Origin of the sequence: Pseudoalteromonas sp. CuT4-3 (assembly GCF_035666335.1) — a bacterium.
GTDB lineage: Bacteria > Pseudomonadota > Gammaproteobacteria > Enterobacterales > Alteromonadaceae > Pseudoalteromonas > Pseudoalteromonas atlantica.
The window spans coordinates 3,572,857-3,630,527 of sequence record NZ_CP142030.1; the positions used below are offsets into that span (position 1 = coordinate 3,572,857).

44 protein-coding genes and 2 pseudogenes (2 of these 46 only partly in view) are annotated in these 57,671 nt (G+C 41.4%); 13 read left to right on the top strand and 33 right to left on the bottom strand.

Annotation, left to right across the window (positions count from 1 at the left end):
* Nucleotides 1-586: the 3' portion of a DUF4097 family beta strand repeat-containing protein gene (locus tag VOI46_RS16565; protein WP_004586018.1), read on the top strand. The gene continues 308 nt to the left of window position 1, outside the view; 586 of the gene's 894 nt are visible here — the last part of the coding sequence; its start codon lies beyond the left edge, outside the window; it ends in the stop codon at nucleotides 584-586.
* Between the two features lie 95 nt (nucleotides 587-681).
* Nucleotides 682-2,571: a monovalent cation:proton antiporter-2 (CPA2) family protein gene (locus VOI46_RS16570; protein WP_004586019.1), complete on the top strand. Its 1,890-nt coding sequence runs from the start codon at nucleotides 682-684 to the stop codon at nucleotides 2,569-2,571.
* 41 nt (nucleotides 2,572-2,612) lie between these two features.
* On the opposite strand, the gene VOI46_RS16575 is transcribed toward VOI46_RS16570, so the two are convergent.
* The 9 genes from VOI46_RS16575 to VOI46_RS16615 all read right to left on the bottom strand — a co-directional run bounded on the left by VOI46_RS16575 (nucleotide 2,613) and on the right by VOI46_RS16615 (nucleotide 15,508).
* Entirely contained in the window at nucleotides 2,613-2,843 is a 231-nt protein-coding gene (locus tag VOI46_RS16575) for a hypothetical protein (RefSeq protein ID WP_004586020.1), read from the bottom strand.
* Nucleotides 2,843-3,250: a hypothetical protein gene (locus tag VOI46_RS16580; RefSeq protein ID WP_004586021.1), complete on the bottom strand. Its 408-nt coding sequence runs from the start codon at nucleotides 3,248-3,250 to the stop codon at nucleotides 2,843-2,845. Before VOI46_RS16580 ends, VOI46_RS16575 begins: the two co-directional genes overlap by 1 nt.
* 241 nt (nucleotides 3,251-3,491) lie before the next feature.
* Entirely contained in the window at nucleotides 3,492-4,205 is a 714-nt protein-coding gene (locus VOI46_RS16585; protein ID WP_282337676.1) for a hypothetical protein, read from the bottom strand.
* A 162-nt stretch (nucleotides 4,206-4,367) separates the two neighbouring features.
* A complete protein-coding gene (locus VOI46_RS16590) occupies nucleotides 4,368-6,155 on the bottom strand; it encodes an alkaline phosphatase (protein WP_039972107.1) in 1,788 nt (595 codons plus the stop codon).
* An 11-nt stretch (nucleotides 6,156-6,166) separates the two neighbouring features.
* On the bottom strand, nucleotides 6,167-7,750 hold the full coding sequence (locus VOI46_RS16595; protein WP_004586024.1) for an alkaline phosphatase: 1,584 nt from the start codon (nucleotides 7,748-7,750) through the stop codon (nucleotides 6,167-6,169).
* Between the two features lie 211 nt (nucleotides 7,751-7,961).
* A complete protein-coding gene (locus VOI46_RS16600) occupies nucleotides 7,962-10,388 on the bottom strand; it encodes a TonB-dependent receptor (RefSeq protein ID WP_004586025.1) in 2,427 nt (808 codons plus the stop codon).
* A gap of 361 nt (nucleotides 10,389-10,749) precedes the next feature.
* Nucleotides 10,750-12,504, bottom strand: a complete 1,755-nt coding sequence (locus VOI46_RS16605; RefSeq protein ID WP_004586026.1) for a solute:sodium symporter family transporter — start codon at nucleotides 12,502-12,504, stop codon at nucleotides 10,750-10,752.
* 101 nt (nucleotides 12,505-12,605) lie between these two features.
* Complete coding sequence (locus VOI46_RS16610) at nucleotides 12,606-14,666, bottom strand: TIM-barrel domain-containing protein (RefSeq protein ID WP_004586027.1); 2,061 nt, start codon at nucleotides 14,664-14,666, stop codon at nucleotides 12,606-12,608.
* A gap of 107 nt (nucleotides 14,667-14,773) precedes the next feature.
* Nucleotides 14,774-15,508: a sulfite exporter TauE/SafE family protein gene (locus VOI46_RS16615; RefSeq protein WP_024034010.1), complete on the bottom strand. Its 735-nt coding sequence runs from the start codon at nucleotides 15,506-15,508 to the stop codon at nucleotides 14,774-14,776.
* Between the two features lie 203 nt (nucleotides 15,509-15,711).
* Here VOI46_RS16615 and VOI46_RS16620 point away from each other — a divergent pair, with 203 nt between their 5' ends.
* From VOI46_RS16620 to VOI46_RS16640, 5 genes are all read left to right on the top strand, one after another.
* Entirely contained in the window at nucleotides 15,712-16,461 is a 750-nt protein-coding gene (locus tag VOI46_RS16620) for a GntR family transcriptional regulator (RefSeq protein ID WP_004586029.1), read from the top strand.
* 216 nt (nucleotides 16,462-16,677) lie between these two features.
* Nucleotides 16,678-17,640: an aldo/keto reductase gene (locus VOI46_RS16625; protein WP_004586030.1), complete on the top strand. Its 963-nt coding sequence runs from the start codon at nucleotides 16,678-16,680 to the stop codon at nucleotides 17,638-17,640.
* A 9-nt stretch (nucleotides 17,641-17,649) separates the two neighbouring features.
* Nucleotides 17,650-18,645, top strand: coding sequence for a TauD/TfdA family dioxygenase (locus VOI46_RS16630; RefSeq protein WP_004586031.1), 996 nt, complete (start codon nucleotides 17,650-17,652; stop codon nucleotides 18,643-18,645).
* The gene (locus VOI46_RS16635) at nucleotides 18,645-19,649 is read left to right on the top strand and encodes a YeiH family protein (RefSeq protein ID WP_004586032.1); all 1,005 of its coding nucleotides are present in this window, start codon (nucleotides 18,645-18,647) and stop codon (nucleotides 19,647-19,649) included. Before VOI46_RS16630 ends, VOI46_RS16635 begins: the two co-directional genes overlap by 1 nt.
* Nucleotides 19,650-19,719: 70 nt before the next feature.
* Nucleotides 19,720-19,965, top strand: a complete 246-nt coding sequence (locus tag VOI46_RS16640; protein ID WP_004586033.1) for a DUF3297 family protein — start codon at nucleotides 19,720-19,722, stop codon at nucleotides 19,963-19,965.
* A gap of 297 nt (nucleotides 19,966-20,262) precedes the next feature.
* Here VOI46_RS16640 and rhuM read toward each other — a convergent pair whose 3' ends face one another.
* The 5 genes from rhuM to VOI46_RS16665 all read right to left on the bottom strand — a co-directional run bounded on the left by rhuM (nucleotide 20,263) and on the right by VOI46_RS16665 (nucleotide 26,976).
* Entirely contained in the window at nucleotides 20,263-21,303 is a 1,041-nt protein-coding gene (rhuM, locus tag VOI46_RS16645; RefSeq protein ID WP_004586034.1) for a RhuM family protein, read from the bottom strand.
* A gap of 122 nt (nucleotides 21,304-21,425) precedes the next feature.
* Entirely contained in the window at nucleotides 21,426-23,771 is a 2,346-nt protein-coding gene (locus tag VOI46_RS16650) for a DUF2357 domain-containing protein (protein ID WP_004586035.1), read from the bottom strand.
* Nucleotides 23,772-23,808: 37 nt separating this feature from the next.
* On the bottom strand, nucleotides 23,809-25,647 hold the full coding sequence (locus tag VOI46_RS16655; RefSeq protein WP_004586036.1) for a DUF3578 domain-containing protein: 1,839 nt from the start codon (nucleotides 25,645-25,647) through the stop codon (nucleotides 23,809-23,811).
* A gap of 176 nt (nucleotides 25,648-25,823) precedes the next feature.
* Nucleotides 25,824-26,102: a hypothetical protein gene (locus VOI46_RS16660; protein ID WP_004586037.1), complete on the bottom strand. Its 279-nt coding sequence runs from the start codon at nucleotides 26,100-26,102 to the stop codon at nucleotides 25,824-25,826.
* Between the two features lie 541 nt (nucleotides 26,103-26,643).
* The gene (locus tag VOI46_RS16665; protein WP_004586039.1) at nucleotides 26,644-26,976 is read right to left on the bottom strand and encodes an ArsR family transcriptional regulator; all 333 of its coding nucleotides are present in this window, start codon (nucleotides 26,974-26,976) and stop codon (nucleotides 26,644-26,646) included.
* A 367-nt stretch (nucleotides 26,977-27,343) separates the two neighbouring features.
* On the opposite strand from VOI46_RS16665, the gene VOI46_RS16670 reads away from it, so the two are divergent.
* The gene (locus VOI46_RS16670; RefSeq protein ID WP_004586040.1) at nucleotides 27,344-28,246 is read left to right on the top strand and encodes a homocysteine S-methyltransferase family protein; all 903 of its coding nucleotides are present in this window, start codon (nucleotides 27,344-27,346) and stop codon (nucleotides 28,244-28,246) included.
* A gap of 22 nt (nucleotides 28,247-28,268) precedes the next feature.
* Here VOI46_RS16670 and VOI46_RS16675 read toward each other — a convergent pair.
* From VOI46_RS16675 to VOI46_RS16695, 5 genes and pseudogenes are all read right to left on the bottom strand, one after another.
* Nucleotides 28,269-29,104 (bottom strand): annotated as a pseudogene (locus VOI46_RS16675) (alpha/beta hydrolase-fold protein).
* 37 nt (nucleotides 29,105-29,141) lie between these two features.
* Entirely contained in the window at nucleotides 29,142-30,047 is a 906-nt protein-coding gene (locus VOI46_RS16680) for an NYN domain-containing protein (protein WP_004586041.1), read from the bottom strand.
* A gap of 194 nt (nucleotides 30,048-30,241) precedes the next feature.
* Nucleotides 30,242-31,543 carry a DEAD/DEAH box helicase gene (locus tag VOI46_RS16685; protein WP_004586042.1) on the bottom strand — a complete coding sequence of 434 codons (1,302 nt, stop codon included), beginning with the start codon at nucleotides 31,541-31,543 and terminating at the stop codon, nucleotides 30,242-30,244.
* A 206-nt stretch (nucleotides 31,544-31,749) separates the two neighbouring features.
* Nucleotides 31,750-32,937, bottom strand: a complete 1,188-nt coding sequence (locus VOI46_RS16690; protein WP_004586043.1) for an alpha/beta hydrolase-fold protein — start codon at nucleotides 32,935-32,937, stop codon at nucleotides 31,750-31,752.
* Between the two features lie 284 nt (nucleotides 32,938-33,221).
* Nucleotides 33,222-33,464, bottom strand: coding sequence for a helix-turn-helix transcriptional regulator (locus tag VOI46_RS16695; protein WP_004586044.1), 243 nt, complete (start codon nucleotides 33,462-33,464; stop codon nucleotides 33,222-33,224).
* A gap of 109 nt (nucleotides 33,465-33,573) precedes the next feature.
* On the opposite strand from VOI46_RS16695, the gene VOI46_RS16700 reads away from it, so the two are divergent.
* Complete coding sequence (locus VOI46_RS16700; protein WP_004586045.1) at nucleotides 33,574-34,092, top strand: hypothetical protein; 519 nt, start codon at nucleotides 33,574-33,576, stop codon at nucleotides 34,090-34,092.
* Nucleotides 34,089-35,516 carry a DEAD/DEAH box helicase family protein gene (locus VOI46_RS16705; protein ID WP_004586046.1) on the top strand — a complete coding sequence of 476 codons (1,428 nt, stop codon included), beginning with the start codon at nucleotides 34,089-34,091 and terminating at the stop codon, nucleotides 35,514-35,516. The genes VOI46_RS16700 and VOI46_RS16705 overlap by 4 nt, the downstream gene beginning before the upstream one ends.
* A gap of 166 nt (nucleotides 35,517-35,682) precedes the next feature.
* Here the strand turns inward: VOI46_RS16705 and VOI46_RS16710 are convergent, their stop codons facing one another.
* The 7 genes from VOI46_RS16710 to VOI46_RS16740 all read right to left on the bottom strand — a co-directional run bounded on the left by VOI46_RS16710 (nucleotide 35,683) and on the right by VOI46_RS16740 (nucleotide 45,704).
* Entirely contained in the window at nucleotides 35,683-37,191 is a 1,509-nt protein-coding gene (locus VOI46_RS16710) for an ISNCY family transposase (RefSeq protein ID WP_324738101.1), read from the bottom strand.
* 248 nt (nucleotides 37,192-37,439) lie between these two features.
* The gene (locus VOI46_RS16715; RefSeq protein WP_004588580.1) at nucleotides 37,440-38,144 is read right to left on the bottom strand and encodes a hypothetical protein; all 705 of its coding nucleotides are present in this window, start codon (nucleotides 38,142-38,144) and stop codon (nucleotides 37,440-37,442) included.
* Between the two features lie 322 nt (nucleotides 38,145-38,466).
* Nucleotides 38,467-39,066: an isoprenylcysteine carboxylmethyltransferase family protein gene (locus tag VOI46_RS16720; RefSeq protein WP_004588581.1), complete on the bottom strand. Its 600-nt coding sequence runs from the start codon at nucleotides 39,064-39,066 to the stop codon at nucleotides 38,467-38,469.
* 125 nt (nucleotides 39,067-39,191) lie between these two features.
* A complete protein-coding gene (locus VOI46_RS16725) occupies nucleotides 39,192-42,302 on the bottom strand; it encodes a CusA/CzcA family heavy metal efflux RND transporter (protein WP_004588582.1) in 3,111 nt (1,036 codons plus the stop codon).
* A gap of 60 nt (nucleotides 42,303-42,362) precedes the next feature.
* Nucleotides 42,363-43,298 carry an efflux RND transporter periplasmic adaptor subunit gene (locus tag VOI46_RS16730; RefSeq protein ID WP_004588583.1) on the bottom strand — a complete coding sequence of 312 codons (936 nt, stop codon included), beginning with the start codon at nucleotides 43,296-43,298 and terminating at the stop codon, nucleotides 42,363-42,365.
* Between the two features lie 14 nt (nucleotides 43,299-43,312).
* Nucleotides 43,313-44,632, bottom strand: coding sequence for a TolC family protein (locus tag VOI46_RS16735; protein ID WP_004588584.1), 1,320 nt, complete (start codon nucleotides 44,630-44,632; stop codon nucleotides 43,313-43,315).
* A gap of 454 nt (nucleotides 44,633-45,086) precedes the next feature.
* On the bottom strand, nucleotides 45,087-45,704 hold the full coding sequence (locus tag VOI46_RS16740; RefSeq protein WP_004588586.1) for a cation transporter: 618 nt from the start codon (nucleotides 45,702-45,704) through the stop codon (nucleotides 45,087-45,089).
* Nucleotides 45,705-45,783: 79 nt separating this feature from the next.
* Here VOI46_RS16740 and cadR point away from each other — a divergent pair, with 79 nt between their 5' ends.
* The 3 genes from cadR (at nucleotide 45,784) to istB (ending at nucleotide 49,032) form a co-directional block, all read left to right on the top strand.
* Nucleotides 45,784-46,173, top strand: coding sequence for a Cd(II)/Pb(II)-responsive transcriptional regulator (gene cadR, locus VOI46_RS16745; protein ID WP_004588587.1), 390 nt, complete (start codon nucleotides 45,784-45,786; stop codon nucleotides 46,171-46,173).
* A 541-nt stretch (nucleotides 46,174-46,714) separates the two neighbouring features.
* The gene (istA, locus tag VOI46_RS16750) at nucleotides 46,715-48,205 is read left to right on the top strand and encodes an IS21 family transposase (RefSeq protein ID WP_039972337.1); all 1,491 of its coding nucleotides are present in this window, start codon (nucleotides 46,715-46,717) and stop codon (nucleotides 48,203-48,205) included.
* 71 nt (nucleotides 48,206-48,276) lie between these two features.
* Nucleotides 48,277-49,032, top strand: a complete 756-nt coding sequence (istB, locus tag VOI46_RS16755; RefSeq protein WP_004588589.1) for an IS21-like element helper ATPase IstB — start codon at nucleotides 48,277-48,279, stop codon at nucleotides 49,030-49,032.
* An 80-nt stretch (nucleotides 49,033-49,112) separates the two neighbouring features.
* On the opposite strand, the pseudogene VOI46_RS16760 reads toward istB, so the two are convergent.
* The 7 genes and pseudogenes from VOI46_RS16760 to glmS form a co-directional block, all read right to left on the bottom strand.
* Nucleotides 49,113-49,529: pseudogene (locus tag VOI46_RS16760) on the bottom strand (tyrosine-type recombinase/integrase); the annotation flags it as partial.
* Between the two features lie 125 nt (nucleotides 49,530-49,654).
* Nucleotides 49,655-50,802, bottom strand: a protein-coding gene (locus VOI46_RS16765) for an IS3 family transposase (RefSeq protein ID WP_282338776.1) whose coding sequence is annotated in 2 segments (ribosomal slippage) — nucleotides 49,655-50,565 and nucleotides 50,565-50,802 — 1,149 coding nt in all. Because the reading frame shifts where the segments join, the coding sequence is not laid out codon by codon here.
* A 43-nt stretch (nucleotides 50,803-50,845) separates the two neighbouring features.
* On the bottom strand, nucleotides 50,846-51,253 hold the full coding sequence (locus VOI46_RS16770; RefSeq protein ID WP_004588898.1) for a TniQ family protein: 408 nt from the start codon (nucleotides 51,251-51,253) through the stop codon (nucleotides 50,846-50,848).
* Between the two features lie 2 nt (nucleotides 51,254-51,255).
* Entirely contained in the window at nucleotides 51,256-52,914 is a 1,659-nt protein-coding gene (locus VOI46_RS16775) for an AAA family ATPase (protein ID WP_004588897.1), read from the bottom strand.
* Complete coding sequence (locus VOI46_RS16780; protein WP_004588896.1) at nucleotides 52,914-54,998, bottom strand: DDE-type integrase/transposase/recombinase; 2,085 nt, start codon at nucleotides 54,996-54,998, stop codon at nucleotides 52,914-52,916. The genes VOI46_RS16775 and VOI46_RS16780 overlap by 1 nt, the downstream gene beginning before the upstream one ends.
* Nucleotides 54,985-55,815 (bottom strand): heteromeric transposase endonuclease subunit TnsA, encoded by an 831-nt coding sequence (locus tag VOI46_RS16785; protein ID WP_004588895.1) that lies wholly within the window; start codon nucleotides 55,813-55,815, stop codon nucleotides 54,985-54,987. The genes VOI46_RS16780 and VOI46_RS16785 overlap by 14 nt, the downstream gene beginning before the upstream one ends.
* A gap of 138 nt (nucleotides 55,816-55,953) precedes the next feature.
* A protein-coding gene (gene glmS, locus VOI46_RS16790) for a glutamine--fructose-6-phosphate transaminase (isomerizing) (protein WP_004588894.1) crosses the window boundary here: on the bottom strand, nucleotides 55,954-57,671 show its 3' portion. 103 nt of this gene lie beyond the right edge of the window; 1,718 of the gene's 1,821 nt are visible here — the last part of the coding sequence; its start codon lies beyond the right edge, outside the window; its stop codon occupies nucleotides 55,954-55,956.

Sequence of the window (57,671 nt, forward strand, 5' to 3'; positions counted from 1 at the left end):
CAACAATACTGCCAGCGGTATGCGTTTTTACAGCGGCCAATCGCCACACATTGATTTAGTGGTTACCGTGCCTAGTAATTTAATGCTCGATATTGATGATGGCTCTGGCGACATTGCAATAAGCGCCATGCAAAATAACATTAACGTAGAAGACGGCTCTGGCAGCTTATCTATCAACAGCGCTAAAAACCTTACTATTGAAGATGGCTCAGGCGATATTACTCTTGAAAACATCACCGGTAACTTAGCGATTACCGATGGCTCTGGCAGCGTAAATATTAATAATGTTAGCGGCAACGCCGTAGTTGATGATGGCTCGGGCGATATGCGCATTAGCAATGTGCGCGGCACCTTAACTGTTGAAGACGGCTCCGGCAGCATTGCTATTAATAATATTAATGGCGCAGTAGATGTAGACGATAACTCTGGCGATTTAGTCATTGAGCATGTGCAAGCAAGCGTAACCATTGAAGATGGTTCGGGCGACATTCGTGTAAACCACGCTATGGGGCTTACTATTACCGAATCGGGCTCAGGCGATGTAAGCATTGATAACATTAACGGCCCAGTAAAAGTAGCCGATTAATTATGACTAAATGATCCATTTTCAGCCACATGACCCATTGTATTTTTAAAGCCACTAAGCCATGCTAAAAGCCTTGATACTATTAGGATATACGCGTGTTAGAAATAGCTTTAATTTACTTAGCGGCGGCCATAGTGGCTGTACCTATTGCCAAGCGAGTGGGACTTGGCTCGGTACTTGGTTATTTAATTGCGGGCATACTCATTGGCCCTTACGCCCTGGGTATTGTGGGGGATCAAACAGATGTAATGCACTTTGCCGAATTTGGCGTAGTAATGATGCTGTTTTTGGTTGGCCTTGAGCTACAACCAGCCCGTTTATGGAAGCTTCGCCATTCAATATTAGGGCTTGGCGGCTTACAGGTCGTACTTACCGCCGCGGCTATTTTTGCGTTTTGTTATTGGGTTTTTACCATGCATTGGCAAACCGCCCTCGCCATTGGCCTAATGCTGGCGCTGTCATCAACCGCTATTGTACTGCAAAGCCTTGAAGAAAAAGGCTGGCTAAAGCAAGAAGCCGGGCAAAATGCATTCTCGGTTTTATTATTTCAAGACATCGCCATTATTCCTATTTTAGCGCTCCTGCCACTACTGGCTTTTGCGCCGCAAAGTAGCTCAAAAGACATTAGCGACTCCATTATTGCAAGCTGGCCGGTATGGCAGCAAGTAGGCGTATCGGTAGCGGTTATCGCCGCTATTATTGCCGGCGGTAAATATGTGTCGGCCCCGTTATTTAGATACATAGCGCAAACCCACATGCGTGAAATATTTACTATTTTTGCGCTATTTTTAGTGGTGGCGATTGCCCTTGTGATGCAAAGTATTGGTTTATCACCAGCACTCGGTACATTTTTAGCCGGTGTAGTCCTTGCCGAAAGCGAGTTTAGACACGAGCTAGAAGCCGATATAGAGCCCTTTAAAGGCCTACTGTTAGGGCTGTTTTTTATCACTGTTGGCGCATCAATCAACTTTGAATTATTAGCGAATGAATTTACAACCGTTATTGCACTCGTTGCACTGCTTATTGTAGTAAAAGCCTGCATTTTATTTGCCCTTGCCATCACCTTTAATATTAGTAAAAAGCAGCGTTTACTGTTTGCATTAGCGCTGGCACAAGGCGGCGAATTTGCCTTTGTACTTTTAAGCGTAACCACTACATTAAGCATATTAACGCCAGAGCAAACAAGCCTCGTGACGTTAGTGGTGGCTGTTTCAATGTTGGTTGCGCCACTGTTATTAATGGCTTACGAGCAGCTACAAAAACGTACCAGTAACAGTGCGCCCGAGTTTGACAAGCCCGAGCAAATTAGCAGCGCTAAACACGTTATAATTGCAGGCTACGGGCGCTTTGGGCAAATTATGGGGCGTTTATTACACGCCCAAGGCTACGAAATTACTGTACTTGATCACAGCCCAAGCCAAATAGAACTCCTACGCCGCTTTGGCAATACCGTATTTTATGGTGATGCTGCCCGCCAAAAGCTGCTAGAAGCCGCAGGCGCGCACACCGTGCAAATGCTAATTGTGGCAATAGATGATGCAGACAAAACCCTCGAAATTATTAAGCTTGCGCATAAAAACTACCCGCAGCTTAAAATTGTTGCCCGCGCTATCGACCGCCGCCACGCCTATCAATTACTTAATTTAAAAGTAGATGCGTTTAACCGTGAAACGGTCGACTCCGCCATTAACCTAGCGGTAGATGCATTAGAGCTATTAGGTAACAATAAAGAAGATGCCCAGCGCGCCGGAAAACTATTTAGAGACCACGACCGCGCTGCCGTATTGCAACTAGCCAAACTGTGGGGCGACGACGCCAGCTACGGCGTAGCCGTGCGCCAACGTATGGAAGATTTAAAACAAGTACTGCAACAAGACAAGCAGGCACAAAGTGATTTAAATACCTGCGACAGCGGCGACTGTGAAGACGGCCTAACAGAGCTAGCTGATAGACCTAAAAAGCCTGATGATTCTCATATTGAGTAGTGTCAGGCGATAGTGTTTGTATTTTATTTATAAGATTACGTTTACTTAAATGTCTTTTTGAACATTTTTTCAATTTCTTCTTTTGCATGTTTTTCAGCGAGCTCTTTGCCTTCATCAATTGCAACGTCAACCAATGCATCGTAATCATTTAGCTCACCACATTCTTTGCACTCAAGCATATCGCCAGAACTGAACTCTATTTCAGAATCATTCTGAAGCTCGCTGTCACAAAACAAACATTTCAAAGAGATCGTAAATTTTTTATTATTCATTACTTATCTCCGAAGATTTTCAGTGCGAATGTAGCGAGTGTTAATAAGAAACCGAAGACAATAAATAATCCTTTGTGCTCTTCAATATAATCAGAAGTTTTTTTCAGAAAAGAACGAGATTTTTTTAATTCCTCAGACCTTTGTTTTGACCTCGCAGCTCCAATGCCTTTTGGTGTTATATATAAGTGAGTATATTTATCCCCACCCTCACCTCTACGTTTGAGCCATTCATGAGCAAAACACTTATCTGCCGCCTTTTGTAATTCTTCTAAAGTGTGGGAGCTTTTATTTATAGTATTTACTTCCTCAACAAGTTCCTCATTAATAGTGACTACTACACTCTTATATGTAAGCCCCTTAGATTCCATATAATCAAGGATGTTGTTTAAGATTTTGAATTCTGGCATAAACTTCCCTTAGCAATTAAATGTCCCTATTGTGTGAACTTCTATTAGTATCAAATAGTATAAATTATTACCAACTATAAATCTTATGCGGCAGGCGGTGTGCGTTTTATAAAAATGGGAAACTGTTTGCAGTATTACTTGGGCGGGAATGGCTAAAATTAATCTACTTTTAAATACCTACTTGTAGCTCATAACTGTCATTCTTTCAGCTATGAGCTACTACATTTAAAAACGCTAAAACCTAGTGGTGGTGTCCACCTTGAATCGCTTTACCTTGCTGATTATAAAACCCCGTTGCGCCGTGTTCTATAAAGCCTAGGTTGATCATTTTTGCTAAAAACGGGTCGTTTTCGTTATCGCCAATGTCGGCATAATCGGTGGTTTGAAAGCGATCCCATTTGGCAAACTGTGAGGTTATTTCTGCTTTATTGCTGTTTACATCGTTAAGGCTTAGCAAAGTATGGGTATCGCTTTTTTTATTGGTTACGCTAAAGCTTTTAACCAAGTTTGATTTAGTAAATAAAGCGAGTTTAAATTGGTTGTCGCCCTCAGTAAGTGTGTAGTTTTTTACTTCATCGCAGCCGCTGCCTTGGGTGTTTACTAGGGTCATTTTTTCGATTAAATGCGTATCCACGAGCTGATTTTTAGCGCTCCAACTTTGTACACCGCGTACCTCAGATGGCTGATACTCAATACCGCGTTGTTGGGCATTAAAATAACGAATTGGGCGAATTTGCTTGTTAGCTAAGTGCTGCCAAAGCTCAGTAATTACCTCACGCTGATGCGCAACTTGTGAGTTGTTTCGCCAAAGCGTAAGTGATTGCGTGCTTTGCTCGTTTTTATGAGTATTGGTAATTTTATAGTCGGCTTTTAAATGCGCGCTATCAATTTTACATTGCTGCGCTAGGGTGCTGGTACTGGCAAGGGTTGCCATTAAAAATAATGCTAGTTTCATTAAATTATCTCTTATTTAAACGTCACTGTAATAGGCATTACCATACCCATTTACAGTGGCATTTTTATGACATAAAAAAACAACTCGCACAGCGTACGAGTTGTTTTTAAATACCTCATTTTTAATACGTACTTTATGTGCTGAGCGTACGTATTAAATTACTTATGGCGTTACTTTTTCATCAGCGGTAGTTACTAAGTCTGCTGCAAAGTCCATTACATGGAATAAAAAGCTTTGCTCGTTAGTGCCTGTAACTAAGTGAGCGCCTGGGCCCATTGCATATACGCCAACATCTTCACCTGCGTGAGTTTCTGAGCCAAGTGGTACAAGTGCCTCTTGGTGAAAGCCCGCTGAAGTTGTATCAACATCGGTTAAATCTACACGCCCTGTAACAGGTGCAAATGCATAACCTGCATCGGCATCGGTTTCATCGCCTAAATCTCTAAAGCCGCCACCGTTGGTGTAGCCAACTGTGGTGTATGGCATATCGTCGGCAGCTAGGCTTGGCTCGGTTTCGCCTACGGCAACAACTTTACCTAATATTGGGTTACCACGTTTAGGGTAGCCTGCAATAGTAAATACGTGGCTGTGATCGGCAGTTACTACTATTAGCGTTTCTTCTGGGTTAGTGTTTTCCATTGCCACTTGCACAGCTTTTGCAAATTCTACTGTGTCGTTTAGGGCATTGTAGGCATTACCCGCATGGTGCGCGTGGTCAATACGACCTGCTTCTACCGATAAGAAAAAGCCATTGTCGTTGTTATCTAGTACGTTAATTGCTTTTTCGGTCATTTCGCTAAGCGACGGCTCGCCCGCTACATCGTTTGCGCGGTCGGCTTCGTATTGCATGTGCGATTCGTTAAATAAACCAAATACTTTAGTGGCATCGTCGCTAATTGCATCAAAACCGGTTTGGTCCATAACGTAAGTGCCGCTTGGGTAAGTTGTTTGCCACTCAGTTACTAGGTTGCGGCCATCAGTACGGTCGCCTTCTACTGCGCTTACTGCATCGGCTGAGTTTGCTGCTTCATCTTTTGGTAAAAAGTGACGACGTCCGCCGCCCATTACAACATCAATGCCATCTACATCAATACCCGCATAACGCGACTCTAGGTTGGCTTCAAAGTTAACAAGTTGCGATGCAATATCTTCACAGGCTTCAGTGCCCTCTGGCATATCTGAGTTATCTTCCCAGTTACGGTCAGCCGATTTAGCATACGTTGCTGCAGGTGTTGCATGGGTAATACGTGCTGTTGAAATAAGGCCGGTTGCTTTACCCGCTATTTCAGCAAGCTCTAACGAGGTAACCAGTTCGTTGCCTGTTACCGTGGCACAGTCGCCGCGTTCAATGTCTTCATCCACGCCAATTACGCCCACATCGGTTTTAACACCTGATACCATTGCCGTCATTGTGCCTGCAGAATCCGGCGTTTGTGCATCTACGTTGTAAGTTTTAACAAAGCCTGAGTACGGCATTTTTTCAAAGCTTAACTGGTAGTCTTCACCTAAACCGCCTTCAAGCTGGCCTGCTAAAATACGTGCAGCTGTTACGGTAGAAATTCCCATGCCGTCGCCAACAAATAATATAACGTTTTTCGCTTTGCCCGACTCAGTAACCACTTCGCTATTAGCTTGCTGTGTTGCCGCAAGCTTTGTTTGTGCATCGCCATACCATTCGTTAGTCGTTAGGGTGGCAAGTTGCTCGCTAGTAAGTGACGTAGCGGGTGCATTACACACTAAGTTAGAAGAGGTAACTTCGTCGCTATCTAGCACGCCGTTGCCGTTTGTATCTACGCCAGTTTGGGTTTCTACGCCGCCATTAACACATTGCTCAGAGCCGACTGCAATGGTGTTATCTACCGCGAGAATATTATTTTCGTCTTTGTCGTCGTCACTACAACCTGCTAGCGCGACCATTACTGCTAAAGAAAGTACTGTTAATTTGTTCATGTTAGCCGCCATTATTGCTGAGTTAGTTCAAGAGCTTGATTAATTAAATGAAATACTACGTTTTGCTCAATTACGCCTTGAGCTAGCTGTGCACCAGGGCCTTTTGCATGCAGCGAAATATCTTCACCGGCATGAGTTTCTGAGCCAAGAGGGACAGTGGTTTCTTGGTGAAAGCCAACATTGGTAGTATCAACACCACTAAGCTCTACACGTCCAGCAACTGGGCCAGTTGTATACGCTGCATCGGCATCTGTTTCATCAACTAAGTTTCTAAACCCTAAACCATTTGCATAGCCTACTGTGGTGTAAGGCATATCGTCGGCAGCAAGGCTTGGTGTGGTTTCGCCTACGGCAACTACTTGGCCTAAAATTGGGTTACCGCGTTTAGGGTAACCAGCAATAGTAAATACGTGGCTGTGATCGGCGGTTACTAAAATAAGGGTTTCTTCTGGGTTGGTATTATCTACCGCAGCTTGCACGGCTTTAGCAAATTCAATGGTGTCGTTAAGTGCGTTGTAGGCATTACCCGCGTGGTGTGCGTGGTCAATACGGCCCGATTCAACGGTTAAGAAAAAGCCGTTTTCGTTTTTACCTAATACATCAATTGCTTTGCTGGTCATTTCGCTAAGCGATGGCTCGCCGGCAATATCGTTTGCGCGGTCTGCTTCGTATTGCATGTGCGATTCGTTAAATAAGCCAAACACTTTAGTGGCATCATCAGCAATAGCATCAAAGCCTGCTTGGTCCATAACATAAGTACCTTGTGGGTATTGTGTTTGCCACTCAGTAACTAAGTTACGCTCATCAGTACGATCGCCCTCTACAGCGCTAAGTGCATCTGCTGAGTTAGCTGCTTCATCTTTTGGTAAAAAATGACGACGTCCGCCACCCATTACAAAATCAAGGCCGTCTACGTCGGTACCTACAAAACGTGCTTCTAGGTTTTTCTCAAAATTAACCAATTGCGAGGCAATGTCTTCACATGCAGTTTCGGTTTCTGGCATGTCTGAGATATCTTCCCAGTTACGGTCTGCCGATTTTGCATAGGTTGCCGCTGGCGTTGCATGGGTAATACGCGCTGTTGAAATAACACCGGTTGCTAGGCCTTTAATTTCAGCAAGTTCTGTTGCTGTTAAAAGTTCATTACCCGATACAGTTGAACACACACCGCGCTCTATGTCTTCGTCTACACCAATAACGCCTACATCGGTTTTAACCCCAGAGATCATCGCGGTCATTGTGCCTGCAGAATCTGGTGTTTGTGCATCTACGTTGTATGTTTTTACTTGTGCTGAGTACGGGAACTCTTCAAAGCTTAAATAACCTTCTTCACCTAAATCGCCCGCTCTTTGTCCTTTTAAGATACGTGCTGCGGTAAGGGTAGATACACCCATGCCATCGCCTATAAATAAAATAACGTTTTTAGCTTTTGTTGTTTGCTGGCTTTGTGCAAGCGCAGTTTTTGTGGCGAGTGTGGTTTGGGCATTTGTATACCAGTCATTGTCTGTTTGGCTTTGTGGTAATACATCGGCATGACTTGCAGCACTTAACATAAACGTTAAGCCAACTGCCGCAGCAACTTTTTTAATTTTCATCCTTTATTATTCCCATTGTGTAGTGGTTATTTTTTGCTTGAAGCGTAAACCTCAAATAAGTAACCGCTGCACTATAGAAAATAGATGTGACCTCTAAGAGTACTTTTAATTAAAAAACAATGACTAAACCATGACAAAATTAAGACACAAAAAAGCGCAGCGGGTTAAACGCTGCGCTTAGCACAATTTTCACAGGGATATATTTATAAAATTAAAAACGTGCCTTAAACGATACACCAAAGTAGCGCTCTGCATCACGCGGAATTTGGTAACGGAAGTTGTCGCCACTGTAGGTGGTTACGTAGCTTTCATCGGTTAAGTTTTTAGCAATAAGCGATACTCTAAATGCATCATCTTTAAACGATAAACCCACACTTGCGTTTAAAATACCGTAATCTGGCAGTAACGCTGCTGGGTTAAACTCGCCTACATTGTTTGGTAGGTCTGAGTATTGCTCGTCGGTGTAAATGTAAGAGCCGTTTATATGAATATTAAAGTCGTGCTCTGTTTCAATAAAGTAATCAGCACTTAGTGAGTATTTTAAATCTGGCGAAAACGGGACATCTAAGCCAGAGCGGTCAGTACATGAACCTGCTTCTACCTCTGCCGGACAATTAAACTCGTCAATTTCGGCCTTAATGTACGCAATACCACCAGTTAAAGTAAGTGAATCGGTAGCCGCCCACATAAAGTCAACCTCAGCACCTTGTGTACTTACATCACCTGCATTGGTTAAACGGGTAATACAGGTACCGTCTGAACAGTCAAAGTTATTGGCTTGAAAGCCTTCAATTTCGGTTCTAAATACAGCAAAGTTAAATACAAAGTCGCGGCTTGCGTATTTGTAGCCTAACTCGTATGCATCTGACTCTTCTGGCGATATTTCGCGGCTATCGTTATCTGGATTAAAGTTGTAGTACACGTTAAAACCAGGGCCTTTATAGCCTTGCGAGTAAGTACCGTAAACCATTTGGCCATCGCCTAGGTCGTATTGCATACCTAAACGACCCGACACATTGGTTTCTTCTGCACTGCCTGATTCGTCAGTATTTAGTGCTGCTGAGCGTACACCTACACCGGTGCGACCAAATTCGTCATTGCTTACACGGCGGTGTGTGTACGACACTTCATCGTCGGTATAACGAATACCAAACAGTACACGTAAGTCTTCAGATAAATCGTAAGTACCATCGGCAAAGGCTGCCCAGTTGTTAAACTCGGTGCTCATGTACGCGGTTGCCGATACAATATCGTTAGCATTACAGCTTACACCTAAGCTTTGTGTGTAGGCGTCTAAGTCGGCCAATGCGGCATCAAGCTCTGCACCGGTTAAGTTATTTTGTGCGTAATACGCCATTGCAGCGTCTAGTTGGCCACCGTTATTTTGACAACTCGCGTCACGGGTAAAGTTACGTTGCGAGTCCATGTTCCAGTAAAATAAGCCAGCCACATAGTTAAACGGACCCGCTAGGTTTGAAGTAACTCTAAATTCTTGCGAAAACTGATCCCACTGCTGAGCACCTAAATCGTGTAATTGAAATGGCGCACCAAATACAGGTTCGTTACTGTCGCCAGCAATTGAGGTAAAGTCGCCTTCGCGGTATTCGGTGTTATCCCACGAGCGCTGCGCAGTAATAGAGGTGTATGTGTAGTCGCCAATAGTTTTATCAACCTGTACCGAAAACGCGCTGTGTTTGTCAATAGTGCGCGATTCATAGTCGTGATCAACTTTGCGCTGGTCTAGGTCAATATCGGCCACACCATCAACAATACCGTTGCTGTTAGGGGCTGCGTCTGAATCTGGGTTACGGCCACTTGGCAGGGCTTCTAAATCGGCACAACAGTCGTCGTCGGCGTTATAAAATTCGGCAATAAATTTTACGTTTAAATCATCGCTTGGCTCGTATTTAAATACAGCACGTGCGCCTTCACGGTCGTAACCGTTTACTTTTTCGTTGTTGTAAACGTTATCAATGTAGCCATCAAACTTACCTTTAAACACGGTTAAGCTTGCTGCTAAGTCGTCGGTTAAGCCGCCGCTTACCACGCCTTTAAAGCGGTATTCGTTGTCTTGATAAAACGAGGTTTCTACGCTGCCGGTGGTGTCGTACGAAGGATCTTTGGTTGTAATGTTTACCACACCCGCCGAGGCATTTTTACCAAATAGTGTACCTTGTGGGCCGCGCAGTACTTCAATGCGAGATACATCGTATAAATCGGCAAAGGCTTGACCAGAGCGACCTAGCACCACGCCATCAACCACAGTTGCCACACTTGGCTCAGCAGCAATACTAAACGAAATAGTACCAATACCACGCACTGTTAGTGCTGAGTTACGGGTTGTGGTGCCTTTTCTAAAACTGACCGAAGGCACAAGTGACTGCAGGCCTTCCATGTTATTAGCAAACGCCGAATCAATCTGGTCGCTATTAAGCACAGACACCGCAAGCGGTACTTCATTCAGGCTTTGCGTTCGTTTTTGTGAGGTAACAACAATTTTTTCAAACTGGTCGTTATTGTTTTGCTCTGCTTGTTGCTCAGTTTGCTCTTGCTTAGCATGTGCTTGCGTGCTTAGTGCTAAACCCGTTGTCATTGCTAACGTGACTGCCAAGCTTAAGACGGACTTTTTAGCTCTCATGTCATTCTCCAAATTGTGCGTGTGTGCTGTTAAATTACCGCGCTAGCAAGTGTGTGGGTTGCTAAAAAGCGGTGCCAGAGTGTTGTAGTTATTTTCCTTATATCTCTTATGTCTTATATAAGAGATATAAACTTAAACAAACTTATGTTCTATTGCAAACATTATGTGAATAAAATGTGATTTTAAATTTGTATAAAGAATATAACGGCGCGTTATATACCAACTCGCTTAATTAAGTAATCTATTTTGAGGCTGGAAAAACGTGTTGATAGCTAGGCAAAAAATTCGCTATTTAGTTATTCTAAATGAGAATTTTTTAACGCAGGTAGCGACACGTTTAGCCCCGCAAAATGATTAAGTATTATTGCGAGTTGGTATTATGTGCCTTAGCAACGCCAATATGCGCCAAGCTATTTGTATAACGTGTATGCCATCGGCGTACGCTCCACCAGCTAAGCACAAAGGCGCTAGTCCAAACAGCAATTAAGCTTGGTACAAAGTACACGCTGGTGCCACCCACCAATCCAAGCGGAGAAAACAGTATGTACAAGCTTATAATTAAGCTCACTAATACAATCGCGCAAGGCAGTGCGTATTTCCACGGGCTTAGGTTTACCTCGGCTTTGCGGGTAAAGTTCCATGGTGTGGCAAGAGGTTTGTAGTAGCCAATACCTAACATAATGGCCAGCTCAATAAAGAATAATATGGCGTAAATATGGATAAAGTTAATATCTACATCCCACACAAATTTAAGCAAAGTGTAGGCAATAACATGAAAAACAATAGCCACTTTAGCGCCCAGTGCAGGCACTTTGCGAGTAAATAACCCCACGAGCACAATTGTGATGACCGGAATGTTGTAAAATCCGGTAAATACACGAATGATGTGCCATAAACCTTCTGGTGCAAACATCAGTAATGGCGCGGTAATAAACGATAAAACAGCAATTACAATACTGGTAATTTTGGCCACTTTAATCAGCTTTTCGTCGCTTACTTTGCCTTTTTTCATGGGTTTGTATACATCTAAACAAAACAACGTGGCGGCACTATTTAACAACGAATTAAACGAGCTAAATACCGCACCTAATAGCACCGCTAAAAAGAACCCAGATAAGTACTGAGGCAGTACATCTTTAACTAAATGTGGGTAAGCTAAATCTATGGTTTGTAAGCTTTCGTGCTTATAAAGATGATACGCAATTACGCCTGGGATCATCATCATAAAGGGTACTAGCACTTTAAAGTACCCTGAAAACAACACGCCCTTTTGGCCTTCTACTAAGTTTTTAGCGCCCAGTGTACGCTGGATCACGTACTGATTGGTGCCCCAATAAAATAAATTAGCGAGGATCATTCCGGTAAAAATGGTGCCCAATGGCACGGGATCGTCACTGCTTCCAATGGCGTTGAGCTTTTCGGTATCGGTGTTTACCAGTGTGCTTAGGCCATCGGCAAAGTTGCCATCGCCAAGGGCAATAATGCCAAGGGTAGGCACTAAAATACCAATAATTAATAACCCAACACCGTTAATGGTATCTGATACTGCAACCGCCTTTAAACCGCCGAATACCGCGTAAATAGCGCCCACGGAGCCCACAATAATAATGGTGACAATTAAGCTTGCTTGATAGCTTAAGTTTAATAAGGTGGGCACATCAAACAGCCTAAGAACGGCGATTGATCCTGAGTACAAAACAGAAGGGATCGTTATAAAACAATACCCTACCATAAATAAGATCACCGTCATGCGGCGTACGGTATCGTCAAAACGATCCCGTAAAAATTCAGGCAGGGTAGAAAACGCGCCGGCTAAATACCGCGGTAAAAAGATCAGCGCCATTATAATGGTTGATATCCCAGCTGTTACTTCCCACGCCATTGAACTTAGGTTGTAACCATACGCTGAGCCATTTAGGCCAATAAGTTGTTCGGCCGATAAGTTAGTGAGGATCATCGACCCCGCTATAAATGTACCCGTTAAACCACGCCCCGCTAAAAAGTAGCCGTCTTGGGTGTTAACTTCCCCTTTGGTTTTTTGGTACGAAATATATCCTACCAGCGCCATAAACGCCAAGCACGATAGCAGTGTCATGGTAATGTTCATACCTTCCATCTTGCGCCCCTTTTAGCTTACTTTACTCGGTAAAAAGTAAGCTAATATCTTTATTATTGTGTGTGTTACGTGTGTTGTGTGTGTTTGCTATTAACCGAGTTTTATTTTGGCCATGCTGTTAGCTGGCTCATGTCTTGCTCTGTGTGTTGAACCTCTGGGCCTAGCATGAGCGTATCGCCTTTACGAACAAATACGGCCATTTGTGTAAGCTCTAGTGTTTCTTCGTAATATTTGCCGCCTTGGTACGTTTGTGCATCAGGGAATCGCACCCACTCGCCTTGTGGTAAATAAAATTTAACTTTACCGTTTGGTACTACACATGGCACCACAAGGAGTTTTTCGCCGCACATAAATTGCTGATCAAAACTATGTGCCAGTACGTCATCAGGAAACGCCAATGCCATAGCACGCTGAATAGGCAGCCCTGTTTGCTGCGCTTGCTCTGCACATTCTTGTAAGTACGGAATTAACTGATAGCGTAATTTAAGCGCTGCAAATACAGCGTCACTTGCTTGCTCGGTGTATGACCACGGTTCGCGTGGGCCAATACCATGTAAGCGCATATGTGCACTAAATACCGACGCTTGCGCCCAGCGTACATAAAGCTCTGCATCACGCGTATCTTTATAAAAACCACCAATGTCGGTTGCAAAAAATGGCCCGCCCGACATGCCCCACGCTAAGCTGCCGCGAATGCTCGCTGCTAAGCCTTGCCAATCGGCTTGTGGGTCGCCGCCCCATTGTGCAGGGAAGCGTTGGCTGCCAGTCCACGCTGAGCGGCTAAATAAAAATGGCCCTGTTTTACAGTATTTTTCGGCGGCTTCATAAACGCAGCGGTTGTACAGCATGCTATAAACATTATGCAGTCTAATACCGCTGTCGCCACTGTGCGATACCATGTTTTCGTCTTCTAGCTGTTCGCCAAAGTCTGCTTTTATCATATCTACGCCAAGCTCAAACAATGGCTTGTGCGACTCCAGCCAGTATTCGTAAGCATCGGGATGAGTAAAATCTAAAATACCCGACTCTGGTAATGGCGTAAGTACTTCGCCAAATGGGCTTAAATCCCACTCGTATTGATATGCTTTACCTGTGCGTTTGTCTTTTATTAGCCAACCGTTTTCGGCCGCTTTAGCAAATAATGGGTTGTTTACCGAGATCATTGGGTATTCCCACACACAAATTTTAAAATCCATGGCTTTTAGTTCATCAAGCACAGGTTTTGGGTCGGCGTAACGTGTTGGGTCCCATTCAAAGGCAAAGCGGGTGTCGGTGTCTTGCCATGCACGGCCATCAAGGGTAATTACATCGCACGGCATGTTTTTAGCGCGTACTTCGCGGGCGACACTTAATAGCTCGTCGGCATCTTTGTAGTACGCTTTTGATAAAATAACACCCAAGCTCCACTGCGGTGGCACCGGCGCAAAACCAGTTAACTCGCAATAGCGATTAATGCTTTGTGCAGGCGTTTGCTCTTGGTATAAAAATACATCTAATGCGTCGTCTTCTACTAAACACACATAAGCACGTTGCGACCAAAGTGCGTAACCTACGCCATGTGTAACGGGCGCCGGCGTGTGTACAAATAAATTCCAGCCCTCTGGGCTCCATGCGTATGGCGTATTTTTATAAGACTTTTCGGCGTTGACGCCCAGTGCATCGTGGTTGTATGAGCGAATAAGCTGGCCGCGTTTATCAAGCTTGCCCCATTTTTCGCCAAGGCCGTATACGGCTTCGTCATAATTAAGCTCTAAGCTTAAAATCCAGCCGTTATCGGTTTTCGCCAGTGGCGGTAAGCGGTGCTGGCGCACAAAGTGGCCATCGGTTGCTGATTGCTGTACTAATTTATCGTTTTTATAAAGTTTAAAGTAAAACGGGTCGCTGTAAAATTCTAAGCGGTACTCACCGGCGGTGGCTGCAAAGCCTTGGTCTAATTTATTAAGTGATAGCGGTAAGTTTGAAGGGGTGGTGGTTAATATTTTAAACGTCTCGTCATGCGTGGAGCCTGCATTTAAACGTAAACCAAACTGGCTTATGGTAACGCTAACCTCGCAAAATTGAGTTGGTAAAACTAGCACATGGCCTTGTAATTTAGGCTCTGCAGTTAAGCGTGCTGGCTCTATTGCGTTCCAGTCTGGCTCACGTAATTCAAATGCATTCATGGGAGTTCCTTAACCAATTATTAGTCTTGTATAAGACACAAGTTAAATAATTGCAATCCCCATGTCAATGTAAATAACCCTAAGATGAATTATTTACATCGTTACTTTTAAAATATGCCCGGTGCCGATGTTGCCACCAGCGAAACGCCGCTTAGGCCAAGCAATGCAATTGCTATTATACGAATCCATTTTGCATCAACGTAAGGTGTTAATTTACGAGCAAATTGCGTTACTAATAATACCAGCGGTATGGCCGCTGCAATTAAAAACATAATGTCGAGCTCGGGTAAGGTGCCAAATAAGGCAATACCAACGCGGACTAAGCCACCAATGGTAAATACCGCAAGTAAGGTGCTACGAATGGCCTCAATAGACCAAGCTTGTTTATAGCACTGAAACACCAGCGGCGGCCCCGACGTTGAAAACAGCCCGCCCAGCAAGCCACTTACGCCGCCGGCAATTAAAAACGAGCCACGCCCGCTTTGCTTATTTGCTCTATCACGGCCAATTAGCATTAAGCCACAACATAGCAAAATACTAATGCCTAAAATAAAGTTTAAGAACTGCGTTAAATGCGCCGACATATATTCAAGCAATATAAAACCTAACAGCATTAGCGGAATACCGGTATACAACATAAGTTTAAGCTCGGGCACTTTTACTGTACTGCGATTTTTAACCACCACAGTGGTTGAGTTAACCAAACCCAATAAACTCACTAAAAAGGTGGTGGCAGTGAGCGGTAAAACATCTAGCAACGTAAAGCTTGCAACCACCAGCAACCCAAAGCCAAACCCGCTAAGCGTTTGCATTATGGTGGCAAGGCTTAGGCACAACGCCATAAGCAAGATGAGTTCTAACGAAATACTGAGCACTTTAAATATCCTACGTGTGCGCTATTGTAGTGTAACGATTTGTTTTTAGGCATAATGTAAAAACAAACTACACGGCAATAGTTCACAATTAATTGAGCTTGCGCAAAACTGCGCAAAAAGTTTCACCTATGATATAAATACAGGTGGATTAAATTTAATGGTAAATAACAATGAGTAACTCTATGTTTGATCACAAATTAAGTGGCCCAAGCTTGGCTTTTCAACCACTTTACTTACAAGTGGCTGATTATATTAAACAGCTCATTGTTGAAAGACGCTGGGTACCTGGCGAAGTATTACCGAGCGAGTTTCGCCTTGCTGAAGAGTTTAACGTAAGCCAAGGCACTGTGCGTAAAGCGCTTAATTTATTAACCGACGATAAAATAGTTACTCGCCGCCAAGGTGTTGGTACGTTTGTATCTGAGCATACCGCGCAAGATGCCCTGTTTAGGTTTTTTCCGCTACAGGCCGACGGTAAAGGCGCCGACCTACCTAAAGCCGAGCTATTGTCGGTTGAGCTTTGCCCTGCACCACAAGATGTTATTGATGCGCTGCAACTTAATAAAAAAGACAAAGTCACTAAGCTTGTTCGCAGACGCATTCTCGATAACGAATTTTGTATGAGCGAAACTATATATCTACCACAAAGCTTCTTTCCTGATATACATCAAAGTAGTGATATTCCGCACACATTGTATCATTACTACCAAACCAAATTTAACCAAACCGTGCATAAAACCCAAGACAGCATTAAAGCCGTTTTAGCAGATGAAACCGACGCTAAAATGCTCGCTATTAAAGCCGGTGACCCTTTATTGTTGGTATCGCGCATTACCGAATCAATCGAAGGTAAACGCATTGAATACCGGTTAAGTAAATGCCGTAGCGATCATTACCACTACCAAATAGAACTTGATTAATTAACCGCGCTTTAGCCGCGTGTAAGTTATATTAGCGCATACTTATTAAATATTTTTTAAAGGCAGCAAACGCTGCCTTTTTGCTGCCTGTAGGTTTTTTAACACCTTTCATTTATTGCCTTACGGTTAACACAGTGTTGACACTGTTAGATTCGTATAATAACTTATGTCTTATACAAGACCAAAGTCATTATGCAATTTTAACAGGAATTCCCAATGAGTTCATTAAATAACATCCCGCCAGTCGGGTTCGGTTTATGGAAAGTAGCACAAGAAGATTGCGCGCAAACGGTGTACCAAGCTATTAAAGCAGGTTACCGTCATCTTGATTGCGCATCAGACTACGGTAACGAAGAACAAGTAGGCGATGGCATTGCTCAAGCAATAAAAGACGGCCTATGTACCCGCGAAGAATTATGGGTAACATCAAAACTATGGAATACTTTTCATGCGCCAGAGCATGTAGAGCTTGCCATTGATAAAACCTTGAGCGATTTAAAGCTCGACTACCTCGACTTATACTTAATTCACTTTCCGATTGCGCAAACGTTTGTACCAATCGAAACTCGCTATCCACCAGAGTGGTTTGTAGACCCAGATGCACAAAACCCACAAATGGAACTGGCAAAAGTGCCGCTACACTTAACGTGGCAAGCAATGGAAGAGCAAGTACATAACAACAAAGCAAAACGCATTGGTGTGTGTAATTACTCAAGCGCGCTTATTCACGATTTAATGACCTACGCCACAATTAAACCCGCCATGCTGCAAATTGAGTCGCACCCTTATTTAACGCAAGAGCGCTTAGTGAGGCTTGCAAAACAGTACGATATTCCGGTTACGGCGTTTTCACCATTGGGTGCGCTTTCGTACCTTGAGCTTGAAATGGCCGATCAAACTGAGTCGGTGCTTGAGCAAAGCGTAGTAAAAGCTGCGGCGCAAAATCATGGCAAAACACCAGCACAAGTTGTTCTGCGCTGGGGTGTGCAACGCGGCACCGCCATTATTCCTAAAACCTCTAAATTTGAACGCATGAAAGAAAACCTCGCGCTGTTCGACTTTGAATTAACAAAGCAAGAAATGGCGCAAATTTCTGCGCTTAATAGCAACCGCCGTTTTAACGACCCTGGGCACTTTTGTGAAGCTGCCTTTAACCGTTTTCACCCTATTTACGATTAGGATAATAAAATGTCAGCTACCGAACTTAACTATGCCCAAGTGCCTACTCAATTAACGTTTGATGACTCGGTTTTTCCGTGCATTGTAGTTAATAACAATAACGCCAGCACCGTTGAAGAAGCGGTAGCTTTTATTCGCGCTAACAAAAGCGAGTTGGCTAAAAAACTACGCAGCTCAGGCGCTGTATTGTTTAGAGGCTTTCCTGTTGATAGCGCCGAAACCTTTGATACGTTTTCAGCAGGGTTTGATTACGACAACTTTACGTACCAAGAGTCGCTATCTAACGCGGTACGTATTAACTTTACCGAGCGTGTATTTACCGCTAACGAAGCCCCCAAAGATGTAGAAATTTACCTTCATCACGAAATGGCACAAACACCTATTTCGCCGAGTAAGCTGTTCTTTTTTTGTAAATCGGCAGCTGAGGAAGGCGGCGCGACACCGCTTTGCCGTTCAGATAAATTATTTAGCGCTTTAAAGCAATTTGATAGCCAATTAGCCGATGACTTTGAGCAAAAAGGCTTAAAGTACACCACTTACATGCCCGCAGCCGACGATGCTACATCGGGCCAAGGTCGCAGCTGGAAAAGCACCCTAAGTGTTGAAACCAAAGAAGAAGCACACAGCAAACTTACCGAGCTAGGTTACGAGTGGGAGTGGCTAGAAGATGGCTCTTTAAAAGCAATTACTCCGGTTTTACCTGCGGTAGTTACACTTGAAAACGGCGTACAGGTTTTTTATAACCAACTTATTGCCGCTTACATGGGCTGGAAAGGCGTTCGCGAAAATCCATCGGTTGCTATTACCTTTGGCGATGGCAGTGCCATTCCTAAACAAGGGCTTGAAAAAATTGTTGAGCTATCAAAAGAATTTACCTTTGATTTAGCGTGGCAAGATGGCGATGTAGCCTTAGTGGATAACGAAATGGCTATGCATGGCCGCCGCCCATTTACTGGCGAGCGTAAACGCCAAGTGCTTGTTGCACTGACAGCAGCTAACGCCTAATGCAAAGCTTAACCGGTGCACTAAAGGTAAAAGTTTCCCCGTTATGGCAAGGGGCCAGCATTGCTGCAATGACTGGCCTTGCTGCCTTATTTTTAAGTGAACACTATGGCGCACCCGCTATGTTGTTTGCTTTATTATTAGGGATGGCGGTGTCGTTTTTATATCAAAGCGACAGCCCGTGCGCTAAAGGCATAGACTTTACTGGCACCACGGTTTTACGCGTAGGCATTGTTTTACTTGGCACTCGTATAGCACTGGGCGATTTAGTTACACTGGGCTGGCAAACTGCGTTAATGTTAGCTGGCGCTATATTTACCACCATTATTTTAGGGGTTGTACTTGCCCGGGTATTTGGTTTGCAAAAACGCTTTGGCGCACTCACCGGTGGCTCAGTCGCTATTTGTGGTGCATCGGCAGCACTGGCTATTTCATCTATTATGCCAAGCAGCGAGCATAAAGAGCGCGATACCTTACTTACCGTAATTGGCGTAACGGCCATGTCGACCATTGCGATGATTTTATACCCTATTGTGGTTAACTACCTTGAATTTGATGCACATAACGCCGGGGTATTTTTAGGTGGCACCATACACGATGTAGCCCAAGTAGTGGGTGCCGGTTATTCGGTATCGCCCGAAACTGGCGATATAGCAACACTTACCAAACTAGTACGCGTGGCTATGCTGTTGCCTGTAGTACTTATTATGATGGTGGTTATTAATCGCTCAAATAAAGGTAACCATGGCGAGTTGCCAAAAGTACCGGGGTTTTTAATTGGCTTTGTAATTTTAATGATTATAAACAGCACCTTTAACCTACCCGCTATTGTGCTTGAAACCACAAATGAGCTTTCTCGATTCTTTTTAATTGCCGCTATAGCCGCCATTGGTATGAAAACAAACCTAGGCAAACTCACCGAGGTGGGCTTAAAACCAATAATTATGATTGTTGCCGAAACCATTTGGATAGCACTGTTAATACTTGGCTTTGTATTGTGTAGCTAAGCATTAAACCTTGAGCGTATTGAGTGGATTGCCTACAATAGCGCATCACTTTTTAATAAAGATTAAAACCATGACCGATTCAACAAAACCAGCATTACCTGATCAGCTTTCTATTAACCCACGTAGCAAGCATTACGTAGAAGAAGTGTTTGAACACGAAATTGGCGTAAGCTTAAATGGCAAAGAACGCTTTGACGTAGAAGAGTACTGCATTAGCGAAGGTTGGATTAAAATTGCCGCGCCTAAAGCGCTAGACCGCCGCGGCCAACCTTTACTTATGAAAGTAAAAGGTACAGTAGAAGTATTTTATAAGTAAGCTAAATATATTGCTTATAAAATTAACAGAGTAAAAATTATTTAAATACCCAATATTTCTAAGTAAATTACTTAAGTATATATGGGTATTTATCTACCCACTAATACCAATTAATATGCTTCCCTTAATAAAGTTATTTTGCCGCTCGCAGTTAGGGTAAACTGGTCTTCCATGATTAAAAATTGCTTTCTCTAAGGCAAAAAACAGCGCTTTTTGTACTTATGCTGCGTTACAGCTTATTTGTGCAACACACAAACTTAGGCTTTACATTGCATACCGAGAAAAGATAAGCCGTCTCTAGCCTTTTTTACCCTTATTAGCTATTGCTTTAAGTGCAGAAATATTTGCATTTTCTCCCTCAGCTTCTTTCAAGCGGCGGCGTCTCTTTGCAAAATTATCAAATTCCAATTTTGCTTTATCATCTGCCGTTTTTTTAGAGATTGTCCCTGCGCCGCTTAAAACTTCACGATCATTAAAACTCAAAAACTGATCAAGCTTATCAGTCCAATCTTGTAAGAAAACTTGCTTGCGTCGCAGCGCTTGGTCTTCTGCAAAATCAAGCCACATATTCACAATTCGATTCAGTTCTTTAATTTCGTCCTCTCGCAGATAATTTTTAGCGACAGTGACGTCTGTTTTACGCACTTCATCACCTTTATAACTGGTTAAGCCCATATCTGACTTATTAGCATCTACACGGTTGAAAATAAGCTCTGCAGCCGTCATCTGCGTACAGGCATAGTGCAGCTTATTTTGTATAGCTTGAAAGAAGCGATTAGTTTCTTGATTAGAGGGCTCATAGTCGGCAGCCATTGTAAAAATTTCTTTAGCTCGCAAATATACACGTCGCTCACTAGCTCGAATATCGCGAATGCGTTCAAGCATTTCATCAAAGTAGTCAGGAACGGTAGAGTGCCCCACAGGCGGGTTTTTCAAACGCTCATCATCCATGGCAAACCCTTTAACTAAATACTCTTTTAATATCCTAGTCGCCCATTGTCTAAATTGTGTACCTCGTTGTGAGCGAACCCTGTAGCCTACGGCTAAAATCGCATCAAGATTGTAGTGATCAATTTCGCGAGATACCTGGCGAGTACCTTCTAGCCGAACTATCCGGAATTTCCGGATGGTTGCGCTTTGTACAAGCTCACCTTCCTTATATATATTGATAAGGTGCTCGTTAATTGTACGAACATCTTTATCGTAAAGCTCTGCCATTACAGCTTGAGATAGCCATAAGGTATCTGACTCAAAGCGACATTCAACACGCGTCTGACCATCTGCGCTAGTAAAAAGAACAAACTCTCCTTGTGGAGCTTGAGGGGTATGCTCTGCCATTCACTTCACCTTCTACATAATTAATATAACTAGGCTTCTCACGCCAAGACGGTTTAGGGCACTTTTTTAAACTCATCGCTGAGTTATACACCAACAAATACACCACGATTGTTAGGTGTTTTTTACCAAATAGGACTTAAATCTTTGTACAGCTCTAAATTACCCTGAATCTCATCCCAATGCGAAATTTCAGGTAAACGTTCTGCTGGAATTAGTTTAAAGTTGAAGTGCTCTTCATAAGATTTCGTAATAGTTTTAGGTAAAATAACTGGCGCATCTGAAAACTCAAACACCCAGTATTTTTCGATAGCATCACTATCTTTTCCTGTTATTTCCTTATCAATGTCGCGCCTAGGTAAAAGCTTCACGCTGTCCACTGAATATAAATATTTTCCTAATTGCTCTGTATCTTGATTGCTGTCGCGTACAGTAAGTACAAGGTAACGTATTTCGCGCATAATGTTTCTGTGTACATTTTGACGATTAGTCGCAATAAGTCTTGTATGATAACCCTTTAAACTACCTGTTTTGGCTTTTTCCAAATACGTTTGATCACGATCTAGTTCATTTACTGGTGCTACAAATGTCAAACCAGTATGTCTAGTCACATTTACGCCATAAGGGGCAATACGAACGGCATCTTCAACAAAATGATAATCATATGACGAAGATTGTTTGTATTCTAAAACCTTGCGCGTTTTATCTAGTTTTTGAGCTAAATATTCTTTTATCCAATAGTTAGTGGAATCTTGACTCCCTGCACTTGGCAATAATGGAAATGCGCCAATACCAATTTCATTAATAGCTTCAGCATAAGGGTTTTGTTCAGATTTTTGTTCTGGAAAAAAACCTGGGAATAAAGCAAATGCGCCAAGAACAGGACGACTTTTTAATGGTAATTCGTATTCAATATGCTGTTGGTGAATAATCGCATCACGGTATCTATGCATCTGATTTATAGCATCTTCAGGTACGGCATCTTTACCACCAAACTGCGTGGTATCTATACGATACTTTGCATCAAATAAAATAAAGAAAGCTTCCCCATTTTCCAAGGTAACACGAAGCACAATATCCGGACGGTGGTTTGCAAGCCAAGTTCGATTAACTGAGCCTTTAGGTGTAAATGAAGGCTCATGCGCCAGCTCAATCTGCATACCATCACTCTCGTGTTGGTATACAAAAGCAGCAGCCATCTCATCCTTAGGAAATTGCTTCTCAAACTGCACTTGTTTGAGGTGGCTTAGTGTCTTTCTTTGTGGCTTAAAGCCCAAAGATTCAATAATCGACTTGACCTCTAAAAAGCACCAAATTTCATAAATTTCTGCAACAGACTTCATCGATAAACGACTTTCTCCAATGCTTCCATTTAAGTAGTATTTCAATTGCTGCCAAACTTTATAAACTTTTGAATAACCAGCTGCTTCTTGCAGCACTTTAGACTCGGTATATTGCCCTTTATAAACACCCACCTCATGCCATAATGCATGCTTTGTATACTGAGCAACTTGGGTGCGCCATGCGTCTAACTCTCTAATAAATGAACTAGATACTTTTGAGTCTTTATCTGCATTAATTTCTAATAGTATCTGAGATAAGTTGGCTTTAGTTTTCGCAAGTACCATTTTAATAAAGCGGTTTTCTGGGGTATCAATATTCAAGCGCTGCTTTTTGATAGTAATTCGAGATGAGCGTTTCGATGCTATTAACTCTTTTGCTTTTTGCTCCTGCTTAGCCCCTAATCGTTTATTTACCCTCTCTAAACTCTGCTCAAAAGTATAAGATTGCAACCGATTATGCGCTGCGTTTAATACTCTTTTTACACCTTGATTAAACTCGTCAACTAAGCGCTCAAATTGCGCTAACCAAAAGAGTTCAAATTTCTCTGGTTGTCTAGTTGACTTACCTTGAGTATGCGTTGTTTTTCCACTAATACTGTAACGCCACAGCGGATAAACACGATCAATTTCATGGTTCATAATGCTCAAATCTTGAGCTTGTATCATTTTAGTTGCATAGACTGTAAAAGCGACGGGTATAGATTGCCAAACTCCATTAACACTGTATTTAATTTCAAAATGACATAACCCAACATCATTGCCAAAATTAATCACAGCATTTAACGATTTTCGTTTAGGATGAGCAAAAAAACTTCGATCTAGCAAAGCATATTTGTGATTAACCGAAAAAGAGTTTTTATCAACATGGTCATTAAATTCAATTTCAAATCTATATTGGCGGTTTTCAAAAAAGAACGGTTGAATATGTGGCGGACCCTCACTATCAAAGCTAGGCAACATTGGCTGAGAGCCAACCCAAACAAGCATTTCGTCATATTTTGGCAGCTCAACAGAGCGTGACACATATGTCCGTTTTAATTTATTCCGAGGGGAATCTAAGTTATCAGTAGATACATGAATATCAAAGTCATCATGTTCATAGCTTAACAATTCGATATTTTTAGCCATGGTCCATTACCGCCAAAGTTTAAAAAGTGCTATTTATTTAAGGCCAAAAAGAGGTAAAGCCACGCACAAGTTGCTCATTCATCCAACTTAGTTTTTTCTTAGAACGGCAATCCACAGTAATTGTTTCACCTTCTGGATCTAGCTTTTCGCGGTACAAATCTGGTCGTCCGTTTTCCCAAGTCCCAGCCAACTGCTCTTCTAAAACTTTTAATAGTGCTTCTAAAATATTATGCTGGTTCTGCCCTACTAATTTATCTTCATCACCTTCAATACGCGGTAGCACTTTACACATCATAAAGTCATCCCACACAGCTTTTAGGGTAAGGTCATCTTGTGGCTGGCTACTCGCAACAGCAAGTAGTAATTCATTAAGAGCGCGGAAGGCCAGTTCAAACGGCGTGTTTTTTAGCACCGCATTCACCGCCGATAAAAACGCTACAGTTTTAGTGCCATCAACATCAAAGGTATTGGCTAAATCCGCTTTGCTGGCGTTTGACCAAATAGGGTAACTAAGACGCTTATTATAATTAGTTGGGATGAAAAAGTCTGCATAGTCGTTAGGGAAAAACTCACCAAAATCAAAGCTAAGCGCACGGTCAATCACCTTGCGTGAAAAGCCATGAGTAGTTTCATCCATATTCACCGTACCAGCCACCAGCAAATTAAACGGAATACCTAAACCATATTGGCAAATAAGCGCCCAAAGCTCGTTGTACTTACCATCCTCAGCGCTACCAAAGCCTAGCTCCTTGCGTAGCTTTTCTTTATTAGCCACTGCTTTAATGGTAGCGGGTTTTAATAGTGCATCACTACTGTACGAAAAGCTGTCACCCGTCCAAGTCCATTCACGAGTTTCAAGTACCGACAAATAATCGGCAAAATACTGCTCAACGGGCGCAAGGTTCATTTCATCTAGGCACAGCCAGTAAGGTAATACCTGTTCAAGCGCATCACGCTCGCCCGCTACTACTAAGCGCTCGCCTAGCTCGTCACTATCTTGCACTTCCACGCTTAATCCGCTATCAGCAATTGCACGCCATGCTTTAGCTATAAAATCTAATACATCGGTAGTGATATATTCAGCGTTGCCATCTTGAGTAAGCCGCGAAATATACCCCAATAAGTCACTTGGTTCATGCCAATCTGGACGCACTGAGGTTAAACAATAAGTTTCTGAAAACTGCTTAGAGGTTTTTGCTTGCTCACGCACAAAACGGGTTTTACCTGTGCCTGAAATACCAGCGAGCAGGAGGAAGGGTTTGGATAAAACTTGTGCATTGCTAACAACCTGTTTTGAATGCTGATTAGTCTCTAAATATACATCTGCATAAATATCTAATAGCTCTTTTAGGTCAGAAGTAAGAGTAACTTCATCCGGCATATTGTCTAAAGGATAAAATTTTGCACCAGCTGAAGCCCACTCATAAGACTTACCTAGTGTCGTACTAGAGCGTAAATCAACTTTCTGATCCCAATCATTGAGTCGATTATCTAAGCCCCTTATGCTATTGCGCAGCTCCTCTGCCTTCTGTTTTGCCTGAGCTGTACCATATTGCTTTTTAAGCTCTGTAGTTCCAAAGCCCAACGAGAGATAAATACCACTACCGTCTGAACGAAACAAATAAACAGGATAAATACCGGACTGTGTTGACTCTGTTACTGCTGGGTTGAGGATCGATAGCCAAGGTACGTCGGCCCAATTTCCAGCACCAGCACTTGCTTTTATCAGAAACTTAGTTGGGGATTGCAGTTTTTTTTCTATTGCTTTTATTAAATCTTGCCTTAGTAAAGTTGCTATTGGATGACCAGTAAACTGCTCATTTTTAGCTTGTTCCCAGCCACTTGCAATTTCTGTTAAAAGTTGTCTTAAATTCATATTTATCCTTTATACTAAGATCAAGAGTTTTTTGGCATTTTAATTCTGATATCTTTGCTTATGATAACTCTCAACTACCAATCTTATAATTCATAAATTATCCATTATCGAGTATTCTCTACACCTATACCTTTTTAAGGTAAAGGAGTTTCGGCACCAGAAATTAATCAAGGACCTTAAATCAATAGAGCCATCCGAGAGCTATTTTTATAAGACCCTTTAGTTTCGAAGAAGATACCTGACGTACCAAACCCGACGCCTCTTTTCTCAGGTAATAAAATTCCATTTTCGATATCTGTCTTTATTCGGGCAATAAATTCAGGTAATTTTTGAACTTCTACCATAATATTATATTTCCAACATGGAAGACCAAAGTCAGACGCATAATTTTTAGTTTGTTTAATTTGATTAGCTGAGTAGAAACTGACAACAACTGAAAAAGCTGTTGCTGTCATTTTTTCTCCCTTAGAGTTGTTACTGCCAGGAATCCAAGGTTCTCCGGCGTTATAGGTACATAAACCTAGGCTCTTTGCTTTACTAATGGGTTTTTCAATGTTTTCACAGGTAATACTGCAAAGTACTCTTGAGATTTGGAAAACTTCTTTTGCTGTACAACCAACAACAACCTGCCCCCCCAACTGCTAGGTTATAGCCAATTAATGGGTTTCTTGATTGGTATTTTTCTATCCAAAAAATTTCACGTTCATTTAATTCTTTTAATGTGTCGCATCGCTCAATAACTTTGCACTTAAAACAGTCTCTACCATATGCTTTAATGGCGGCTTTCAAGGCTGTTCCTGAACCAAAGTAGTTAGGAGCAAACCCACGTCGCCTATGCTGCCCAATATAGATCTTTCTAGTCTCTAAGTTTAATGTTTTGTATATATAGCCGAACATTTTAACCTTGTGTAAAGTTTTATATCATAATTACAGCATGTGGATCTTTATGTGCTAAGAAATTTTACCAGCACTTCTGCTTGTAAAAGGACATTGCTTTTATTGTTCATTATTGACTACTACTATAAATTCTTGATGGATAACTATAGGGCGAAGCATGGTTTTTACACTTTGCATTTCAACTAAATTGTATTTGCCCAAGGTTTTTAGTGTTCTTGAGACATTACTGACTGCTCGCCCAGTAAGCGATGCCAGCTCAGTCACCGATTGTGGCTGTTGCTCAACAATCACCTTTAACAATTGCTTGTTCTCTTTCGACAGCACACTAGCTACCGATTTAAGTGAGTCGAACCAAATATCAACAGGGTAATCGGGATCGGGCGCTTGACCTTTAATGCCAATCACGCAACGAGACTGTTTAACGTTTTTCATTTATTTACTCGCACAGCTTACTCAAGTAGTTTACTCATTAGGCTTAAGCCGGTGCATAAAGCTGCGTTTAACTAATCAAAAACTGTATGCTTATACATATGTTACACATATTATCAACTACTGATAATAGCGCAAGGACACTTTCTTTTTATAAACCTAAGGTATTGATATGTATGGTTTACTTTTTTATTCTTTCAGCTATGGCACTATGTCTTTTTATGTGCATAACCTGAGTGATAAATATGCTTTTATATTTGCATTAAAAGCGTTGAGCTTTTTTCATGTTAAAGGTGACGAAGTTTCATTATGAATCTAAAAAAATTATGGTTGAATAGCGCCATATTGTTTAGTTGTATAGAAATCCTTTATGAATAAAGTAACTATTTTAGATGGCGGCATGGGGCGCGAGCTTAAACGCATTGGCGCGCCATTTACACAGCCACTGTGGAGTGCACAAGCACTAATAGAAGCCCCACATTTTGTAACGCAGGCTCACCAAGGTTTTATAGATGCAGGTGCTGAAATAATTACCGTTAATAGTTATGCCTGTGTGCCCTTTCATTTAGGTGAAGCGCTATACCAAGCTCAAGGCGCAGCCCTTGCGCAGCAAGCGGCCGTTATTGCAAAAGACGTAGCTAAAAAGGCTACACAAAATGTATTAGTAGCAGGCTCATTACCACCCGCATTTGGCTCTTACCGCCCAGAGCTATTTGAGAGCGAACGCGCTTTTACTATTTTAGATACGCTATACAAGGCGCAAGACGAGCACGTAGATGTATGGATTGGCGAAACCATATCGAGCATTGAAGAAGCGCACGTTATGGCAAATGTACTTAAAGGCTCAAACAAGCCATGTTATTACGCATTTACCTTAAATGATGTGGTAAGCGAGCAAGCGACACTTCGCTCTGGTGAGCTGGTAAGTGACGCCGTAGCGGCTTTGCTTGAACAAAATGTTACTGGTATTTTCTTTAACTGCTCAATACCTGAGGTTATAGAGCAAGCCTTTAGCGATACCAACGCAGTATTAGCTAAACAAAATAAAAGCGTTGTTTTAGGCGCGTTTGCTAATGGCTTTACACCTATCGCAAGCGATTACAAAGCCAACGAAGGCTCACAAGCGTATCGTGATATTTCACCTGCAGAATACCTAGGTTTTGCAAAAACGTGGTACAGCCAAGGCGCAAGTGTTATTGGCGGCTGCTGTGGCATAGGTCCAGAATTTATTGAAGTATTAGTAAACTGGAAACAAGAACTTGAAAGCGCTTAAGCTTTTAGTGCTTTTATAAGTATTAGGGCTTATTTGCTGTTACCCAATCAAGCCCTTGTATAGCTGTAGTAGGAAATGCGGTTGCATGGCTCGCCCCTTCAATAACAACGCTTTTTAATTCAATATTGTCACCGCTAACTGAATTAATTTTTTGCGCTAGCAGCTTTGCCCCTTCCACCATATTTTGTCCTTCACCAAAGCGTGGCGTTTCCTTTGCTCCCACCGATATATAAACCTTTGTAGGCACTTTAGGCTTATATGCTTGTAGCGCTAAAATCGCATTGTTATTAAACCAAACCGATGGACTGCCAATTATATAATTGTTAAATAAATCGGGCATCGTAAATAAAATAGTCACGCCAAATAACCCGCCTAAAGAGTTACCTATATAGGTTTTTTGTGTGCTACTTGCTCGGTAGTTACTTTGTATAAACGGCAGTACAGTCTTTTTTAAAAACAGCGCGTGGTTTTGCGCGTTACCGGTTTGTTTTTTCCAGCTTTGCGCCTTATTTGGTGTGTAGTCTCTAATTCGACTATTAGACCCTTTAGAGCCTTTTCGTAGCTAATGGCCACTATAATAGCCTGTTGCATTTTACCGCTATTCATAGGAAACCGTGTAGCACCTGCCACAATAGGGAACGTATACGGTGCATCGGTTAAATAAATAACTGGATATATTTTTTCAGGGTGCTTTTTATATGACTTAGGGAGCTGAATAAAAACAGGATATACCCGATTGGTCATGGGCTCAGTGAGTTCAATAACACTACTTCTAGGGATTTGGTACGGAGTATTTGCGCTTAATTTAAAGCATATCAAAGTAGTAGAAAGTAATAATAGTTTTGATATCAAGTCCACACTTCACCCTTTATTAAATATAAGTAGTTTCATGTAGCTAGTTATTAAATAGCTGAGTATATTTTTGCGCGTAACTTAGCACTATTTTTGCCGTTTCTTCATTATCAAGTAATAGAATTGGAGGATCCGTTAATGGCGGTAAATCATCAAAGCTAGGTAATGGTTTTTCCAACCAGCGCCAGCATTTAGTTCGTTTAGCTTCAACTTGTAATAAAGTTAATATTATTTCTTCAAGTATTTCTGGCTGACCAAACCAACCTATAGGTTTAGAAACTGGTTTTCTTCCTCCCTGGATAACACGTGGCAACTGCGACTGTTTTAGTTCTTCAATTAAAATATTCTTGCGTGTCCAGTCAGCATGTATATCTAGTTTTTCATTGGGGTTACGAACACTATCTGTAGTAGGAATCACTAAGCCTATCTTAACTTTGTTTAGAGATTTTATTTTTTCTAAAGCCCTCTCCAAGTCTGTATCATTAGTAACAAACACAACTTGCTCAATTGAGTCATCCGTAAATACATCAAATAAAGCCTCAACCGCAATATTTACATCCGTTTGCTTTTCTTCAAGTTTCCAAATATCCACATACTCACATTCATTTGGGTGTTTTTTAGGTTCTTTTTCATCAATTTTAAATGCACGTGTTGGGTTTACAGAGTAGTAACCTTTGATTATTTCTATCTGACCATTTGAACTATTAAAAGTTAAAGCCCTGTGATAAGCCTGCTGATCAGCTAAAGAATCTTTTGACGTAGCTGCCTTTTCTACAATATTCGCAGTAAAAAACTTAACGCTTAAATTATTGCTAGTGTGGGCTTCACTTGTAGAACTGGGAAGGATATAGTTATCAAATAATTTAAATATATCTAACCATTTATAAGGCGTTCGCTTAAGACATCCATAATATAAATTATATCCATCAATATATATTCGAGTCTTCAAAGTCGATCCTTAAATTTTAGCTACAAAAAAACCGACACTAAGGTCGGCTTTTTCTCCCTATATCCAGGAGACTCAATGCTGCGCGTGGAAGTAGGGTTAGTTGTTAATGATGATCATAGTCAAAATTGACCAATACGTCAACAACTGATTTTATCGCCAATTGTAAGTTTAGACAAAATAATAAATTATATTTCCTATTTAGAACGCCCCCTCCAACCACTCCATACATCATCTATATCGTCGGCTTTATTTTTTTTCTTGCCTGTGCCGGCGGGCTTTGCCATTGGCTTATCGTTTTTAAGTGCTTGTGCTGCATCAAGATTTTCTTGGTTTACCGCAAAACCGGTTACTTCTTCACGCTCTAAACGCAGTTTGTTTTTCTTTTCGATTATTTTAAAGTGATGAAAGTCTTCGTAATCAATTAACGATAACGCTAGGCCAACTTCACCGGCACGGCCGCTTCGGCCAATACGGTGCATATAATCAGCGGGGCTGCGCGGTAAGTTAAAGTTAATAACAACAGGCAGTTTGGCAATATCTAAACCACGGGCTGCTATATCGGTGGCAATAAGTACTTCTATTTCACCGGCTTTAAACTTTTCAATTACCCGAGTACGCTCACTTTGGCCTTTATCACCATGAAATACCTGTGCGTTAATACCACGCTTTTCAAGCTTACCTGCTAAGTGCTCACAGTCTTTTTTAGCGTTTACAAAAATAAGCGCTTGGCGCCATTTATGCGCTTTAATTAAATGCGCTAAAACCGTAGTTTTTTCGCCTTTATTAACTGTAAATACGCGCTGTACAAGCGTGCTTTCGTCTTTACTTTGAACTTGTATTTCAACTGGGTTGGTTAACAGCTCTTGCGTTAATTGTGTGACTTGCTCTGGGAAGGTTGCTGAAAATAACATAGTTTGTTTTTTAGCAGGCATAAGCGCTAATAACTCAGCAAGCTCTTCGGTAAAGCCAAGGCTTAACATGCGGTCGGCTTCATCAAGCACTAAGGTCGTTACTTTATCGAGCTTAATAGCATTGCTTGAGATTAAATCGAGCAAGCGCCCTGGTGTTGCCACGATAATATCGGCGCCGCCGCGTAGAGCCTGCATTTGTGTATTAACCGACACACCACCAAATACCGCCACCGTTTTAATGGCGCCATTAAAGTTAGCAGAATACGATTTAACGCTATCGGCCACCTGCGTAGCAAGCTCGCGCGTAGGTACCAAAATAAGCCCAGTGACAAAATTACCTTTGCTCGCTGCTTTTTTAGCGCCTTGCTCTAAAAATAGGGTTTGCAGCATAGGCAAAGCAAATGTTGCTGTTTTACCTGAGCCAGTATTTGCCCCCGCAATTAAATCGCTACCAGCCAGTACACTTGGAATCGCCTTAGCTTGAATTGGCGTAGGTTCGCTATATTCCAAATCGGTTAAACGAGCTTGTAGCTCTGGAATAAGGCCAAGATCGTTAAAGGTACTAGGGCTTGTTGCTGAGGTCATGAATATTACGGGCTCATTGCTAAAAAAGTAGCCTGTAATTTTAGCGTATTTAGCGCTTATTAAGTAGGGATTAGTGGTTTTAATGTGGTTTAAGTAATGGCTGCGAGCGTCGAGCTACAATCTTCGAGGAAATTTGACTGTCACCGTGAGCACTCCAAACTTAAAGAGGCTTTCATAAAAAGCCAACAACTAAGTTAGCAATATTATTAGTTCTTGCTAAGTTCTGCTTGTAACCTAGCTTTTGTTTCTCTTAAATAATTTATATAAGGATATGAGTCATTTGTAATGGCTAAAGCAGATTCCATCTGTTTAAGCGCTTGGCGAGTATCGCCTTGCATTTCATAGCCATAAGATAAGGCTGAAAACGCATCGACTGATTTTGGGTGGTTTTTTATATTGTACTTAAACACTTTAATAGCACGGGTAAATTGCTTGCTGCCCGTTAAATTATAACCGAGTGATCTAACAGCGCGATCCGGTGGCGCAATCTGCTCCCCCCATTGCTGAGATAACTTTTGATAATAAGCATCAATAGAGGTTACATCGTCAGTTAAATCACTTATGGGCATTTGTTTAGGCAAAAATAAGTTGTGATAGGCATTAAATGAACCAGCAACCGAAGTCAGGTTATGCGAGACACTATCAAACGTATCACTAAAGAAGCGTAAATTTGGCAAGCTATTAGATTGCAAAGCTTGCTGAAGTTCATTGTATCGCTCACGCATTATGCCTGCTTCTTCGCCTATATTAATGTAAACATAGTTATTTAGGTCTTTTGATTTATTGATAAACGCCTTAGTTGCTTTTACCGACGCACCATAGTTCCACCAAACGGCTGGGCTATACGCAATATGCGCTTGGAAAAGATCTTGGTTAGCTTGCATTGTATAAAGTGCAAACACGCCTGACGCAGAGGCCCCAGCAATTACATTAAAGTTGTGCGCACGATAACTTTTATTAATTAAGGGCATAAGTTCTTGCTCAATAAATACTAAAAACTTTGCTGCACCACCGCCTTCACCTACTGGGCCTTGTGGCTCTTTATTAACTGTGGGGTATAAATCTCTTAAGCGATTGGTGTTTTCAATAGCGACAATAATAACTTCAGGCGCACGATTATCATTTTGTAATCGCTCCATCACTGCACTTATAAGCGGTATGTTACCCGCGCCATCAAGGCGATAAATGACCGGATAAACTTTGTTTGGATTAGCTTGATAACTCTTTGGAAGCTGGACTACAACGGTACGTTGCTCATTTAAAACTGCTGAATTAATAGTATGTGTTTGTTGCGTATAGCTAATGGTTTGCTGTTTTAAATCAGGCTCTGCAAGTGTGCTACTAGAATAAAATATAAATAAACTACATATAAAAACAGCGGTTAATAAACGCATTACTAATCCTTTAGAAAATAGTGTGTTATTTAATCTAACAGGCTTTGAGGTACAAAAAAAGGCGCATTAAGCGCCTTTTTATCTTTAACAGGTGTCGCAAGACAATAAAGTTTAAAATTTTCCTCATTCCAAACTCTTATTAAGCAGTTTGGATAAACGTAAATTATGACATTAAAGATTGAAACTTATTGAACTATTTAAACTGAAATCTATAAATTGAAGACAATAAAGATTGAAACTTACTGACTAATTAACTCAAAGTAAAGTAATCACTGAACTCAATTTCATAACCCACTTCGTTGATCATAATCATGCGATGTATCAAATAAATCACTAATAGGAACATTAAGTGCTATCGACAATTTAAGCACTTCAATATCAGTCACCCTTCTAACATTAGCCTCAACTTTAGCTAAAGTGCTTCGGCTAATTTGCCAATCATTAAGATTACACTTAGCCACTAGTTGTTCTTGGGTCCAGCCAAGCTTCTCCCGTATTACTCTAACGTTCTTACCAATAATATTCATGAACTAGCCTGCTCCGATAGCGGAGCTTGATTGTCACAAATAAAAGGCCTAGAATTGCTCCGCTTTCGGAGCAATTGATTTTTTTGATTAACGTAGCTTGGAATTTCTTTTGAAAATAGACAATTTAGTAGTCCAAATAATTAAAGCTCCCAACTTTAATAAATTTACAACAAGTGATGTAAGATCTGCTTATATCGCTATCAGTAAAGATCCTTTTTTAGACCCTGTAATAATTCGACGGAAGTTGTACGCTGAGCTTCTAAAGCTTGTTAATAAAGGGTGGTTAAGGAAGAGATCATCTAGTAATAAAAAAGGCACCCGCTTTGTTAAAACTGAGCTATTTGATGTTCAAAAACTAATAGAGTACATCGCTGATAGCTCTCAGCAAGTAACTCTTTGTAATGACATTAAACAATCTTTAACGACTAAATTAAATCATTATAAAGCCGAGTTATTGTTAAACCTCGGAGAAACGGAAGCTTATAAGGAACTCTATGATGAATTCCCAGAATTAGTCACTGAAATTCAATATAAGTACAACGAAGCTAGAGATAATAACACTAAAACTTTAGGAAAAATTAAAGCCATAGAAAGCTTAATTAACCAAGAGAAACAGCAAAGCACATGAAGTTAAGAGTTTGGCAATCTGAATGTATAAACCTGGCACTCAATAAGTACCTAGATGGGCAAAAACATTTTTTAGCTTTGGCTACCCCAGGAGCGGGGAAAACCATTATGGCCTCTGAGTTAGCAAACCAGATGTTAGTGAGCAAACATATTGATTTAGTAATATGTTTTTCTCCAGCATCTATCGTCGCAAATGATTTTTGTGACAGCCTACAATTAATAACCAAAGAGCGTTTTGACGGGCTTTTGGGCGCTAAAGGGCGCTCACTTACTTATCAAAGCTTGCAACACTTAGATAAAACCTTTTGGCAATTATTTACTCGCTTTCGTATGTTTGTTATTTTTGATGAAATTCATCATTGTGCAGGCTCAAACATCGAAAATGCTAACGCTTGGGGTGAAAAAATAATACGAAACATTAAAGACAAAGCTACTTATACATTGGCGCTAACAGGAACGCCTTGGCGGTCTGACACTGCGCCAATTGTTCTTTCAAACTACTTATATCCTAGCAATAAAATTTCTTGTGATTATATCTACGGCCTTACTGAGGCGATTAAAGACGGTGTTTGCAGAGTACCTCAAATTATCGCCGTTGATAATAACAACATTTCTATTGTTGAAGGTGAGGAAACTAAAACATTTAATAGCTTCAAAAGCTTATTATCTGAATCTGCAGTGCCCTACCAAAGCGTCATAGAAAATGAAGCGGTTATTAAATACATACTTTCATCGGCACAAAAAAAATTAAACAATATTCGTTTATCCTCTCCTAGCGCTGCCGGTTTAATTGTTGCCAGCTCAGTTGAACATGCAAAAAACATCGCAAACATACTCAAAACACACCTTAACGATGAATTTGCTGTTGTTACTTATCGGGAAAGTGAACCCACTGAAATTATTCAACGATTCAGACACAGCTCCTGCAAATGGATTGTTTCGGTAGGTATGATCAGCGAAGGTACAAACATTCCAAGACTTCAAGTATGCTGCCATTTAACAAATATAAAAACAGAAATGCACTTTAGACAAATTTTAGGTCGAATTCTTAGAATTACTCCCTCTAAAAGTCAAAATGCTATTATGTATATGCCTGCACAGCCGAAGCTCTTAGAATACGCTTATCGCGTTAAGCAAGACGTTCCTTTTGAGGCGGATGTTGTTAAGTTTGATAAGATGAAACCACCTGTTGAAAATGATGCAACAGCAATTACTTCAGATACAGTTACTTTCGGTGACAAAAAGGCTAAACATCTAAAACCTGAAATTCACATAACCGACCCAAAAGCTCATGATAGAGTACTTATCAGTCCATACCTTACAGAGCAAAATGAACCACACTTTTTAGCTCGCTCTTACGAACAAGTTGTTAATATTTTTGGACGCTTTAAAGAAGAAGCCATATCAACAAGCTTAAATGAATAAGATATGCGGCTTCATGTAGTAGGCTTCATGTAGTAGAATATCAGCTCTTACAGTTCCGATGAATAAGTGTGATTACCAAGGGATTGTGTCGGTCTAATTACCGAGCGACTTTGTCGTAAATAGCATATCAGCCAGTTGTTAAACTGGCTATGATTTATGCCTATTTTTACAACGCTTGCGACCTTGCAACTCTCAGTGCAGTGGTATTCAAATTGTTTCTTAACCACATGCTACGCACACCGCCTGCGCTAATATCAATACCGAGGGCTTCAGTCAGCTTGATGGCCACTTTCTGTTGACCAAGGTGGGGATGCTCAACGGAGAATTTTACGACTGCATCTTCGATGGCTTTATCTACACAGTTTTTATGTCTTATATCGGGAGTTTCTTGGCGTTTTAAGGCATCAGGACCGCCTTGCTTAACCAGTCTTAAGTGTCGGTGAATAGTGTCTCGTGAGACGCCACTTTGTCGTGAAGCTGCACTGATACTTCCAAGCTTTTCGATTAATGCCAACACCTCTAGTTTCTTTTGTACTGCTAAGTCTTCTGATTCAAGCTTACTTGGCTCATTTACTTCAGATACCTTGAGTTGCCGCCCTGCGAAGTGTGCGGTGAAGCCTTTCTTGCTGGTGTTTCGGATCTCAATTTTCTGATTAGCTATGGAATGTTTTAGCGGTGAATCAATCAAATAGAACTTGTTACCGTAGCTGAAGGTGTGGTCATTGCGGATCTTACGATGGTCTTTAATGACGCAGATATCATCAAGGTTGGTGTGTTTCGATAATGGTGTAAATTCAGGCGCTTGCTTTGATTTCACTTGAATTCTAGACTGCCAGAATTGTGGGATGAATACATGTTTCAGGTATGCATTAGCACTGGCTATATCTTTAATATTGTTAAGCCTTAGCTCAGGTACAAGGCGGTCTTGAAATGTATCAAAGGCACGTTCAACACGGCCTTTACCTTGAGGCGAATTGGCGAAGATAATCTCAATACCCAATTCTTCACATGCACGCTGCATTTGTGAGAAGTTGCAACGCTTTGGCCCGCCGAATATACCAGCTCTGTCTACATAAAGCGTTTTAAACACACCTTGGGTTTCAATACAGTCTCGCATTACCTTTAAGCAACCTACGGTCGTTTCTGAAGGAAAGAACTCGGCGTATACTTCACTAGTAGCATCGTCAATCATGATAACTAAACAGTGCTTTTTATCACCAAACCAACGATGAGGGCTACCATCCATTTGCATCATTAACCCCGGAGCTTCCATGCGTTCTCTGCGTTTGCGAACATTACTACGTCTTCGTTTAGCGCGTTTAACATGGTGGATATCATGCGCCCAACTTCGTAGGGTCTCGCGCTTAACTACGATGTTTTCATTGATTGCTAACTGCTCAGCTAAGTGAAGCAGATTCAAGTCGAAATACTTTTCTTTAATCAGAGTTTGCACGGCTTTTTTAATTGATACTGGTGTTTTATTTGGCGGGGCTTTGCCACGATTACCATGAATAGCAAATTGAATACCGACTTGCTGATATTGTTTGACGTAGCGTTCAATTGTACGTCGTGACTTGTTAAGTAACTTTGCTGCATTGCCAATTGTTATTCTGTTTTCTGCTACTTTAGCAATAATATCAACAGTGAGTTGAGCTTTTGAATCCATCACAATCATCCTCAACATGCCTTATTAGTATTCCAAAAACAAAACACTAACAGACACGTAAAAAAGTGACCGACAAATTCCCTTGGTAATTAGCGATTACGACAGAATCGCTTGGTAATTAAGATACGACAAAGTCGCTTGGTGTTAACAAGTTCCGATGAATAAGTTTGAACTTCATCTGACAGGCTGCGATGAGTATACATTCTCTTTAGCTTGTTTTTGGACAAAAACGTTTTAGAGTATTTATTTGGTAATTCCTAATCAGCCGACGTGTCAGCGGTCGGCTGCATTTTCTTGTAAGCTTTATAGTGCAATACTCTAGTGTTTACACCTAAATATTCATAAGCCGCAGCAGCCTTCATTACCAAATCTTCGTCTCTACACAGAAAAAAATGACAAAATGAAGCAACACCTGCATGCGTCATATCACTAAAGGATGCCCGAAATCTTCTATCTTTTTTCATTTTTGAATCACGATAGTAACCGAGAAAATTTAACTGGTGATAGACTGCGTTGACTTTCTCTTGAATAGTTCTTTCTCTATCCGAATCTGCTTCAAAGCTACGAGGTTTCACTCCAAAAAATGTTTCTATACCAATTCCTGAGAATTCTTCAATGCCTGATAAAATCTGCCATATTTTTTCCACCACGTTTGGCGGTTTTACATTTTTTAATATAACTGGCCCAATTCCCGTTTTGGCCTCGAACTCTGAAACTGGGGATTCGCCTCCTTCATCAAGTTCCTCTGCTACTCTCGAAGATTGACTGCTCATCAACGCAGGCAAATCTGCAATAAGCTTTTTGATACTTTCTATATGTATGGTTTCATCTAGCGCAATTTCGTCAATTCCCTCTAAAGCTTCCATCATGTACTTTTGTAAATCAACAGAACCTTGCTGAAAGATTTCTCCAAAAGACTTATCTGATTGTCCCCCGTAAAATTTCATGAGCATCTCAGACATGCCAAAATCGCCACTACAGCTTTCCGATTGATTTGCTAAAAAGCGCTTATAGGTATCACTTGCTAGATGTAGTGGCTCGCGAACATAATCCCTCTGACTTGATTACATCGTACATTTTGGACTCACATTAAGTGAGAATATGACCGGTGCCTGACTCACTTTAATTGACAATGAACTCACGCTAATCGAGAACGGGCTTGCAAACATAATCAGTCGGCTCACTTTATTTAAGAATAACGACAGTTCATAAAAATGGACGTTAAAAGATACCGTTCGTTAGTTTATGCATATAAAGCAGCCTGCGCCATTACTTATTTAAGCGTCAAAACTTAAAGCGTGAAAGCTTAGGTATGTATCGGTTAGTGTCAGACTTATATTTTAGAAAATCATCGCCATGCACTTTCTTCAAATAAGGCTCTTCAATTTGTCGAACAATCACTTCAATGCAAATCCAACATACAAAAGCACATGCCCAAAGCAGCAAATGTGGGAACGTTATACACACCCCTGCCCAAAATAGAAAAATACCAAAGTAAATGGGGTTGCGAGACTTTGCGTAAATCCCGTGGGTAATAAGTGCAGTCGTTTCTTGCTGGTCAACGCCAATACGCCATGAATCTCCCATTTGAATTTGAGACAACAAAGTTACAGCAATTCCGCAGGCGCCAATCAAGGAGCCGAGAAGCTGAAATGGAATTGAAGGAACAAATAGTAGGGGCGCACGTCCTAAGTAACCAAAAAGAACTAGACCAAATGCAAAGCAAAACGTAACCACGAATATAGCCCCTGGTACAATTTCTATTAATGGTGCGTTTATAGATGCTGCTCTTATACCAAAATCACCATTTCTCTTATATTGGACAAAGCTTCTACCGAGGACGGCTAGCGCCAAAAAACTACTAATTAAAATAAGCGAAACCATATCTATCCTTATCGTACATGACGTTAAGAATATGATTGTAAAGTCTATACTTAATAAAGAGTCAATAGGTACCTAAAAATCGTTCAGGTAAAACTTGGGCATTTACGAATAAATGCCCAAGAACACTACTGATCCCCTTTACTATGCACGAGTCGATAGAGTACAGGCAGCACTACCAGTGTTAGCAAGGTTGACGATATTATCCCGCCGATGACCACCGTGGCCAAAGGCCGTTGCACCTCTGCACCTATGCCCGTATTGAGCGCCATGGGCACAAATCCAAGGCTTGCCACTAGTGCTGTCATTAATACCGGACGCAAGCGAATAAGTGCCCCTTCAACAATGCTATTCACTAATTCTCCGGTTTCTAGCAAACGTTGCTTGATGAAGGACAGCATTACCAATCCGTTTAATACGGCAATCCCAGACAACGCGATAAATCCTACCGACGCGGATATGGATAAAGGCATATCCCTTAACCAAAGAGACATTACACCGCCTGTTAATGCCAAAGGGATACCTGTGAAGATAATCAACGCATCGCGTATAGAACCAAACGCAATTACCAGCATTGTCAAAATCACAAACAACGTAACCGGTACCACAATCGTCAATCGTTGACTCGCACTTTCGAGCTGCTCAAAGGTTCCACCATAGTCGAGCCAATAACCAGCAGGTAAATCTACTTCATCATTAATTCTCGCCTGAGCTTCTTCAACAAAAGTGCCAATATCTCTGTCACGCACATTTGCTGTGACAACAATACTACGTTTGCCATTCTCCCGGCTTATTTGGCTAGGTACTTCTTTAAATGCAAGTGTGGCTAATTCGCTTATTGGTACATGCTCACCAGAGGGCGTGACTATGGGAACGCTCTCAAGCTGAGTGAGTTCATTTCGAATGTCGTCGGCATATCGCACGACAATTTCAAAGCGTCTGTCGCCCTCAAAAATCATTCCAGCGGTTTCTCCACCTGTCGCAGCATTGAGCCATAACTGCAAGTCGGCTATATCCAAACCAAAGCGTGCCAATTGATCAGGCTTTGGTGTGACGGTGAAGATTGGAATGCCTTCTACCTGCTCAAGCCTCGCGTCATCAGCTCCTTCAATCGTTGAAATAACGGTCAAAATGTCAGAAGCAGATGCAAAGAGCGTATCTAAGTCATCCCCAAATAGCCTTATCCCCAAATCTGCCCTTACGCCACTAATCAATTCGTTAAAACGCATTTGTATAGGTTGCGTAAATTCATAATTATTGCCGGGCAAAGTAAACAAGTCCTCTTCAAACGTTTTCACTAACTCAGCTTTTGTCATTGATGGATCGGGCCATTGCTCCCGAGGCTTTAAAATAACAAACGTATCAGTAATGTTTGGTGGCATAGGGTCGGTGGCGACCTCACCCGTACCCGTGCGACCGAATACCGTCTGTACTTGCTCATACTGCATAAGTTTCGCTTCAAGAGTTTTTTGCATTTCAACTGCTTGTTCTACCCCAGTCCCAGGGATGCGTATCGCTTGTACTAAGATATCACCTTCATTGAGCTGGGGAATAAACTCGGAGCCTAATTTACTGCCCATCCATAAACTGCCGACAACCAAAGCACTCGCTGCTACTACCACTAGCCATCTAAAACGCAGCGCTCCGGTTAAAACAGGACGATAGACTGCCTTTGCACCTTTAATAATTGGGCTTTCTTTTTCGCTAATTTTACCTCTCATGAAAATTGCTATCGCCGCAGGCACTACGGTAAAACAAAATACCATTGCGGCAAGCAAAGCCATTATCACGGTCGCTGCCATGGGGTGGAACATTTTACCTTCGACGCCAGTGAGCGTGAACAAGGGGATATAAACAATGGTAATGATCAATACACCAAACAAACTGGGACGTATGACTTCATTAGTGGCTTCATATACAACATTCAGCCTTTCTTTGAGCGGTAGAGTAGCGCCGTTTTGTTTCTGGGATTCGGATAATCGTCTGATACAGTTTTCAACAATGATAACTGCGCCATCGACAATCAAGCCAAAATCCAGTGCGCCTAAACTCATCAAGTTAGCAGACACATCTGTTTTGACCATGCCCGATATCGTGGCAAGCATTGCCAAGGGTATTACAGCGGCGGTAATAAGTGCAGCTCGCACATTCCCAAGCAAAACGAATAGCACAACGATGACAAGTAAAGCGCCCTCGACGAGGTTTTTCTGCACTGTGTCGATGGTTTTGTCAACGAGGCTTGTCCTATCGTAAACCGCTTCAAGGATTACGCCCTCGGGTAAGCTTGTTTTAATGGTTTCGAGCTTACTGTCCACAGCTTTGGCGACCGTACGAGAGTTTTCTCCCACTAACATCATTGTCGTGCCAATCACTGTTTCTTGGCCATTTAACGTGCCGGCTCCAGAGCGCAGCTCTTTACCGAGGTTGATTTGGGCGATGTCTTGAATTTTTACCGGTACGCCATCAATGATCTTAACAACCACTTGGCCGATATCGTCGATGCCCTTAAGTTGGGCTTCCGATCTGATCAGTACTTGTTGCCCATTTTGTTCTACAAAACCAGCGCCTTGATTCGCATTGTTGCGTTCTAGCGCACTGAGAAGGTCACCTGTACTTATCCCAAAGTTTATCATTGCGACTGGATTAGGATTCACATGATACTGCTTTTCAAATCCGCCTATCGCATAAACCTCGGTCACCCCCTCAACAAGCGACAATTGGGGCTTAATTACCCAATCATGGATCTCCCTTAATGCCATAGCATCATAGGGTTGACCGTTGTCCTGTCGCGCCTGAGGCTCAGCACTTAACGAGTACATGTAAATTTCACCCAAGCCTGTGGAGATAGGGCCCATTTCAGGGGTTAACCCTGTTGGCAATTGCGCCGCGATGGCGGTGAGACGCTCGTTGACGAGATTTCGTGCGAAATATAAATCAGTGCCCTCTTTAAACACGACTGTGACTTGCGACAAACCATAGCGTGATATCGAGCGGGTATACGATAAATTAGGCAAACCGGCCAGCGAGGTTTCAACTATAAACGTTATGCGTTGTTCAGTCTCCAAAGGCGAGTAACCTGGGGTTGCGGTATTTATCTGCACTTGCACGTTGGTGATATCAGGCACAGCATCAATCGGCAATTGTTTGTAACTGTACATACCAAAAAAGGCGACAAACAAGGCGAACAACATCATGACACCACGTCGCTCAATGGATAGACGGAGTATTGGTGCTATCATGTTCTCACCTCACCGTTTTTATGGACTTGGCTTTGCTTTTGACAATAAATGCGCAGGTAATTAGTCATCATCGCCCGCCTCCATTTTTAATAAATCAGCTTTTAGTAGATAGCTATTTTCTACAACGACTTGCTGGCCTATTTGAACGCCCTTCACAATCTCTACTAAACGGTTGTCCGTGTTCCCAAGCTTTACTTGGCGGGGGTAAAATCGCTCCCCTTCTTTGACAAAAACAATGGTTTGCCCATCTAACTCTTGTATTGAACTTTTGGGGAGAGCCAGATTGACTTCTTGGAACCCAATCTGAATATAACCCTCTACCATAGCGCCTAAAGGCCAATAACCACTGCCATTATCAACGTTCACAAACGCGATAGAATAAGGTTTGTCATCAGGTGAGGACGTAATGTGGCTTATACTTGATTGTTGCTGCAATTCCTCAAGCCTTAAAGTGACTTCCATATCAACGGCAATACGAGTACGTTGTTTGGGGAAAATAGCCAATTGAGCAATTGCGCGAGAGTAATTAGCAACAGAAAGCAGTACTTGACCGTTGGTGAGCTCACCATCATTGGCGTGTCTAGCTATGATTTTTCCAGACATCGGTGAGGTGATTGAGTATTGATTTAAACTCTCGTTTGACTCAATGATTGCCAGTGTGTCACCTTTTTCTACTTTATCTCCAATATTCACCATGATACGTTTTACAACACCGTCGAAGCGGGCACGAATATGACTCAGTGACGCAGGATCATGAACTATCCGCCCAAAGGTTCTGGTTGTGAGCGATAATGTTCCTGATGCGGCCGATGCAGTCACGATATCGTGTTCAAGCATCCGTTCTTGAGATAACACTACGTACTCGGGTCTTTCTTCGGCTTCCTCATCGTCATCATCAGCCAGGGCGACAGAAGCAAACAGTAAAGTAACTAGCATGACTAACATGCCAAGCAAGTCACGTGCGCTAGTAACTAATGTAAATTGTGATTTATTCATTATTTTTTCTCTATTCATTGTGATGATTGAGCAGACGTCGAGGGAGAGTCAGAAAACACGGGAATTCCCGTAAGTGCCTCTAGATCTGCGCTTCGAAGGTGAACTAAGCCTGCGGCTTTTATCATAGTTCGTTGCATATCTATGAGTTGCTGTTGCGTTGTCACCCACTCTATGTAGTTGTAGCGACCACTTTCATAGCCATCCCGCGCCAATTTCAATGCAGATTCCAATGTTGGGACGACATTGTCTTGAAGGGTCGTAACAGTGAGCAAGGCTTGGTCATTTGCGCTAATGACTTGATTTAATTGGCGAGTGAGTTCACGAATTTTCGCTTGTTTTTGATAGTCTATACTGTCAAGCAATGCGCGCTGTTGTTCGTATTCACCTAGATTCCGCTGCTTGGTATTTAACGGCACCGAAATACTGGCGACTAACGCTGTGTCATCAATTCCCTGCATTCTTCGGATACCGGCTTCCCACGCAATGTCGAACTGCTGATTGGCCTGAACCACTCTCAATCTGGCCTCTTGTACCCGATAGTTATCAGCATAAAGCAGAACGTGTGGATTGCTTTGAAGCTGTGAAAGCATTTGTTCAAGTGATAGTGAATTTGGAAACGATAACAGTGTCCCTTCAACTTCCGCAAACGCAGCGTTAGTGTCACCCCACATGATGGCCAGGTCGCGTTTATACTCATTGAGTTTTTGTTCACTTATCAATAACGACAAACGCGCCTGCGACAACGCTGACTCTGCACGTTTTTTCTCAAGTGGTGAAGAAGCCCCCGCTTCAACCCGTGTAGAGACTGTCTGAAGCATTGTGCGAGCCAGCATTTCAGCTCGTTGCTCAGTCTTGTGCAACGCTTGTTGGACAATGACATTGATATATCGTCGAGTTGTTTCACCCAAGATGTCCAGCGTACGAATGCGCCGTTGTGTAAGCAGTTGTGCTTTTTTTGAACTCACCACATTCATTCGGCCGCTGACTTTATCTCCAAGCTCGATGACCGACGATAAGGTCAGTGTCAATTCGGCATCTTTGATACCAGACACTTCGCCTGTTCCCAACACATTTTCAACTTCAACCCCAACAGACATTTCAGGTCGTAAGCTGGCCATTTTTGATTCACCATCCAAAGCCGAAGATTTAAATTCGAACACAACTAAATCTGGGTTGTTTGATAATGTGCGTTTGAGCGCATTTTCAAGCGTGATTGAAGACTTTTGCGCATTGGCAGATTGAACAGATATGCTCATGGTTACCAGTGCAGCAGATATCAATTTCAGATACGCTGAGCTAGCTTTTTTTATGCCCAATGGGCGTGAAGAACTCATAAAAGAACCTTTTGTTCATAAGATAACGACATACATGGAAAGCACCCATGCAAACATATAGGAGGGAATGGATTAATGTTGAGGTGGGCGCAAAAGGCCTTCGACTAGGCCGTCAGTGACGTTGCGGGAATAACTGTATTGATTGGTATATAACGGTTTAGATACGTCATTTATTGGGTGTTGTGCCAGAAACTTAATCTGTCCACATTGACACAGCACACAATGGAAACACTTAGACTCTTCACTCGACGTATTATCACCAGCATTTACATTTTTTTCGGGAACATCATAAGTGCCTATCGACTTTGATTGTTCAGGGACTGACGATACCTCCGCAGGGTAGTCATCGCATTGAGCGGCGAACGAAAAGCCCGATTGACACATGAGCAAAGTAATAAGTAGCCATGCCAACCTACGCAGTTTTGATGTGCAATTAAAAATTGGCATTTTCTTATCAACTTTGCGCATTAAGCGCTCGCTGTCTTTCATTTCCAGCATCTTCGAGGATCATTTTTGCCCCGCGCAACACAACGCACGAAACTATCACACCGATAACCAGATCAGGCCATCGAGAATCGAGCCAAAACACCAAAACGCCAGCAGAGATAACACCTAAGTTGGCAATAACATCGTTGGCTGAAAATATCCAGCTTGCCCGCATATGCACTTCTTCATTTCTTTGTTTGCGTATGATCACAAGACAAATGACATTAGCAACCAGTGCAACTGCCCCCATAGCCATCATTAGTCCCGATACAGGTTCGCTACCGTAAATTGACCGTCTTACAATATCAATGATAATCAACACACCCAGTGCCATCTGAAAAAAGCCGCTAATTCTAGCCGCATTGGCTTTGTGCAATAGCGATTTACCAATAGCATAAAGGGCAACACCATAGACAACTGCGTCGGCGAGCATATCAAGTGAATCGGCTATTAATGCGGTTGAATCAGCAAGCAACCCGATCCCCATTTCTATAACAAACATTGTCGCGTTTATTCCCAAAAGCCAATACAAAACCTGTCGTTGAGACTGGTCTTTTATTTCAACTTCGCACCCACATCCGCTCATTAGAAACACACTCTTTACTGATGAATAGTATGAGTATAAAGTCTATACTTGGTATAGAGTCAACGGTTAGGAGTAAAAAATGAAAATTGGTGATGTCGCAAAGACGACAGGTTGTAGTATTCAGACCATTCGTTTTTATGAAAAGAAAGGGCTATTGCCTGAGCTCAAGCGCTCAAGTGGAAATTATCGTGTCTACGACAAGGGGACTATTGAACAACTCCTATTTATTAAACAGTGTCGTTCATTGGATATGTCTATCATGGAAGTAAAAACGCTCATGGACAGTCGTTCGAAGCCAGATCAGAGCTGTTCAAATATCAATACGTTAATAGCTAAGCATTTATCAGACGTCATTATTCGCATTGAAGAGCTAAACGCATTAAAGTCATCACTCGAAAATATGGCGTCAAAGTGTGATCAAAACAAAACCATTAGGGACTGTGGCATTTTAAATTATTTACACACTTAAAAGTGTAAGAAGCACACAGTTTCACTGTGCGCACTCGCCTCAACGTGTATCTATCGGCTAACATTCGTCATTTGTGTAGATTTATAAGGCAAAAATCAATAGCCTGAACTTTTGATACTGAGTCAGCCATGCATATTCATTTGTGGCCCTACAAAGCGATTTACATCGGAATCAGTCCTGATAATGATGTTCATGCACATCATGCTGTCCAAATTTGCATTGGTTTAGACAAAGACATCTCGGTTCAAGATTACAAGGCACAAAGTATTCACACCGGACAATGTATTGTGATTTTCGAAGATGTCCCTCACAAGGTTTTGGCACTGCATATTCTCTCCAGCTTTGATCACCCAATTGCATTAACTTTGATCGCTTATTCTCATTAAGCTTTGATCACTAAAATCACTTGTAAATGATCACATTTATGCTCTTAATGATTTTGCCGATCAAAGCTTAATACCACTCGTAACCGAGTTCACGTTTTATCATTTTTGTAGGTGTGTTAAACCGTTATCTGAATCGTTTGATGAGGATAACAACAATGACAACAAGACCTATATCTATGAGTAAATTACATTCCATTTTACGGCTGAAGTACTCAGCACAATTATCCCATCGAGAGATTGCCAGAAGTTTAAATATTTCACCTGGTACTTTGGCTAATTACCTTAAAAAGGCCAATGAGTTAGGCTTAAATCAATGGCCAATACCAGAGGATAAACAGCAAAATACATTTTTCAACACCAAACTCAAGCGCTTCTCAACGCGTAAAAAAAGACACCCAACGCCTGACTGGTTAAATATCAATAAAGACTTAAAACAACATAAACACCTAACATTACAGCTCGTATTTGATGAGTTACTTGAAAAAGTGGGTGAGCCTTATTACAGCTACAGTCACTTCTGCCGAGCTTATAAACAATGGTTAGGTACCCAGCGACTCTCAATGCGTCAGCAGCATAAAGGGGGTGAAAAGCTGTTTGTGGATTATTGTGGCCCCACAATTACCATTACTTGTCCGACGACACAAGAAAAGCGCACTGCTCAGATATTCGTTGCTGTGCTAGGTGCATCAAATTATACCTATGTTGAAGCAACGTATAGTCAGCAACTTGAAGATTGGGTAATGAGTCATGCGCGTTGCTTTGAATTTTTAGGCGGCGTTCCTGACGTTGTTATTCCCGATAATCTCAGAAGTGCTGTCAGTAAAACCTGTCGCTACGAGCCTGATTTAAATCCGACGTACCACCAGTTAGCCGAGTACTTTAACGTTGCTGTCATTCCGGCTAGACCTTATAAACCCAAAGATAAATCGAAGGCTGAAGTCGGCGTACAAATTGTTGAGCGTTGGATCATGGCACGCTTACGTAACCAAATCTTCCACAGCTTAGCGCAACTCAATCATGAAATAGCAAAGCTACTGGATATGATGAACAATAAGGTGATGAAGCAATATCAACAATCACGCAAACAGCTATTTGATATGGTGGATAAAAACGCATTAAAGCCATTGCCTGAAAAGCCCTATCAATATACACAAATCAAAACAGTACGTGTGCATATTGATTACCATGTTGAAATAGAAAAACATTACTACAGCGTGCCTTATCTGTGGGTTAAAAAACAATTACGCGCACACATATCCAATCAACTCGTGCAGCTTTATTATGACGGCACTTTAATAGCACAACATCCTCGCTCAAACCGTTTAGGCGGACATACGACACAGACACATCATATGCCAAAGGCGCATCAAAAACAGCATGAGCAGTCACCGATAAATTTACACTCATGGGCATTGAGTATCGGTGATTATACTCATCAAGTCGTTGAATTATTGCTTAATAGCAAACGTCATCCAGAGCAAGCTTATCGCACCTGTTTAGGGGTATTAAGTTTAGCTAAAACGTATTCAAAAGAACGCCTCGAGCGAGCATGTTACCGAGCAATTTGCATGAATACGACCACACACAGATCTATTAAGCAAATGCTGCAAAAAGGGTTAGACCAACAACCATTACCCACACTCTAAACAGAGCCAGAAAAGCCAATTACACACAGCAACATACGTGGCACAGATTACTACCATTAAGGAATGTAAACATGATAGAAACAATTAATCAGCAACTTCAATTGCTCAAGTTATCGGGTATAAAGCAAGCACTCAAGCAGCAGCTTGAACAGCCAAACCTATATCAAGAACAAAGCTTTATAGAGCGCGTCAGTTTATTGCTAACGCATGAAATTGATACGCGTGACCAAAGAAAAATAGAGCGACTGGTGCGACAAGCAAAATTCCGCGTACCGGGTCAGTTAAATCAACTCATTTACTCGCCGAAGCGTAATCTAGATAAAGCACAAATACGCGGCCTCTGCCAAAGCACCTGGCTGAGTTTACATCAGAATATATTAATTACAGGCGCCACAGGCTGTGGCAAAACCTACCTCGCGTGTGCCTTGGGTCACGAGCACTGTTTACAAGGAAAAAGTGTCTTCTATATTCGATTAAAAGAATTACTTGAAAGTCTATTTCTAGCACAGGCCGATGGCAGTTATCGAAAATTATTGGGTAAACTCATTAAATACGACTTACTTATTTTAGACGATTGGGGGCTAGAGCCACTCAGTGCTCAGCAACGAAGCGACTTACTTGAATTAATCGATGCTAGATATGGTTATAAATCACACATCATCATCAGTCAGTTACCACAGGAAAACTGGCACCAAATGATCGGCGAATCAACGCACGCTGATGCTATTTTAGATAGGCTGATTCATGGTGCAATTAAGTTGAATTTAAAAGGAAAATCGATACGAAAACAGTTAAATGAATTGACTGATGATGATCAGTTAAGTTAATTTAAAAATGGCTCTACAAAATGATAAATCAAGCGATCAAAGCTGATGAGAATCGGTGATCAAAGTCATGAGAATACGCAATCAAGTCCTAATTGCTCAGCCCAGCTCCTGATGATAGACCTGTAATATGAATAGCTTATTGGTTGATTAGAGCGACGTATACTCCGAAACAAATAATCACTGGGTTGCAATTTAACTTCTTGAATCCAATGGATAATACTTTGTTGTGTTCTCGGAGTTATCTCAAATTGAACTTCGATCCCAGTTTTCTTCTGCGTTAATTGAACCCTTTCAAATACTTGATCGAGAGTAGTGACGTCTCGAACTTTTAAAGAGAGTAAGTCACATGATCTTAGCTTGCTATCTATAGCCAAATTAAGTAAAGCTAATTGCATCAAGTTGTTTTGAATTTCAATTCGAGTGCGAATACGCCAAATCTCTTCAAGCTTGAAAGGACGTTTCACACCAGTAGCATTGTGATTTAGTTCTGGTTTCATAGTGACCTCCTATTTAAAAGTCACTATGAGGATAGTGGATGTATTACTGATTAGGATTTGGACAAAAGTGTGTTTAGTCACCCTGCAAGTCTATCAAACAATCCATTTGGACTTCCCAGCTTTCACTAGACAGTTTCTAACTCAGAAAAATACGCTTCCTCAAACTTAGCAGGTGAAACACCGCCTGTGTGTGAATGGCGTTTTTTTGGATTGTAGAACATTTCTATAAAATTGAATATCTCAGCTTTTGCATCTTCCCTTGTCGAATATATCTTACGCTTAACTATTCGCTTTTTAATCGTCGCAAAAAAGCTTTCAGCAACTGCATTATCGTGACAATTCCCAGCTCGACTCATTGAGGGTACAAGGTTATGTTCTTTCATAAAGGCTAAGTAATCAGCGCTACCATACTGGCTTCCTTGATCACTATGTACCATTACGTCAGCTTTGGGTTGGCGCTGATAAACTGCCATGAGCAATGCTTTAATTACTAAGTGCTTGTCCATGTTTTTATCCATCGACCAGCCTACGATGCGCCTAGAGAATAAATCCATGACAGTTGCTACATACAAGAAGCCTTCATAGGTTCTCACATAAGTAATATCACTTACCCAAGTTTGATTCGGCGCAGGAGGATTAAACTGACGAGCTAGCAAGTTATCTGCAATGCGCGATGTTTTACCGCCTTTAATATGGCGACGTTTATACCCTATTTGCGCTTTGAGTTTATGTTGGCGCATGATCTTAGCTACGCGATTAACACTACATTTTTCACCAGCTTCACGTAAATCTGCGTGTATCCAAGGACTACCGTAAGTGCCACCACTGGCAACGTAAAACTCTCTAATAAGCTTAAGCAAACGATTATCTTCGATTGCTCTGTCACTCAATGGCTTCTTTAACCACGCATAAAAGCCACTGCGGTGTAGCTTAAATAGTTTACACATCGCAACAATAGAAAACTCATTTTGATGCTCACGAATAAAAGCGTACTTTACTCGGGGTTGCTGGCAAAGTACCTTGCGGCCTTTTTTAGAATGTCGCGTTCCTCCGTAACACGTTTTAGCTCGGCCTCAAGTTTGGCGATCCTTAGTTGTTCATCTGATGATTTGGTTTGTTTGGGTTTCTCTGATAACTGGCTTCGCCAGTGATATAACGTTTTGGTACAAATATCTAATCGTTCTGATACTTCAGCAACTGAATAACCACGTTCAGTTATTTGTTTAACTGCTTCGATTTTAAATTCTTGGGTATACCGTTTGCCTTTGCTCATAAAACACCTCTAATTAGAAGTTACAATGTAACTCATTGGGTGTCTAGCAAACTATGGGAAGTCCAGTTACGCATAGAGAACAAGAGCGAAAATTACCAGGCGTTTTAACAATTGAAGCAACAGCCCCCAACATTAGGTGAACAGAACCGTTAGATCCACTCTCCATAGATGTCATAGCCTGAACTCTAGTGCATTCACTTACAAATGGTGCGTAAATAGGAAACATTGTGTGTTCATAAATAAGCCGCTGAATATCGAACTTTCCTGTATTCACCAACAAACTAGATATCGCTGATAAATGACTAGGTAAATCTAACGTTGCAATAACCTTGCGATCATCAAATACCTGATTAAGCAGCTGCTTAGAACTTGTAATAGCACTACGAATGCCAGATCTAGCAACTAAGCTATAAATTAACTCATCTGGGTATGGAACAGGAAAATTGTGCAATACTAACTCACCTCTTCCAGCAACGATTGAATATTTAAAACCAAACCTAACTTTAACATTGTCGAATGCATGTCCGAGTCAACATCTGCTTGAGAATGAATAAACCGCAAATCGTTACTATCAAGTGTATGCCACTGAGTATGTTTAATTGATGATGCTTTATTTCCCTTACTGGGTTTAGCTTCTTTTTTAGGTAAAGCTTGTTCTGGGCTAGTTAAGTGAGCATGTATTAAAGGTAATAAGCTAATCCAGGTCAAATTTGGATTTTGATCAAATATTTTCCGAATAGCAGGCGCCAAAAGACTTGTGTCAAAGTCATCTTTTAAAGCTATATAGACTCGTTGCTCTTCTTCACTTCTTAGCTGTTGATATGCAAACTCTTCCGGAGTCTGTTGCACAGACTCAGCCACGTGCTGCTGTAGTTTTAGTAATCTTTTATCGGTGTCACTTAGTTTAAGGTCTGAGAACTTGATTATTGCTTCTGGATCATCGGAGCGAAGAGCTGCAAGCATAGGGTGGACCGGTATTAATTCATCGTTGTACACCTGCTGCATTAACTTGGGAGTAATTCTTTCAACTTTGGTGGTAATTGCTCGCAACTGACACAGTACAAATAACTTTACCACGATATCAAGAACGCCTTGGCTTAAGTCATACCATAAAGTTCGAATTTCATCAGATAAAATTTCATCACGCTTCTGAAGCCACTGGAGTGACCACAATTTATCGGTTAAAGCTCTCCACTCCCTTCCTTCTTCCATCGGGTCCCAAAATATTGCTCCCAGGCCTGAGCCACGTCTAGCGGACCTCATATCGGCTTCAAATATCTCTCTTGCTCGCGGAGTACCCACTAAAATAACGGGAAGGCCGATGGTATTGACTAAGGTTACGAAGAAATTCAGCATTTTTTCTGACCCCCCGGAGCGAGAACGGCTAAGATGTTGAATTTCGTCTATAATAAGTACACCTAACGCATGAGCATTTGCAACTTGTGCCATCGCAGCCAAAAGCGTTTCAATACTAGGTCGCTTACTCATTGAGTATTGTTTTTCGTAATTGGATGTTCCTAAAGCACGATCTATCGCCCGAAAAAAATTCAAACATAATTCTTTCAATGAGCCATCATGAGAGCAATCAATCTTTAGATATATTATTTGTTCAAGGTTTGTATCTGGGTGGTAGATAACTTGTGGATATAGCGATAACAGTTGTTTCATTGCAGTAGTTTTTCCATTACCGCTACACCCTATAAGCGTCATACTTTGTGCAGTTGAATAGACCTCTGTGAACTTTATCGCCTTTAAATCCCCAGAAAGCACACGCTCGTACCCATTTTGAATATGCCTAGCCCAATCACCTGTATCAGGGTTTCTCCCTACGTAGCCACCTCTGATCATCAATGAAATCCGCTCATGTAGCTGTATATGCTGACTAAGTGGTTGAAAAAAATCATCAATAACACGACAAATGCTATGCGCTCTATCAACTCCATTTTGATGAATATCATCAGGTGTGCAACGTAACTTTCCTTTTAAGGCGCTTAAATCATCAACAAAGCTATTTAAAGGCGGTAATGCTTCTATCAAAGGGTTTCCTTGATAGGCAGGTATAGTAGAAGGTTGATAAACTGCAATAACTCGATGACTTTGACTATTTTGCATTAATTATCATCCTCATCATCAAATAGCTCTGGTATAAAATTAGGAAGCTCATAATTTTCTTCTATACCTTTTAGCTGAACGATCTGTGCCGGCTTTTCTTGTTTGGGTCTATTTGGTTTAATGGCCAATTCCTTTCTCTCTTGCTCTCTTATTTGCTGCTTATTCCCTTTAATATCTTTTATTTTTTGCGCATTGCTCAAGGTGCTGGCTTTACGGTTATTTTTAGCTTTTTTAATTTTCTTCTCGAGAAGATCATCAAAATCCCTTTCAACAGCTGAATACTGGTATTTCGCCTCTGCTGAAACTTGTTTTTGCACCGCTTGTCGTTCCCAAACTTGGTACCAAGTCATATCACGGAACTCTCTACTTCTAGTTGAAATATCACACACCCAAAAAGTATTTTTCCCTGTTTCTGGAAATAGATATATATGATTAACAGAGCCTAGATCATAGGCAGCATAAAGGTTTTTTGGTCTAGTAACTTCCGTAGAGCGATGCATCCACCCAGCTTGGATAACTTCTTTTGCTGTATATACAACTCCCCACAACTTTACCCCTAATTCAGATACAGTTACTTTTTCACGAGGTAACAACAAAATTTTAGCGATGTCAGTATCTACTGTTCTTAAACTACCAGTACGGTGCTGAAGTCCCCATCGCCAAAGTTCAATTGGGATAGAAGGAATGCTTTCTGGCATGTCAGAAGCACGATCATATTTCTCCATTGGCTTATTCAAGTTATGAGCAAGGATTGAGTAGAGTATAATTTCAAAAAAATCAGATTTTGCGACCGCCGCCTCAACTCTATAGTCTTTTTCACCGTGCTTTTTAACCTTATTACCCGATACGACACCTGGCATATAAGGTTTAAATTTAGCCTGAAAAGCTCCAAATGATCTCTCAACAATACCTTTCGCATCCCCTCTACGTGGAGGAGCACTTTCTAACCGGACTTTAATACCATTAACTAAGTAGCTCGCTTGATGGCTCATTAATTCACCGCGGTCAGCAAGTAAGACATCTGGAATCCCTATACATGGCCACTGTTCATCAGAAATATCTATGCCATATTTTTTGCAAATATCTACTTTACTACTAAAACTAGATATTAATGCTTTCATTGCCACCGGGAAGGATGCGTTATCAAAGCCAATATAAAATCCCGCAACCATGCGGCTGAAAACATCAATAACCATATATATAGTCGGTCTTCCGATAACTTTGTTTGGATCGTTATCATCTACCAAATATATATCTGCGATGGTAGCATCAATTTCATATCTGCTTCCTGGTCCTAAAGCTTGCTCTGTAGCTGTTCCATGAAGCGGTCGAATGTCCTTATTGTATTCACCTTTTGGGGTCTGCTTTATGATCTGAGTAGATTTGGTATATTCAGTTTTGTAAAAATATTGAAACTGTCGCAATGTTGGAATTTCGTGCTCAGCCACATCAGGGTATTTTAACTTATAGGCCTTTCCAAACTTGATGTATGCATATCGAATTGAGTAGCCTTTATCATTCATCAAATACTTGTCGCAGATAATTCGAAATTGCTTCCTAATATTTTCATTAACGGCTTCACCTTTACCTATACCATAAATACGCGGTCTACCTGCTTTAGTATTTGTGAAATTTCTTCTTTTCCCTGCTGCCCCAGAGTTCTTATAGTCGGGTAAAAGCGCATTTTTTATCTGACCTCTTTGCCAATAACGTCTAACTAAACGATAAATAGTCGATTTACTTTTATCAGATACAGCAATCGCATGGCTAATCCTTTTTGCTCGGGTGCTCTTATTAAACGCCCCCTCACCATCAATAATAGGTTTTATCAGTTCATAATGTTTTTGACTTTCTAGGTAATTACTGGATTCTAGTTCCCAAGATTCAGCCTGAAGATAAGCATATGGATCAGGTATTTTTTCTACACGTCCCTCGTCAATCCAAACATTACATTCATCAAAGTAAATTCTTTCTGGTAAACCTTTATTCTCATCAAGAATAATCCAATAAAAATAGCTATTTTCAGTAAAAAGCACTCGATAGGGCTTACCATCAAATGCGATAGTTTCATTAACTTGCCACATAGGTACGCCTCTCAGATAAAGACATGCTTCTAAACGTAATATCTTTTGCTGTCAAAATGTGAAAAGGATAACGAATATCAAATGTGATAAGCCTTGCAGCACACATTAAACGTATGTCATATAAAGACTTACCTAACTCTTGCTGATATGCATTATCATACTCTTTACATATGTCGACCACTTTTCTATTAGGATAACGACTAAAATATGTTTTCATATTTTCAAATAATAATAACAACTCGTCAGTGATAATTTCATCAAAGTATCCTTTAACTCCATAAAGCCATTCAATATTAGATACGACAACCTTATCTATCTCTTTTTCTGTTACAAGGAAAAAAGGAACTTTTTTGAGCTGCCAATATCGGCGCTCAATTTCTAGCTTTTCAATTGTTCTAGGGTCTTTTAGCGCTTCTGAATATTTTACCTGGATAGCTAACTTTGGCTGATTTTTGGTACTTAAATTGACTAAAAAGTCTGAAGACATTACAAGATTTATCCCTCCTTGCGAAGGATGCCAAAGTTGACCTTCCTTAGATATATTCAGGGTGTCATCTCTATTCAGTGGGAACTGTTCACGGATATCAGTTACAGCAACGTTATAATCTAAAAGAAGAAACACTGCGAACTCAAGATCCGATAACACATGGTGAATCCGGCCAGTAAGGTGAGAGTAGACACGCTGGGAGCGACCATCTGAAGGTACTTCATTGACATAAAGCCATGGCTTGTAATTAGAAAGCCTTCCGGCACCACGACCATCCTTAATCCGTTTGTTGATTTGCTTTTCAGTTAGGACGTACTTTGATCTTGCCATAAAAAAAATCCGGTTAACTTTTATTCAGTTTAACCGGATTTATAAAGTTTTCAACTTTAATGTGTTAATTCTAAACTTTATTGTTTAGTTCTGAACTTTATTGTTCGCCCACAACAGGTAATTACCAACCTTTTGATTTTACTCAACAGTAACCGATTTAGCTAAGTTACGTGGTTGGTCAACGTCAGTGCCTTTAATTACCGCTACGTAATACGAGAGTAACTGTAATGGCAGTGTGTAAACAATTGGCGCAATAATGTCGTCAGTGTGGTTTACGTTGATTACACGCATTGTGTCGTCTGACTCAAAGTGTGAATCTTTATCTGCGAATACATAAATAATGCCGCCACGTGCGCGTACTTCTTCTACGTTTGATTTAAGCTTTTCTAATAGCTCATTGTTTGGTGCTACAACAATAATTGGCATGTCGGCATCAATAAGTGCAAGTGGGCCATGTTTTAGCTCGCCTGCTGCGTAGGCTTCTGCGTGAATGTACGAAATCTCTTTAAGTTTAAGCGCACCTTCCATTGCAATTGGGTATTGTGAGCCACGACCTAAAAACAGTGAGTGATGCTTGTCGGCAAATTCTTCTGCAAGGTCTGCAATGCCATCAGCTAGTAGTAATGTTTCTTCAAGCTTAGCTGGAAGTACTTTAATTGCATTTACAATGGCACTTTGATCAAGCTGTTTTTCTTGAGCTATAGACGCAGTAAGCATTAACAAACCAACTAATTGCGTTGTAAATGCTTTAGTAGATGCTACGCCAATTTCAGCGCCCGCTTTAGTCATAAAGGCAAGGTCTGATTCGCGTACAAGCGATGAACCTGGTACGTTACAAATGGTCATTGATGCCATGTAACCTTGCTCTTTAGCTAAACGTAATGCAGCTAGCGTATCGGCTGTTTCACCCGATTGAGAAATAGTCACAAGTAGGCTGTTTTCATGAACAAACGACTGACGGTATCTAAACTCAGAGGCAATCTCAACATTACAGCTAACACCCGCAAATTGCTCAAGCCAGTAACGTGCAACCATACCTGAATGGTATGACGTACCACAGGCAATAATTTGTACGTGTTTTACATCTTTAAATATTTGCTGAGCGCTGTCGCCAAAGGCATCAATTGCGACACGGTCGTCGTTTAAACGTCCTTCAAGGGTATTGCGTACCGCAAGTGGTTGCTCGTAGATTTCTTTTAGCATGTAGTGGCGGTAATCGCCTTTGCCTGAAGCATCTTGCGTGATATTTGATTCAACAACTTCACGTTCTACAGCGTCGCCATTTTCATCAAAAATTTCAACAGTGTCGCGTGTAATACGGGCTACGTCGCCTTCTTCTAAGAAGATAAAGCTACGAGTAACTGGTAATAGTGCTAGTTGATCAGAGGCAATAAAGTTTTCGCCAAGGCCTAAACCTATAACAAGCGGGCTACCTGAGCGCGCTACGATGATTTCGTTGTCGTTTGCTTTATCAAATACAACGGTACCAAACGCACCTTCAAATTGCTTAACCGCTGCTTGAACAGATGCAAGTAACGTAGTGTGTTGCTTACGAAGCTTATGAATTAAGTGCACCATAACTTCGGTGTCGGTTTCAGATAGGAACTCGTAGCCTTCTTCTTTAAGCGATGCGCGTAAGCTTGCGTGGTTTTCAATAATACCGTTATGTACAAGTGCTAGTTGGTTGTTTGATACATGCGGGTGAGCGTTTTCTTCAGTAACGCTACCGTGTGTTGCCCAGCGTGTGTGTGCAATACCTGTATGACCACTAACGCCTGCTTTCTCAAGTGCGGCTTCTACGTTCACAACTTTACCGACTGCTTTTACAGTATTTAGCGTAGAGCCTTCTAATAGTG

Excerpts from the sequence above, each read along its gene's own strand:
- VOI46_RS16575 (WP_004586020.1), bottom strand. The coding sequence starts at position 2,843 with ATGAATAATAAAAAATTTACGATCTCTTTGAAATGTTTGTTTTGTGAC.
- VOI46_RS16580 (WP_004586021.1), bottom strand. The coding sequence starts at position 3,250 with ATGCCAGAATTCAAAATCTTAAACAACATCCTTGATTATATGGAATCT.
- VOI46_RS16585 (WP_282337676.1), bottom strand. The coding sequence starts at position 4,205 with ATGAAACTAGCATTATTTTTAATGGCAACCCTTGCCAGTACCAGCACC.
- VOI46_RS16590 (WP_039972107.1), bottom strand. The coding sequence starts at position 6,155 with ATGAACAAATTAACAGTACTTTCTTTAGCAGTAATGGTCGCGCTAGCA.
- VOI46_RS16595 (WP_004586024.1), bottom strand. The coding sequence starts at position 7,750 with ATGAAAATTAAAAAAGTTGCTGCGGCAGTTGGCTTAACGTTTATGTTA.
- VOI46_RS16600 (WP_004586025.1), bottom strand. The coding sequence starts at position 10,388 with ATGAGAGCTAAAAAGTCCGTCTTAAGCTTGGCAGTCACGTTAGCAATG.
- VOI46_RS16605 (WP_004586026.1), bottom strand. The coding sequence starts at position 12,504 with ATGGAAGGTATGAACATTACCATGACACTGCTATCGTGCTTGGCGTTT.
- VOI46_RS16610 (WP_004586027.1), bottom strand. The coding sequence starts at position 14,666 with ATGAATGCATTTGAATTACGTGAGCCAGACTGGAACGCAATAGAGCCA.
- VOI46_RS16615 (WP_024034010.1), bottom strand. The coding sequence starts at position 15,508 with ATGGCGTTGTGCCTAAGCCTTGCCACCATAATGCAAACGCTTAGCGGG.
- VOI46_RS16620 (WP_004586029.1), top strand. The coding sequence starts at position 15,712 with ATGAGTAACTCTATGTTTGATCACAAATTAAGTGGCCCAAGCTTGGCT.
- VOI46_RS16625 (WP_004586030.1), top strand. The coding sequence starts at position 16,678 with ATGAGTTCATTAAATAACATCCCGCCAGTCGGGTTCGGTTTATGGAAA.
- VOI46_RS16630 (WP_004586031.1), top strand. The coding sequence starts at position 17,650 with ATGTCAGCTACCGAACTTAACTATGCCCAAGTGCCTACTCAATTAACG.
- VOI46_RS16635 (WP_004586032.1), top strand. The coding sequence starts at position 18,645 with ATGCAAAGCTTAACCGGTGCACTAAAGGTAAAAGTTTCCCCGTTATGG.
- VOI46_RS16640 (WP_004586033.1), top strand. The coding sequence starts at position 19,720 with ATGACCGATTCAACAAAACCAGCATTACCTGATCAGCTTTCTATTAAC.
- rhuM (WP_004586034.1), bottom strand. The coding sequence starts at position 21,303 with ATGGCAGAGCATACCCCTCAAGCTCCACAAGGAGAGTTTGTTCTTTTT.
- VOI46_RS16650 (WP_004586035.1), bottom strand. The coding sequence starts at position 23,771 with ATGGCTAAAAATATCGAATTGTTAAGCTATGAACATGATGACTTTGAT.
- VOI46_RS16655 (WP_004586036.1), bottom strand. The coding sequence starts at position 25,647 with ATGAATTTAAGACAACTTTTAACAGAAATTGCAAGTGGCTGGGAACAA.
- VOI46_RS16660 (WP_004586037.1), bottom strand. The coding sequence starts at position 26,102 with ATGACAGCAACAGCTTTTTCAGTTGTTGTCAGTTTCTACTCAGCTAAT.
- VOI46_RS16665 (WP_004586039.1), bottom strand. The coding sequence starts at position 26,976 with ATGAAAAACGTTAAACAGTCTCGTTGCGTGATTGGCATTAAAGGTCAA.
- VOI46_RS16670 (WP_004586040.1), top strand. The coding sequence starts at position 27,344 with ATGAATAAAGTAACTATTTTAGATGGCGGCATGGGGCGCGAGCTTAAA.
- VOI46_RS16685 (WP_004586042.1), bottom strand. The coding sequence starts at position 31,543 with ATGACCTCAGCAACAAGCCCTAGTACCTTTAACGATCTTGGCCTTATT.
- VOI46_RS16690 (WP_004586043.1), bottom strand. The coding sequence starts at position 32,937 with ATGCGTTTATTAACCGCTGTTTTTATATGTAGTTTATTTATATTTTAT.
- VOI46_RS16695 (WP_004586044.1), bottom strand. The coding sequence starts at position 33,464 with ATGAATATTATTGGTAAGAACGTTAGAGTAATACGGGAGAAGCTTGGC.
- VOI46_RS16705 (WP_004586046.1), top strand. The coding sequence starts at position 34,089 with ATGAAGTTAAGAGTTTGGCAATCTGAATGTATAAACCTGGCACTCAAT.
- VOI46_RS16710 (WP_324738101.1), bottom strand. The coding sequence starts at position 37,191 with ATGATTGTGATGGATTCAAAAGCTCAACTCACTGTTGATATTATTGCT.
- VOI46_RS16715 (WP_004588580.1), bottom strand. The coding sequence starts at position 38,144 with ATGTCTGAGATGCTCATGAAATTTTACGGGGGACAATCAGATAAGTCT.
- VOI46_RS16720 (WP_004588581.1), bottom strand. The coding sequence starts at position 39,066 with ATGGTTTCGCTTATTTTAATTAGTAGTTTTTTGGCGCTAGCCGTCCTC.
- VOI46_RS16725 (WP_004588582.1), bottom strand. The coding sequence starts at position 42,302 with ATGATAGCACCAATACTCCGTCTATCCATTGAGCGACGTGGTGTCATG.
- VOI46_RS16730 (WP_004588583.1), bottom strand. The coding sequence starts at position 43,298 with ATGAATAAATCACAATTTACATTAGTTACTAGCGCACGTGACTTGCTT.
- VOI46_RS16735 (WP_004588584.1), bottom strand. The coding sequence starts at position 44,632 with ATGAGTTCTTCACGCCCATTGGGCATAAAAAAAGCTAGCTCAGCGTAT.
- VOI46_RS16740 (WP_004588586.1), bottom strand. The coding sequence starts at position 45,704 with ATGAGCGGATGTGGGTGCGAAGTTGAAATAAAAGACCAGTCTCAACGA.
- cadR (WP_004588587.1), top strand. The coding sequence starts at position 45,784 with ATGAAAATTGGTGATGTCGCAAAGACGACAGGTTGTAGTATTCAGACC.
- istA (WP_039972337.1), top strand. The coding sequence starts at position 46,715 with ATGACAACAAGACCTATATCTATGAGTAAATTACATTCCATTTTACGG.
- istB (WP_004588589.1), top strand. The coding sequence starts at position 48,277 with ATGATAGAAACAATTAATCAGCAACTTCAATTGCTCAAGTTATCGGGT.
- VOI46_RS16775 (WP_004588897.1), bottom strand. The coding sequence starts at position 52,914 with ATGCAAAATAGTCAAAGTCATCGAGTTATTGCAGTTTATCAACCTTCT.
- VOI46_RS16780 (WP_004588896.1), bottom strand. The coding sequence starts at position 54,998 with ATGTGGCAAGTTAATGAAACTATCGCATTTGATGGTAAGCCCTATCGA.
- VOI46_RS16785 (WP_004588895.1), bottom strand. The coding sequence starts at position 55,815 with ATGGCAAGATCAAAGTACGTCCTAACTGAAAAGCAAATCAACAAACGG.